Raw genomic sequence first — 55163 nt, 5'->3', positions numbered from 1 at the left:
AGCGCCTTGGCGGTCGGGCCGCCGAAGGTGTTGATCGGGACCTCGACCCCGCCCGCCTGCACGTCGTGGGCGACGGCCTCCTCGCCGACGGAGATGAGCGTCCCCTTGTCCTCGTGGCGCCACGACTTCAGGGGGGCGCCGCGGACGGCGCGCGCGAGGTTCTCACCGGCGACCTCGGCGGCCTGCCAGGCGGCCTGCGCGGTCGGCGGGGCGACATCGTCGTCGCCCTGGTCGACGAGCGCGGTGTCGCCGATGGCGAACACGCGGTCGTCGCTCGTCTCGAACGTCGACTCGGCGTACACGCGGTTGGAGCGCTCGTCGGCGTCGAGGTGGAAGTCATCGATCTCCGGCTGGCCCGTGATGCCCCCGGTCCACAGCAGCACGTCGTACTCCATCACGAGGTCCTCGGAGAAGTCGATCTCCTCGTAGTCGGGCGCGTCACCCTCCCCGTCCTCACCGTAGTACTCCGCCTCGGCGCCGCCGAGGTAGACGGCGTGCTCGTCGACCTTCGAGATGAACTCGCCGGTGGAAACCGCGATCCCCTTCTGGTCGAGGCGCTTGCGGATGGCGCCCTGCACCTCAGGGTCGTTGTTCGGGAACACGGAGTCGAGCCCCTCGACGATCTCGATGTCGATGGGCGCCTTGTGATCGTCGCGGTACTCAGCGATCTCGCCGGCCGACTGGATCCCCGAGAGGCCGGCACCCCCGATCAGCACCTTCGCGGGATCGGTGGTGGTGGCCTCCTGCCCGGCGGTCTTGACCGCCTGGTGGATCTCGCGGGCGTCGTCGAGCGTCTTGAGCGTGAGCGCGTGCTCGCGCAGCCCATCGATGCCGAAGAACGCCGTCGCCGACCCGACCGCGACGAGGAGGTAGTCGTAGTCGATCTCGTCGCCGTCGCGGGTGTGGACGACGCGCTCGTCGGTGTCGATGTCGGTGACGCGACCCTTCAGGAAGTTCGTGTCGTCGCCTTTGATCTCCTCGACCGGGATGGCGACCTTCGACTCGACCTCCGGCTTGCGGATGACCCGGTGGGCCTCGTGAAGCACGAGGTGGTAGTCGGTGTCCGACACCCACGTCAACTCCGCCTCGCCCGGTTCGATCGCGTCCTCGAACGCCTTCACCGTCCCGGCACCGGCGTACCCGGCCCCGACGACGACGACCTGCTGGCTCATGGCCGTTCGTTCCCGGGCGGAGGATAAATGCGTGTTGAAACCGCCAGCAACGGACGGTTCAGCCTCCGATCGACTGTGGTCGCAGCTACTCCATCGACAGGCCGGCGTGCCAGCGGTCGACGCCCGCCTCGCGCTTCACCTCGTCCATGCGCGCGAGCAGCGCCGCCGCGAGGCTGGCGCACTCGGCCGCCCGCGACTCGCCCTCGGTGCGGAACTCGCCGGTGACGCGGTTGGCGTACACCGCACAGACAGCGCCGGCACGGAGGCCGTACACGTTCGCGATCGTGAGAATCGAGGCGGCCTCCATCTCGATGTTCTTCACGTTCGCCTCGCGGAGTTCCTCGACGAGCGCGTCGCTGCCGGCGGCCTCAAACCCCTCGAACCCGGGGCGCCCCTGCCCGGCGTAAAAGGAGTCCGCCGACATCGTGATCCCGACGTGGTAATCGTAGCCGAGGCGTTCGGCGGCGGCAACGAGCGCGGAGACGACCTCGTGGTCGGCCGCGGCGGGGTAGTCCTCGCGGACGTACTCCTTGCTCGTGCCCTCCTGGCGCACCGCGCCGGAGGTGATGACCAGATCGCCCACGTCCATCCCCTCCTGGATGGCGCCGCAGGAGCCCACGCGGATGAAGGTGTCCGCGCCGACGCGCGCGAGCTCCTCGACGGCGATCGCCGTCGAAGGGGAGCCGATCCCGGTGGAGGTGACCGACAGCGGCTCGCCGTCGTACGCGCCGGTGGCGGTGCGGTACTCGCGGTGCTGTGCGACCTCCTCGTGGTCGTCCCACAGCGCCGTCACCTTGTCGACGCGCTCGGGGTTACCCGGGAGGAGGACGGTGTCTGCCACGTCGCCGGGACCGACCTCAATGTGGTACTGGACCTCGGCGTTCGGGTCCTCGCTGTCGTCGCTGGGGTCGCGATCGCTCATGTCCGCGCACTTCTGTGAGGTGCCTTGTAAGTCCGCTCGTTTCGGCGGCGCCGCGGCGTGCGACCGCGACCGCACGCACAGATCTCCGGCGTCGACCGCCGGCTCCCGGCCGTTTTTGTCCCGCGGCCGGGAGCGCCACGCATGGAGTTTCCAGACGCGGGCGACGAGCGGTTCGAGTCGGTCGACCCGGCGGCGGTCGGCCTCGACCCCGACGCCGTCCGCGAGGCCGCCGAGTTCCACCTGACGACCGGCACGCCGCCCGCGCAGGTCGCGTACGACTTCTCGAACCAGGAGCCGTGGGACGAATCCGAGGGGGAGTTGGGGTACACGCTCGGGCCGATGCCCGACCGCCGCGGCGGCCCTGCCGGCCTGATCCTCAAGGGGGGTCGCCTCGTCGCCGAGTGGGGCGACACCCGCCGCGTCGACCACTCCTTCTCGGTGGCGAAGTCGTTCCTCTCCATCGTCGCGGGCGCCGCGTGGGACCGCGGGCTGTTCGAACTAGACGAGCGGGTGGCCGACGCCGCGGGACACGCCGAGGACGGCGGCTTCGACTCCGAGCAGAACGCGTCGATCACGTGGCGCCATCTCCTGCAGCAGACCAGCGAGTGGGAGGGCACGCTGTTCGACCGCCCCGACAGCATCGACCGCAACCGCGGCGTCGGCAAGACCGGCGGCCCGGGGAAGGGAGAACACCGAGAACTGCAGGCGCCGGGCACCCACTGGGAGTACAACGACGTGCGGATCAACCGCCTCGCGCTGTCGCTGTTGCGCCTGTGGGCGAAGCCGCTGCCGCGCGTGCTCGCCCACGAGGTCATGGATCCCGCGGGCGCGACGCGGACGTGGGGGTGGCACGGCTACCACAACTCCGACGTGACCGTCGAGGGCCGGACGATGAAGTCCGTCTCCGGGGGCGGCCACTGGGGCGGCGGCTTCTGGGGCTCCGCCCGCGATCTCGCACGGGCCGGGCACCTCCTGTTGAACCGGGGGCGGTGGGGGGGTCAGCGGCTCCTCTCGGCGGAGTGGGTCGACGCCGCGACCGCGCCGTGCGAGGTGAACCCGAACTACGGGTTCCTGCTGTGGCGCAACGCCGACCGGACGCTGTGGCCGTCTGCGCCGGAATCGGCGTACGCGATGCTCGGGCACGGGCAGAACGTGGTGTGGGTCGACCCCGAACACGACCTCGTGGTCGTGCTGCGGTGGCTCGCGCTGTCGGACGACCGCGCCGACCGCGAGGATCTGCCGAACCAGGACCGCTTCTTCGATCGACTGCTGGCGGGCGTGTGACGCGGTCGACGGCTACCGCTGCCCCCGTTCGCGACCGTCGGCGGCGTCGGTGAGCGTCTCGAGACTGATCGTCTCGGGGATGAGTTCCCCGAGCGTGTAGGTGGACACGGTGTCGCCCTCGTCGCAGACGACCTCGAGGTCGGCGTCGCAGAACTCCGCGAGCGTCTGGCGGCACATCCCGCACGGGGTGACGCCGTCCTCGGCGGCGGAGGCGACCCCGAGGCGGTCGAACTCGGTGTACCCCTGCTTGACCGCCTCCGCGACCGCGACCTCCTCGGCGTGCAGCGAGTTGGAGTAGTTCGCGTTCTCGATGTTGCAGCCGACGAAGACGGTGCCGTCGGCCGTTCGGAGCGCGGCGCCGACGGGGTACTCGGAGTAGGGGACGTACGCATCCGCGAAGGCGTCGCGGGCGGCGGCCACGAGGGGATCGTCTGCGGGGTCGCGCGGCTTTGCCCCGGTGTCGTCGGTCATACCCGAGCGAACCGCCCGCGCGTACTTAATCGTGTGTCGTCGGTGTCGTCGGCGTCAGTGTCGCCGTCGCCGTCGCGGCGGCTCCCCGTCGGACGCGTGGCGGGCCCGACAGCGCCTTGACCGCGGGAGCCCAACGACCGCCCGTGACCGATCGAGCGACCGCGGCCGACGACGAGCGCGGCGGCGACGCGAACGGCCTGATCGAGGGCGAGTCGAGCGCCGTCGAGGCGTCCGGGCGACCGTACCTGCTGGGCGCCGGCGGGACCGTGACGCTGTTCGCCGCGGCCGCGGGCTACGTCGTCGCTGCGAACAACGAGGTCGACGCCGTGACGGTGTTCGACCTCGTCACGCTTCCGGGGTCGCCCGCGGCGATGGCGGTGTACGGGGGGGTGCTCTCCGCGCTCATCCTCAGCGCCCTCTTCGGACTCGTCGCCGTCGCCTCCCGGTTCGACGACGACGCGGTGAACTGAGCCGACTCGATGGACGCTCCGGACTCGGGTTGGACCGCCGGCGAGCGGGGTGCTTTTGTGGCCGCGGCGGCGAGTTCGGACATGGCGACGAGTGCGACCGAGTCGGCCGACGTATCCGGTTCGGAGCCAGACGACGCGTCGGACGAGGAGGTGGGCCGCGGACGGCTCTGGGCCGTCCTCGCGGTGCTCCCGTTTCTCGCGATCGGCCTCGCGGACGTGGTGTTGCTCCTGACCTGGGGGATCGACCCGCTGTGGGGCTTCGCGATCCTCCCGCCGATCCTGTTCTGTTCGGTGCTGGCGTACCTCGTGTTCTCGACGGACTTCCTCGAAGGCCGGACCTGAGTCGGCTCGCCGACCCACCGGGATGGGGCGCGTCGCCGCGTTCGGCCCGCCCGGCGCTGCGCTCACCCGCCGGTGTCGTACTTGTATGTTGCCTGCTCCGGGTCGATACCGAAGTCCTCGGCCGTCTCTTTCACCTCCGGCTCGGCGGCGCTCCCGTCGGGCGAGGCGTTCTTGAACCGTTCGCGGAAGCGCTCGGGCAGCACGAACGCCTCGCGGTCGAGCCGCATCGCGGTCGCGTCCTCGCCCTCGTCGGCGCGGACCTGATCGAGCCGGTCGGCCAGCGCCTCGGGAACGTCCTCGTCGAGGGGCTCGAAGCCGAACTGTTCGAGGTACGACGCCGTCGGCGTGAAGCAGTATACCGCCTCGAACTCCTCGTCGCCGGCCTTCTCGACCAGCCGCTCGACGACGTGCGCCCCGACGCCCTGTCCGCGCCACGACTCCAGCACCCCGATCCCCGTCAACTCGACGAAGTCGCCGTCGTCGGTCTTGTGGATCCGCAGGCGGCCGAACCCAGCTCGGGTGTTCGACCCCTCGTCGACCGCGATGACGTAGTCGCGCGATCGGAAGGACCGCTCGTCGAGGCCCATCTCTTCGATGTAGTCGAGCAGCCACGCCTCGTCCCGGTTTTTGGCGTCGCGGACGTACATATCGAGCGGTACGCGGTCCGGTGTGTTACCGTTTGTGGAGGAACCGACGCGACGAGGGCGCGGGAGGAGGACGGAGACGGCGAGGGAGTCGGAGACGGTGAGGGAGTCGGAGACGGCGAGGGAGCGGGGACGGGAAGCGTCGACCCGGCCGCCTGCACCGCCTCACCGCGCCGTCCACCCGCCATCGACCGCGAGGCACGCGCCCGTCACGTAGCTGGCAGCGTCGCTCGCGAGGAAGACGACCGGGCCGGCGACCTCCGCGGGGTCGGCGAACCGACCGAGGGGCGTGCGGTCGCGGATCGACTCCATGAGGCGTTCGTCATCCGCGATGTCGGCCGTGAGGTCGGTGAAGACGTAGCCGGGGGCGACGGCGTTCACGCGCACCTCGGGCGCCCAGTCGAGCGCCATCGACTTCGTCACGCCGACGAGGCCGTGCTTCGAGGCGACGTACGGGTGCTGTCGGGGGAGCCCCACCAGCCCGCCCACGGAGGCGACGTTGATCAGGCTCCCGCCGTCGCTCGCGCGCAGCGACTCGGCGGCCGCGCGGGCGCACCGGAGCGCGCCGCGGAGGTTCACGTCGAGCACGAACTCCTCGGCGTCCTCGGTCGTCGCCTCCGGCGGCCCGAGCGCACCGTCGGGGTTGACGCCGGCGTTGTTGACGACGATCTCCGGGCCGCCGAGCCCGTCGGCGACGGCCCCCATCAGCGCGGTCACGTCGTCGGTATCAGTCACGTCGGTCGGACGCGCAAGTGAGTCGACGCCGCAGGACTCGACCGCGGCGACGGCGTCCTCCACGTCCGCGGCGGTCCGGCTCGTCGGGACCACGTCGGCGCCGGCGTTCGCCAGACCGAGCGCGATCGCGCGGCCGATGCCGCGCGTGCCGCCGGTGACGACGGCGACGCGGTCGGAGAGGTCGAAGGCGGTCGCGGGATCGACGGCGGTTTCGGAGCCGGGTTCGGCGGCCGTATCGTCGCGCATGCCCCGTCGCACTCGGCGGCGGTACTTCGCTCTTGCCGCGGAGGCGGGCAGCCCCGACGCGGCGTCCCGCGGTCGTGTAAAATTACTTGCCCTCCCCGCAAAAACGGCCGAGCATGCGCGACGAGACGGACCCAGCGGTCGGCACCGACACCGTGGTCCACGAGCCCAGCGAGGCGTTCGCCGAGTCGACGAACGTCCGCGCGTTCGAACGCGAGTACGGTATCGACGGCTACGAGGCGCTCATCGAGCGCACGACGACCGAGCTGCCGGGTAAGCCGGACTCGGGCGTCGAGTGGTTCTGGGACGAGCTGGTCGAGTACCTCGGCATCGACTTCTTCGAGGCGTACGACACGGTCCGCGACGACGCGGACGGGCCGCAGTTCTCCGATTGGTACCCGGGCGGGGAGATCAACCTCGCGCACAACGTCGTCGACCGCCACGCCGCCGGCGACGCCCGCGACGACGTGGCCTGCGTCTGGGAGGGCGAGCCCGGCGACACCCGCGAGGTGACGTTCGGCGACCTCCACGAGCAGTCGAACCGGGTCGCCAACTACCTGGAGTTGCGGGGCGTCGGGACGGGCGACACCGTCGGTCTCTACATGCCGATGGTGCCAGAGGTGATGAGCATCCTCTACGGCTGCTTCAAAGTCGGCGCCATCGCGGTGCCGATCTTCTCGGGCTTCGGCGTCGACGCGACCGCGACGCGGATCGACGACTCGGCGTGTACGGTGCTGTTCACCGGCGACGGCTTCTACCGCCGCGGCAGCGAGGTGAGGCTGAAGGACACCGCCGACGAGGCCATCGCGGAGGCCGGCCACGTCGAGCACGTGGTCGTGTACGACCGATTGGGTAGCGAGGCGCGAAGCGCCTCGGACACGCGAGCGGGGGGCGGAGCGACCCGCGAGCGGAGCGACCCCGACTCCGACCTCGCGATCCCGTGGGACGACGACCGCGATTCGTGGTGGGCCGATGCGGTCGCCGAGCGGGCTCCGGAGTACGAGACGAAGTCCCTGCCCTCGGATCAGGTGTCGATGCTGCTGTACTCGTCGGGGACGACCGGGACGCCGAAGGGGATCGTTCACACCCACGCCGGCGTGCAGGTGCAGTGCGCCAAGGAGATCCACTTCGGCTTCGATCAGAAGCCCGACGACGTGTTCTGGTGGGTCTCGGATATCGGCTGGATGATGGGTCCGTGGACACTCATCGGGAACCACACCTTCGGCGGCACGGTGCTCATGTACGAGGGCGCGCCCGACTACCCCGGACCGGACCGCTTCTGGGAGATGATCGACCGCCACGACGTGACGCAGTTCGGCATCTCGCCGACCGCGATCCGCGCGCTGCGCAAGCACGGCGACGAGCACGTCGAGGGCCACGACCTCTCGAGCCTCCGCGTCCTCGGGTCGACGGGGGAGCCGTGGGACCCCGAGAGCTGGCTGTGGTTCTACGAGCACGTCGGCGGCGGGGAGGTGCCGATCGTCAACATCTCCGGGGGCACCGAGATCTGCGGCTGTTTCCTCATGCCGATGCCGGATCAGCCGCTGAAGCCGTGCACGCTCGGCGGCCCGGGGCTCGGCATGGACATCGACATCATCGACGAGGACGGTGAGAGCATCGCCGACAGCCACGAGCGGGGCTACCTCGTCGCGCGCGACTCCTGCCCGAGCATGACCAAGAGCCTCTGGTCCGGCGACGAGCGCTACCTGGCCGAGTACTGGTCGACGTTCACCGACCCGCCGATGTGGAACCACGGCGACTGGGCCCAGAAAGACGAGGACGGCTTCTGGTTCCTCCACGGCCGCGCGGACGACACGCTCAACGTCGCAGGCCGGAAGGTCGGCCCCGCCGAGATCGAAGGCGTCCTCATCGATCACGAGGCGGTCAACGCCGCCGCCGCGGTCGGCGTCGACGACGACACCACCGGCACCGCCGTCGTCGCGTACGTCGTGCTCGAACCGGGGGTCGACCCGAGCGACGAACTGCGCGAGGAGCTTCGCGACCTCGTCGGTGAGAAGCACGGCAAGCCGTTCCGCCCCCGCGAGATCCTGTTCGTCGACGCGTTTCCGAAGACGCAGTCGGGGAAGATCATCCGCCGCGCGATCGCGTCGGTGCACGAGGGCGAGGACCCCGGCGACCTCTCGTCAATGGAGAACCCCGAGGCGCTTGAGGCGCTGAAGGAAGCGAGGTAGAACCGCCGGCTAGAGCGACACCGACCCGACCCCGATCGACCGTCCTTCCGGCACGTCCGCGTCGTCCGCGTCGCCGGGCACGACCGCGGCCGTCGCGTCCAGCCCCGCGTCGCCGTCGGGCAGCGCGATCGCCCCGCCGACACGCAGCGGCGCGAGCACGCCCGCGGCGACCGCCCGGGGGTCCGACAGGGATGCCCTGACGGCGACCCGCGAGTCCGCACCGAGATCGAGCGCGTCGGCGACACCCCGCGCCGCCTCGAGGAGGTCGGCGTGCGAGTACGTCCGGTCGCCGTCCGCGTCCCCGAGCACCGGGTCGGCCGGGTCGTGGAACGTCGGCGGGAACGCGGGGTTCTCGCTCCACACCTCCTGCTCCCAGTGGGTGGTGTCCGGTCGGTCGGGGGCGCCCCCGAAGACGCACAGCTTCGAGCCGCCGGGGAGGTCGAACTCCGACTCGCGCTCGGCCGGGACGACGACCGCGCGGGCGTCGCTCTCGGGGTCGATGTCGGCGTCGAACTCCGTCACCGCGCCGAGGAGCGCGGCGCCGAGGAACGTGAGCACCGGCTCCGGCAGCGGCTCGGGAGCGACGGCGACGCGGTCGCCCTCGCGGACGCCGAGGTGGCTGAGGACGTTGCCCGCCTTGCAGGCGGTGTTGCAGAGGTCGAAGTAGCTGTACGTGCGGTCGAGCTCCGCGGCGTGGAGCGCGAGCCGGTCCGAGCGGCGCTCGCGGGTGACGAGATCCCCGACGAGCGTTGGGTCGGCCATGCCGGATCGAGGCACGCGGGAGCCAAGAGCGACACGGCACGACGCGGGCCCCGACGGATATCCGACGACCCCACGCCGCCGTGACGCTTTTGACGCTACGACTGACAACTCGGAACGATGTCCGCCCTCCAGCGGTTCGCTCGTCGGTCCCTTCCCGCCAGCGTCGCCCTCTACGTCGTGTTCGCGGTCGTTCCGGCCGTCGGGTTCTCGCCGGGGGTCCCCGTCGCCCCTGCCTTCATCGCCGGTGCGGGCGCGGGCGTGTTCGCGGTCGCGTTCGCGGGTGCGGCGTCCGCGGACGACCTCCCCGCCGCGCTGTCGTCTCGGTCGCCGGTGGCGCCGCTCGCGGCGGCCCTGGCTCCGCCCGCCGTCTGGTTCGCCGTGCTGCTGCTGTTCACCTCCCCGGAGTCCCCCGAGGCGGCGCTGGCTCTCGTCGGGGTGCTCGCGGTCGTCCCCGTGGTCGTCGCGGTCGTGCTGGCCGACCGCCTCCGGACGTGGTCGGCGCTCGACGGAGCGACGGAGTACGCCCAGTTCGACGGAGGCGACGGTGACGGAACCGGGAACGGAGCGAGGCCGACGGGGCCGGTCGCGGCGACGCTGCTCGTGGTCGCCGGGATCGTTGCCGTCAGCGCCGGCGCGGCCGTAGTCGCCGGGTCGGTCGGCGTCATCGCGGTCCCGCTCGACACGCTCGTTCCGTCAACGACGGCGCTCACGACCCTGCTCGGATCCGTGACGACGGTCTTCGCGGCCCTGGGGGACGACGACACGGAGTACGTCGTCACCGACGCCGGACTCCGGGTCGACCGCGCGCTCCACGAGTGGGACGAATTCGAGGGCTACCGCATCGAGGACGACGAGGTGGTGCTTCCCCGGTCCGGACGACTCCGCCCGGCCGTCACCGTCGACGCCGACGCGGTCGACGACCTCGATGCGGTCGCGACCGCGCTCGGGCGGTTCCTCCCGCGGATCGACGCGCGCGGCCGCGTCGAAGTCGAGGCCGGACGGGTTCGAGGTTCGGTCGACGGGGACGGGACGGCGTTGGACGCCGGTCGGTCCGCCGAATCGACACGGGACCGCTGACTCGGGACGGACGATGACGCCGCTTCGACCGACGCTACAGCTCCAGCCCGCGGATCGCGACGCCGTCGCCCTCGCCCTCGGCGACCTCGCCGATCACCCGGCCGTCGGTCTCGGCCGCCAGCGACTCGGCCTCGTCGGGGTCGACGGCTGCGACGAAGCCCGTCCCCATGTTGAACGTGCGGTGCATCTCCTCGTCGGCGACGTTCCCCTGCTCTTGCACGAACTTGAACACCGGCTGGACCGGCCACGGGTCCGCGATCTCGTAGCGGTGCTCGCCCAGTCGCTCCAAGTTGGTCCAGCCGCCGCCGGTGACGTGGGCGGCGCCGCGGACGCCGTGCTCGCGCATCGGTTCCAGCAGGTTGGCGTAGATGCGCGTCGGCTCCAGCAGCGCCTCACCGACGGTGTCGTACCCCTCGAACGGACAGGGATCGGTGTACTCGTGCTCGCGGGTCGCGGCCTCTCGCGCGAGCGTGAGGCCGTTCGAGTGGATGCCCGACGACTCCCACCCGACGAGCGCGTCGCCCGGCTCGGCGCGCCCGTCGAAGACGGCGTCCTTCGCGACGAGGCCCGCGCAGGTGCCGGCCAGATCCAGTCCCTTGATCACCTCGGGCATCACCGCGGTCTCGCCGCCGACGAGCGCGATCCCCGCGCGCTCGGCTCCCTCGCGGAGGCCGGCGCCGACCTGCTCGGAGAACCGCTCGTCGGGCTCGTCGACCGCGAGGTAGTCGACGAACGCGACGGGGTCGACGCCGGCGGCGACCAGATCGTTGGCGTTCATCGCGATGCAGTCGATGCCGACCGTCGAGTAGTCCCCCAGCGCCTCGGCGACGAGCAGCTTCGTCCCGACGCCGTCGGTCGCGAGCGCGAGGTAGCGGTCGCCGATGTCGAGCAGGCCGGCGTAGTCGCTTCCCTCGGCGCCGGCGTCGCCGACGGCCGACACGAGCGCCGCGGTCGCGGCCTCGCTGGCGTCGATGTCGACGCCCGCGTCGGCGTACGTGAGTCCTTCCTCCGTCTCCTCGGTGTGGGCGTCCTCGTTCCCGGCGTCGTCGGTCATGGTCGAGAGGGGTTCGGGCGGGAGCAAAAGCGCACCGACAGCGAGGTGTGAGCGAAGCGAGCACCTCGGAGGGCGGCGGAGCGGTCCCATGCCGCTCCGCCCACGGGCCCAGCGAGGCACGAACGCGGTGAGCGCCTTGGAGCGAACGGCGAACGGTGGACGGCTCGACGGGGGAGCGTCGCCGCGGCGTCTCAGAACAACACGAACAGGGCGAATCCGACCGCGAGGGCGGCGCTCGGGAGGAACGCCGCGAGCCACACTGGCGTCGACCACGACCGGACGGTCGCGCCGTCGAGCGGGCCGAAGGGGATGAGGTTGAACGCCGCCAGGAGGAGGTTCACCGCGACGCCGTAGGTTCCGAGCGTCAGCGCGAGCGCCGAGAACCCAGCCATCCCGATCGCCAGCAGCGGGACGAACACGGCCGCGAGGACGAGGTTCACGACCGGACCGGCCAGCGCGATGAGTCCGTTCTGGCGCTTGGTGATCCGCCCGACGTGGTGGACCGCGCCCGGCGCGGCGAACAGGAACCCGCCGAGCGCGGCGACGACCGCGAGAAACAGCATGCCGTAGTCCGCGCGGAACGCGGCCCGCTGGCCGAACCGGACCGCCGTGACCTTGTGGCCCAGCTCGTGCAGCAGGAACGCGACGCCGGCGGTGACGAGGCTCACGGCGAACAGGCCGCCCAGCGAGCCGACCGCTCCCGCCGCCAGCGAGTTCACGACCACGCTGCCGCCGCCGGCGAAAAACACCGCGAACGCGACCGACAGCGCGACCCACGCCACCAGGAGGTCGCGAAGCTCCCGCCCGGAGAACGACAGGCCCGCGACCGACGCGACGGCGTCGCTTCCGGTCGCTCGGCCGCCGCCCGCGCCCGCCCGACTCACGTGACGGCCCCCCAGAGGATCCGCGCCGATTCGCGGGCGCCCCGAATCATGAGGTCGGCGATGCTCGCGTCGAGCGACCCCGCGAACACCGGGACGACGTACGCCGCGAACAGCAGCGACGCGATGACGCTCCCGACGTTCGTCGCCGCGACGACGACGATCAGCCGGAACAGCGGCACGTCGAGCATGTCCGAGAAGATCGCGCGCACCGGCCGCGTCTCGTCTGACAGCAGCTCGTTCAGCGTGCCGATGTCGGAGACGTTCACCGTCAGGTGGCGAAGCTCCATGTAGCCCGTGAACCACCCCGGCGCGAGCAGGGGATTCACCGAGGTCATCCACGCGACGGCGCCGCCGACGCCCGCCGAGCGCCAGCGCGCGCCCGCGAGCTTCGCCAGTCCGGCGGCGAACACGCCGTTGATGAGGAACCACGCGGCGAACAGCGTGAGCAGCTGCTCGTTGCGCACGCCCGCCATCGCCAGCAACACGAAAAAGGCGATGAACGCGGCGGAGATCCCGAACGCGGCGATCTTCCCCCACGGGATCCCGCCCGACTTCGCCGTCCCGACCAGCGAGTCCATCGGCGGCAGCGACGCGGGCTCGGCGAGGTACGACTCGATCCCCGCGCGGTGGCCCGCGCCGACGACGGCGACCACGTCGTACCCCTCCTCGCGGAGGCCGACGAGCTGGTGGGCGATGTAGGCGTCGCGCTCGTCGATGAGCGCCTCCGCACCGCCCGGCGAGAACTGGCGGAACTCCTCCATCATCGCCGTCACCACGTCGGTGTCGGTGAGGTCGTCGGGGTCGAACTCCTCGTACTCCGCCTCGGCGGCGTCGGGCGCGACGCCGAGCGCGTCGATGGCGACGGCCGTCAGCGCGCCGACGCCCACCCCCGCGAGGAGGCCGAGCCCGAGGCTCCCGACCGCACGGACGATGGTGCCCGAGAGCAGCCCCGCGACCGCGTCGACGCCGACGCCGGTGACCGTCACCGCGCCGGCGACAGCGACGGCGACGACCGCGGCGACGCCGAGGGTCCTCACGCCGTCGGGCGCATCTGCGGCGTCCCCGTCTACTCCGCCCGCGCCACTCCTACCAGCGCCGCCGCCCAGCGAGAGCGACGCGGCGCGGAAGCCGAGGTAGCCCGCGACGAGTCCCGCGAGCGCGCCGACGCCGACGCGCGTGAGCACCGCGTCTGTGATCCCGACGGCGCCGCCGAACAGCCCGATCGCCGGGCCGAGCAGGACGCCGACGATCAGGCCGAACGTGATCCCGGCGACCCGCGGATCGGTGACGCCGAACGCGAGCGCGCCGACCATCCGCAGCTTCTCCATTCCAGAGAGCCGCGCCCAGAAGCGCTGGATCGTCACCTGGATGTCCCGGTCGACGAGTGCCACGGAGATGCCGAGGTCCTCGGCGGTCTCGACGGCCGCCAGCAGCTCGGCGCCGGGCTCGATGTCGAAGCGGTCGCCCATCCGCGTCTGGACGTACGAGAGCATCCAGTACGCGAGGAACTGGAAGACGGTGTTCCCCGTGAGGAGGTCGCCCGGATCGAGGTCGTCGGGCGTCTCGCCTTTCATCTGCCGGTAGCGCCCCTCGTCGAGCTCGACGGCGACGACGTCGGGACGCTCCTCGGCGACCGTCTCCTCGACCTCGCGGACGGACGCCTCCGAGACGTGTGCCGTGCCGACGACGCGGACGCTCCCCTCGCCGCGCTCATTGGAGGGGCGCGGCGCGCCGCCGGGCGCGGGGTCGGCGGCGGCGTCCGTCGCGGGATCGCCGCCCGCGTCGGAGATGCGGGAGTCCGGGGCGTCGGGATCGCGACTCACGGCCCACACCCCCCGCACGTGCCGGTTCCGGTGGTCATTGGCCGCGTGTTCCGGTCCAGCCCGTATACGCCTGTCGGAGTCCCGACTCAGAGGGCCGCTGGGCGGCCGTTCCGAGGCGTCAGATCGGCGTGCTCGCGCGGCCGGCGCGGGCCCCCGCGTTTGCCTCGGCTCGGAACGCCACGGTAGGTATTCATGTCCGGGCCCCGTGGAGTGCGTATGGACCACGAGGCCGAGGTCGCTGGCATCGGCGTGGGCTCAGGGCCGGGCGGCGAGGAGGTGCCCGCGGTCGTGCTCCGCGCCCGCGGGGAGTTCCTCCCGATCTTCGTGACCCCGGACCAGGCGCGCTCCATCCGCGGCGCGCTCGCGGGCGAGCAGTTCGACCGCCCGCTCACCCACGACCTGCTCGTCGAGATGGTGACGGAGTTCGGCGGCGCGGTCGACTCCGTTCGCATCGACGACATCGCCGAGGGGACCTTCTACGGTAAGCTAACCGCCGAGCGCTACGTCGACGGCGAGCCCGACCGGTTCGTCTTCGACGCCCGCCCGAGCGACGCCATCGCCATCGCCGCCCGCCTGGAGTGTCCCATCCACGTGAGCGACGAGGTCGTCGACGCCGCGGGACAGCCCCCAGAGTCGATCGACGTCGACGGCGGCGCCGAGGACCCCGACGACCGCCCGACCGGCTCCGATCCGCGCGACCGCGATCCGGAACGATCGGGGTCGGACCCGGACGACGACTTCCGCTACCGGTGAGGGTCGTCGGGACCGCCGCTCCCGGTCCCGTTCGATCCCCCGTCGCCGCTCTCGTCGACCTCGGACGCCCGCACGCGCAACGCCTCCGCCAGTACCTCGTCGGAGACGCCGTTCTCGCTCGCCGACTCGACCAGCTCGTCGAGGGCCTCCTCCAGCAGCGCTCGCGACGAGATATCGCGGTTCGTTATCATGTGGCAATGTTCGGTCAAGCGCCCCATAACGGTTCGGGCGAGTCGCGAGCGAGCGAACCCGAGCGCCGCCGCACCTGCCCCGCCAGTCGCGGCGCTCGCGCCCTCGGAGACGTGATACCGAAGGGGTTGATACCGACGCCGCCGGACGACCCAGTATGACCGACGCCGACGAATCCGTCGATGGGGGTGTCGACGCCGCACCCAAGGAGGGCGCCCGCGAGGACGACGAGAGGACGCTCGCGGCATCGTACACGGAGATGACGGAGTTACTGCTTCCCAACGACACGAACAACCTCGGGCGCGCCCTCGGGGGCGCGGTGCTCCACTGGATGGACATCTGTGGCGCCATCGCGGCGATGCGGTTCTCGCGACGCCAGTGCGTGACGGCGTCGCTCGACCACGTCGATTTCATCGCACCGATCGACCTGGGGGAGGTCGCGGTGCTGGAGGCGTACGTGTTCAACACCGGGCGCACGAGCGTCGACGTGAAAGTCGACGTTCGCGCGGAGAACCCACGGACGGGCGAGGAGCGCCGGACGACCACCTCGTTTCTTACCTTCGTCGCGCTCGACGAGGAGGGCTCGCCGACGCCCGTGCCGGACCTCGAGTGTCCGACGCCCGAGGAGGCGGCGCTTCGCGAGGGGGCGACCGAGGAGCGGCGGTCGCAGTTGGCAGACGTGAGCGAACGGCTCGGGTGAGGCCCGCGCGCCGGAGCCGGTGTCCGTGTTCGGCGGTAGCACACATCAAACGTGAACGTTTTCTGAACTGATGGTCGGGGCTGATCGTAAATACGCTTTTCTGAAGCGGGTGACATGGGCCGTATTTCAGACATCCTCTGACGGGCGGACCTCCGGAAGTTCACGGCGCTCACGCTGGCGACGCTGTTGGTCGTCACGGGCGTCGTCCTCCAGGGGCAGGTCGCCGCGACGCTGACCGACCAGGTCACGACCGTCAGCGAGGAGGCTGCCGCGGAGGCGGACGGCGTCTCGGCGGCGACCAACGGCGGCGAGGCGGCCCGAAGAGCCTACGAGGCGGACCAGGGAGGTCGCGAAGACCGGTAACGACGGCGCTCAGGCGTCGGGTTCGGGGCGCTCCCCGAGTTCGAACGAGACGGTCCGTTCGCTCCCGTCGCGCAGCACGGTGAACTCGACGGTGTCGCCCGGGGAGGTCTCCAGCGCGAGGTAGTTCGAGAGGTCCGCCTGCACCTCCACATCCGTGCCGCCGACCCCGACGACCACGTCGCCGCCGGTGGGGACGCTGACCCCGTCGACGGTGGTCGATCCGTCGGTGCCCCGGAGGGTGCCGTCGGCTGGGCCGCCCTCGACCGCCTCGACGATGAGCACGCCGCCCACGTCGTCGATGCCGTACGCCTCGGCGATGAGCGGTGACACCTCGACCAGACGCACGCCCATGTAGGAGTGGTCGTACTCCCCATCCGCCGCGAGCGCGGGGATGACGCGCTTCGACAGCGCCGCCGAGACGCCGAAGCCGAGGTTGTCGCCGCCGCCGCGGGCGGCGACCGCGGCCACGTCGCCGCCGTACGTGACGATCGGCCCGCCGGAGTTGCCGGGGTTGAGCGCGGCGTCCGTCTGCACGGAGTCGGCGACGGTGAAGTTGTTCGGCGCCGACAGCACGCGGTCGACGCCGGAGATGACGCCGGTGGAGGCGGAGCCGCTGAAGCCGTACGGCGATCCGATCGCCATGACCGACGTTCCGACCGGCGGCTCGGGGTCGGTGGCGACCCACGAGAGCGGCGTCGCCGCCTCGGGACGGTCCTCGGCGCGCAGGACCGCCAGATCCGAGTAGGCGTCGGTGCCGACGATCGCCGCGTCGCGCCACGTGTTGCCCTGGAATCGGAGCTTCACCTCGGTCGCGCCGGCCACGACGTGCTGGTTCGTGACGATGTAGCCGTCGCCCGCAACGAAGCCGGAGCCGCTGCCCTGCGGGCCGTTCTGACCGTAGTTTAGGATACCGACGACCGACTGGATGGTCGACCGGTACACGTCGGTCTCGGTCGCCGGCGACCGGCCACCGGTTCCGGCGCCCGACCCGTCGCTCTCGGACCCGGCCGCGGCCCGTGGCGCGGCCTCCGAGGCGCCCAAGCGCACGCAGCCGGCGCTGGCGGCGGCGCCCGAGCTCGCGAGCCCCGCGAGCAAGTCGCGTCGTGTTGGCATGACCCACGGTACGACCCTGATCCGAATAACTCCGGCGCTCTCGTCTACGCACGTGTCGGTCGGTCCGGCCGGGATCCGCTGGCCGGGAATCTCCGGCCGGGGGCATGAGCACTCCGGCAGGCATTTGCCCGGCGCGGGGGTACGCCCTAGCATGAGCCTCGACGCCGACACGCCGCCGCTGCCGACCCTCTCGACGGTCGACCCGAGCCAGTACGACGACACCGAGGTCGCCGGCGACGAGTACCACCGCGAGGAACTGGAGGCGTTCCTCCGGGAGGGCGCCTGGGCGGAGGCGTTCGACCGGTGGTCCGCCGACGCAGACATCGACGCCGAGACGTGGCGCATCGCCGGGGACCTGGGGTTGTTCGAGCGGTTCGACTTCTTCTGGGACGACTTCGCCGATCGCGTCGGCTACCACGCTCCCGGGATCCCCGAGGACTGGAAGGAGCGCGACCCTCACCCGGAGCTCGACAGCTGGGAGCAGGTGTCGTCGATCAACGCCGCCTTGACCGAGTTCGGGCAGGTCGTCTGCGAGGTGCTGAAGGCTGAGTACGTCGACTGGGAGAGCGAGTTCGAGGCGCCCGACGACCTCCCAGACTTCTGAGTCGGCGACGGTGTCGGTGCCGATGGCCGGGCCGACCGCCGCGACACCCGCTGTGACACCCGCCGCGGCATCCGCGGCGACGACAACGTCTTCGCCGCCGGTGCGGCGCCGGTAGCGATTTACCCTCGGCGCGTCGAATGCTACCTATGGTCACGGCAACGGAGCGTGACGACATGACTTGGTACCAGTGTGACGCCTGCGGCCTGCTGTTCGACGACCCCGACGACGCCGAACAGCACGAGAAGCACTGCGACGCGGAGGACCCCTCGTACCTCCAGTGAGCCGTCGCTGCCGCGGCCCCCGTCGCCTCGCCGGACGCCGAGCCGCTCAGAAACGGTCGTCCGCGAGCCGCTCGGCGTGTTCCCGCGACTCCGCGACGGCCCACCGAACCGTCGCGGCGTCTCCGTAGGCCAGCGCCTCCTTCACCTCGTCGCGGACGACGCCGACCCCGTGCCCGACGGGCTCCCCCTCCCCGTCGCCCAGCTCGTAGACGCCGTAGCGGTCGGGCGCGGCCGCGGCCGCCGATCGATCGAGGTCGCGCCACGGCTTGCGGAGGCTCATCTCACTGGGCTCCGTCTGCGTGGGCGTCATCGTCGCCGGCGCGGTCCGCGTCGGTCGTCGGCTCCTCGGCGCCGCCGTCGTCCGCGACGAACTCGTAGCTCTCCTCGCCCCAGTCGTCCTCGACGAAGGCGAATACACGCCCGCCCGCGACCTCGGGGTCTGCCTCGATCTCGGTGCGCTGCCCCCCGGGGCGCCGGGCGGTGACGCCGGGGAACAGCTCCTCCTCCTCGCCCTCGCCGAGGATGACGCGGCCGACGCCGGTCTGTTCGAGGATGTCATCGTGGGTCTTCAGGTCGTTCACGTACAGCAGGACGCCCTCGGTCTCGGAGGGGTCGGTGACGAGCACGTGGGTTTCCTTGCCCGGCGAGGTTGTGAGGGTGTCCTCGACGACCTGCGGGACGCCGTGGTAGAAGGTGACCCGGTCGTCGAGGTACTCGACCTCGACGCCCTCCTCGCGGAGGGCGACCGAGACGCTCGCGGGGGCGATGTCGTTGCGGTGGGGAGCGCTCATAGCTCCGAGTGGGTCGCGGATGCGAATAAGCGCGGCGAGAGCGTGACGCGAGCGAAGCGAGCGTCACGGGGGACGGCGGCGAGCTCGTGGGCGAGCCGCCCACGATGAGAGCGTGACGCGAGCGAAGCGACATTGACGCGACCGCCACGCTTTACCCCGGCGAACGCGCGCGTCGACCCATGGAAGGACGCGCCGCCGCGCCGGGCGCCGGGACCGTTGTCAACGCCCTCGCGACGGGCCGCGGCGCCGCGTTCGCGCTGGATCTGGAGACGACCGCGACGGTCCGGCTCGACCCGGACGCCGACGGTGTGTCGGGCACCATCGCGGGTGCGCCTGACGGCGACACGACGCTGATCGAGCGGTGCGTCGAGCGCGTCGTCGACCGCTACGGCGCCGATGAGGGCGGCACGGTCGAGACCGACAGCGAAGTGCCGACGGCGGCGGGGCTCAAGAGCTCCAGCGCGGCCGCGAACGCGACCGTGGTGGCGACGCTGTCGGCGCTGGGGCTGGAGGTGGCGAACGACCCCGACGCCGACGTGACCAAGACCGAGGCGTGCCGGGTCGGCGTCCGCGCCGCGCGCGACGCCGGCGTCACCGTGACGGGGGCGTTCGACGACGCCTCGGCGTCGATGCTCGGCGGCGTCACCGTCACCGACAACCGCGAGGACGACCTGCTTGCCAGCGGCGACCCGTTCGCCGAGCACGCGCTCGTGTGGACGCCGCTCGAGCGGGCGTACTCGGCGGACGCGGACGTGGGCGCGTGCGAGCGGGTCGCACCGATGGCAGAGCTGGCGACCGAACTGGCGCTCAACGGCGACTACGCGCGGGCGATGACCGTCAACGGCCTCGCCTTTTCGGCGGCGCTGGGGTTCCCGAGCGACCCCGCGGTCGAGGCGATGGCCGACTGCGCCGGCGTCTCGCTGTCGGGAACCGGCCCGAGCGTCGTCGCCGTCGGCGACCGCGACGCGCTGGCGGCGGTCCGCGAGCGGTGGGCCGCGCGGGACGGCGAGACGCGCCTGACGCGGACCCGCGAGACCGGCGCGCGTGTGCTGTGACTGGCGACGAGCGGACAATCTCAGACAATGAGCTACGACGACACGAGTCAGGAACCGGAGGAACTGGAGGCGATGAGCCTGGACGAACTGCGCGGAGAGATCGCCGACATCGACCGCGAACTGGTCGAACTCATCGCTCGGCGCACGTACGTCGCTGACACCATCGCCGACGTGAAAGCGCGGCGCGACCTGCCGACGACAGACGAGACCCAAGAGCAGGCCGTGATGGACCGCGCCGGCGAGAACGCCGAGCGGTTCGAGGTGGACTCGAACCTCGTGAAGGCGATCTTCCGGCTGTTGATCGAATTGAACAAGGTCGAACAGCGGGAGAGTCGGTAGTCGGCGGTCGCCGCCGAGGGAGATCGGCCCGACGAACGCCACGGATTTGACCGCCGAGCACAAGACAGCAACAATGAGCAGCATTCGCCCCGAGGAACTGGACGACCGCCTCGACCGCGGCGCCGCCCCGTTCGTGCTGGACATCCGGCCGCACTCGGACTACCAGCGCACCGCGATCGACGGGAGTCACAACGTCCCCGTCTACCATGACCTTCGCGGCGGCGACGACGCCGCGCTCCGCGCGCACCTCAACGAGATCCCCCGCGGTGAGGACGTGGTCGTCGTGTGCAAGATGGGTGTCGTCGCCAAGCGCGCGACGAGCGTGCTCGACGCCGCCGGGTACGACGCGGCGACGCTCGCAGGCGGCATCAGTGGCTGGAAGGGTTACCAGAATGACTCCGTCGGATACAAGATTCGATCGCTGATCTGGGATCTCAAATCGGCGGTGTAGGGCCGTTCCCGCGTCCCTTGCTACGTTGAGACCGCGATCCCGCCCTCGTTGCGTGTGAGGAGGTAGCAGACGAACGAGGACAGCCAGTGCGACCCGGCGTAGTCGTCCGTGAACGCCTCGTCGACGGACGCGGGCGCGGGGAGCGCATCCGCGTCGGGGAGGTAGCCGTCGAGCCAGCGGACGAAGGCGTCGCCGTCGAGCACCCGGCGCATGAGGTCGGCCTCCACGAGCGCGGGCGAGAGGAAGTCCCACCCGAGCGGTTCGAGTCCGATTGGCGCGTCGGCGTCGTCGCGGGAGAACGCCAGCGCCGTCTCGGTCGCGCTCCGATTGAGCGCGCCGTCGCCCACCGTCCGCGCGTAATCGAGGACCAGCGAGAGCGCGAACGCGGAGTTGCCGTGCGTGCCGACGCGGAACGGTCGACCCATCGGAAGGAACCGCTCGGCGACGCGGTCGCGGATCTGCTCCTCCAGCGGGTCGAGCGCGTCGCTCCAGCGCGCCGCCCGCGGGTCGTCCCACCGGTCGAGTTCGGCGGCGAGCGCGAGCAGCCACGCCCAGCCGTAGGGTCGCTCAAACGTCTCGTGTTCGTCGAACCACGCGATCTCGCCGGCGACGCCGTCGGGGGTCAACTGCTCGTCGATCCCCGCGACGATCGCCTCGCGATCGGGGTGCTCGGGGAACACGCGCAGCGCACGCACGAGACACCAGTGGCTGTGGACCGCCGAGTGCCAGTCGAAGCAGCCATAGAAGACGGGGTGGCGCTCGCGCGGCGGCGTCACGTCACCGGGGCCGTCGACGGCGCCCGTCGCGTGGGGGTACTCGGTGCCGACGCCGTCAAGCGGGTGGGCGGTCAGGTGTGCGGCCGCGTCGGCGTCGACCCAGTCGGCGCGATCCGCGACGAGCGTCTGGTCGTCCGGCGGCGAGAGATCGTTCATACGGCCGGATCTGCGGCGGTCGAGTTCAATCGATCGACTCCGTGGTATCGGGTCGCACCCGTCGCCGCGGTCAGTACGTCCAGAGGCGAGCGATCCGGTCGTCGACCACCTCGTGCTCGGCCCGCAACGCCGTGGGGTCGCGCTCGCCGTCGACGTTGATCAGGTGAACTTCCCCTCGCTCGCCGCCGTACACGTCTTGGAAGTCGTAGACGACGCCGACGACATCGGTGTCGTCCGGCACGTCGTCGCTGCCGAGGAGCTCATCGACCTGGCGGTCGACGTTGTATTCGACGAGGTGGTTCACGGCCTCGGCGTCGTCGAGCCCCTCGGGGAGCAGGTCGACGCCCGGCTCGATGTGGGGAGCGAGCAGGTCGATGCAGTGTTCGATCCCCGGCGGCTCGCTGTCCGCGGCGAGCCCTCCCGCGAGCGCGTCGTAGGTCGCCGTCACGGCGCCGCAGCCGGTGTGACCGACGACGACGGCCGTCCGCGTCCCCGCGTGCGCCAGCGGGTAGAGCACGTCGCCGGAGACCACCTCGCGGGCGTCGGTTCGCTGGACGACGCGGTTCCCGATGTTCCCGCAGGTGAACAGTCGTCCAGGCGTCTCGTTGCCGAAGATCTGATCCTGGAGCACCCGCGAGTCCGAACAGCAGACCGTCACAGCCTCGGGATACTGTCCGTCCTGTACCTCGTCGAAGCGCCCGGCGAACGCTCGGGCGTGCTCGGCGTTGTCGGCCAACAGGTCGACGATCGTCCGGTTCATACGCCTGTTCACTGCGGCTTCAGTCAAATGCGTTCTCTCATGGTTTGGGGAACGAACGCCGGCGGAACTGATCGGTCGGTCGGCGGCGATCGCCCAAAATATTATTGTCCTAATATGGTACAGAGTCTCTAAGGGAATTCCATGCAACGTTGAAATACCCGGACGTGCTCCACTGTGTCACGATGGCGAAACGAACGATGCGAGAGGTCAGTCACACAGCACCGAACGGAGCATCAGCCGACCGAGTGTGGGAACGAGGCAACGAGAAACTCGACGCGCGGACCGACGGCGGCGAAGACGACGAGTAACACTCCTGACTCCGACGTACTACCCGATCGAACGTTCGCGAGCGACCGCGCCGTCGACGGCGGGGTCTCTGGCTCAGTGAGCGATCGTGCCGATCGTGATAATTATTTACTCGAATCCGAGTAATCGATGGAAACGTATATATTGGACGAGGTGTACTAGTATTGTATGTCAGAGCAGCGGACATTCACGTCATACGGCACGGCAGTCGCGAACGATGCGGACGGCGCTTGGGTCCCCGACGAGCGGGCGGTCCGGCCGGCATTCCCGACGGATCCGTACCCTGCGGCCGGGAGCGATTCCGACAAGGTCAGAGAGGGCCGTCGCACGGAGGGTGAGTCGAGCGACCCCTCGGACGACGGCCGGTACGTGACGTTCGGCTGCGTCGATTTCCGCCCGCCCGAGCGGGCGTGAGGCGAGACGGAACCCGGACTCGATCGAGGGCGCAGCCGCTGCCGCGTTCTCACTGTCGATAGGCGCGCCGACGCCACTATACCCTCGCGGGCGAACGCACCCGTGTGATAACCGTCGACGGCCTGCGGAAGGTGTACGGCGACTTCGTCGCCGTGCACGGGAGTACCTTCGACGTGGAGCCGGGGGAAATATTCGGCGTCGTCGGCCCGAACGGGGCGGGCAAGACGACGACGCTCAAGACGCTCGCGGGGCTCATCGAGCCGACCGCCGGAACCGTCCGCGTCGCCGGCGAGCCCGCGGGCGACCCGGAGACGCGAACCGCGTTGGGCTTTCTCCCGGAGGAGTCGCCGCTGTACGAGGACATGACCGCGCGGAGCTACCTCCGCTTCTTCGCGGATCTGTACGACGTGCCGCGCGAGACCGCGAATCAGCGCATCGAAACCGCGCTCGACGACCTCGAACTGGAGCACCGCGATCGCCGGCTGGGGGACGTGTCGAAGGGGATGAAGCGGAAGGTCGCGATCGCGCGGTCGCTGGTCAACGATCCGGACGTGCTGATCTACGACGAACCGGCGTCCGGGCTGGATCCGCTCACCACCAACTACGTCCTGGAGTACGTTCGCGACCTCGCCGACGCGGGCAAGACCGTGCTGTTCTCGGCGCACAACCTCTATCACGTCGAGTCGGTCTGCGATCGCGTCGTGATCATGAACGAGGGCGAGATCGTCGCGCGCGGCACCGTCGAGGAGATCCGCGCCGAGCACGGGGAGACGACGTACCGCGTGTTCACGACGGTCCCCGTCGAACGCAGCGAACCGGACGGCGACCGGCACGTCACGACCGTCGACTCGATGGACGCCGTCGAGGAGGTCCGCGAGGCGGCGGCCGCCGCGGGCGGCGAGGTGATCGACATCCGCACGCGCGAGTCGACGCTGGAGGAGATCTTCCTCGACGTGGCCGGCCAGCCGATGCCCGGGAGCCGCCGGGTCGCCCCCGGCGCCGTCGAGGGTGACCGGGAACGCGACCCGTCGGAACCGTCGGAACCGCCCGAAGCGCCGGAGGCCGCGGAGTGAACGTCTCCCCCCGGAAGCTGCTCCGGGTCGCGCGCTGGGAGGTGTCCCGGACGGTCGGCACCGTCGACCGGAAGACCGCAGTCCTCGGCGCCGTCGCCCTGCTGTTGACCCTCGGCGTCGCCGCGGGCGGCCTGCTCGCCGGCGGCGTCGCGCTCGACGAGGACATCTACGCGGTCGCGGTCAGCTCCGACAGCCCGTACCACGAGTCCGTGACTGACTCGACGCCGCTGGAGGCGGTCCCGGTCGGCGCACCGAACGCGGACGTGTACGTCGACGACCGCGACCCGAGCGACCGCGAGGCGACCGTCTCCGTCGCGAACACCCGGAAGGGGCAGGCCGCCCTCGGCGCGTTCCGGTCGGCCGTCGAGCGCCACAACGCTCGCCTGCTCGCGGCCGAGGAGAACCAGTCGGCCGCGTTCCCGGTCGGCGTGACCCTCAGCTACGTCGAGCGCGCCAGCGAGCGCGTCGGCGCCAGCGACGGATCCGCCGGCGAGAACGACGACGGCGCGATCGGCGGCGACGGCACCGGCGATAGCGACGGTGCCGGTGACGACGCGGGCGACAGATCGGCCGGTTCGGGAACTGCCAGCGACGGCGGCGCGGGGAGCGGCCTCGGCGTCCCCGACTTCGGCGGCATCGCGGGGTCGCTGTTCGGGGGGCAGCCGACCGGGTCGCCGGCGGAGATCGCGCCGCCGTTTCCGTTCTCCTCGCTCGTGCTCGCGTTCGCCTTCCTCGTGCCGATGAACTTCGTCATCCAGGCGTACGGCTCGACGATCCTCAACGAGCGGATCAACCGCCGGGGGGAACTGCTGCTCGTCGCGCCGCTGTCGCGGACGGACATCGTCGCGGGGAAGACGCTCCCGTACGCGGGGGTCGCGCTCGCGGCGACGACGGTCATCGCCCTCGCCGTCGGGGGTGGCCCGCTCTCGGTGGCGGCGGTGTTCCCAATCGCGCTCGTGTTCCTCGCGGCGACGTTCGTCGGCGCGATGTTCGCGCGGTCGTTCAAGGAGCTCACCTTCGTCACGGTCACGGTCTCGGTCGCGCTGACGACGTATGCGTTCGTGCCGGCGATCTTCTCGACCGTGACGCCCGTCGCGCTCATCTCGCCGCTCACGCTCGTCGTCCGCGACCTGCAGGGGGAGGCGGTGTCGATCGCGGAGTACCTGTTCTCGACGGGGCCGTTCTACCTCGTCGCGGGCACCCTGTTCGCGACGGGCATCGGCGTTTACCGCGAGGAAGACATGTTCACCCAGCGGGCGGTGCCGCTGAAGTTCCTCGACGCGCTCGCGGTGCGCCTGCACCGCCCCCGCGACGTGGCGCTGCTGTCGGCGCTGTCGGTCCCGTTCGTGTTCGTCGCCGAGTTGCTCGGCGTCGCGGTGCTATTCGCGCTGCCGGAGGGCGCGGCCATCGTCGCCCTGCTCGTCGTCGTCGCGGTGGTTGAGGAGGTCGCCAAGGGCGTCGGCGTGTACGCCGGCTTCCACAGGTCGCGCTTCGAGCGCGACCTCCCCACGGCGCTGAAACTGGGGGCGCTGTCGGGCGCCGGCTTCTTCCTCGCGGAGAAGGCCACCGTGGTCGTGCAGGTCGTCGGTCTCGGCTCGCTCCCGTTGGGCGAGGCGGCGTTCGGTACCGCGGGCGTCGGCAGCGGCCTCGGCCCGGCGGCCGGGCTCGCGCTGGTGGCGCTCCCGCTCCTCTTGCACGTCGTCACGGCGGCGGTCGGCGCCGTCGGCGCGACGCGGGGGCGGCGCGCGTGGGCCGGAACCCTGCTCGTCGCGATGGCGATCCACTTCACCTACGACCTCACGGTGGTGAGCGCCCTTGGATAACGACCGCGAGGCGGACCGCGGCGGGAGTGGCGCCGGCGACGGCGGTCACCGCCGAGCAGACGCGCCGTCGGCCGACGCCCCGAACCCGATCCCGGGCACCGTCGCCGCGGGCGATCGCACAGGGCGCGACCCCCGCTGGACGATCGCCAGGCGGGAGCTGGCGTCGCTGCGCTCGGAGAAGACGATCCTGCTCGCGCTGGTGATACAGCTGTTCGTCGCGGCGTTCTCGTCGTTCCTCGTCGTCGGGCTGGTGTCGCTGTACGACCCCGGCGCCGCGGCGGGCTACTCGGTCGAGACGGCCGTCGCCGGCGACGACACCGGCGACCTCGCGCTCGCGCTGGAGCGGACCGACGGGATGGAGCCGCGTCGCTACCCGACCCGACAGGCCGCCGCCGACGCGTTCGCCGACGGACGGGTCGACGCGGCGATGCTGGCGACGGCGACCGAGCGCGGTACCGTGGAGGTTCGCGTGCTCGTCCCGGAGGGGAGCGTCGGCACGACCCTGGTCGTGGTGCGCGCGCGCGAGGCGCTGCGGGCGTTCGAGCGCCTGGAGCGCGATCAGCGCTCGGCGTCGCTGTCGGCCGAGACGCTCGCGCTGCCGCCGCAGGCGGGGTCCTCGCCGTACTTCGGCTTCACCTACACGGTGCTCGTTCCCCTGTTGCTGTTCCTCCCGGTGTTCATCGCCGGCTCGGTGACGGTCGACTCGCTCACCGAGGAACTGGAGCGCGGGACGCTGGAACTGCTCCGGGTCGCGCCGGTGACGATGACCAACATCGTCGAGGGGAAGCTGCTGGCGGCCGCCGGCCTCGCGCCGGTGCAGGCGGCGCTGTGGCTCGCGCTGCTGTCGGTAAACGGCACCGCCATCGCCCCCGCACCGAGCGCGCTTGTGACGGCGGCCGGGGTGGTCGGGCTGCTCGGCCTGACGGCCGGGCTGGCGGCGCTGGTGACGGCGCTGGGAGCCGCGCTCGCGCTCACCGCGCCCGACCGCAGAGCCGCACAGACGGTGTATTCGCTGGGCGTGCTCGGGCTGTTCGGGGCGGCGGCGCTGTCGCCCGCGAACCCCGCGAACGTCGCCGCCAAACTGGCCGTCGGGAGCGCCGACCCGGCGTCGTACCTCGTGGTCGTCGCCGTGCTCGTCGCGGGCGGCGTCGCCGTCTGGGTGGCGCGCGCTGGCGTGGCGCGCTACGGCCCGGCCTGAGAGGGCGGCGAGCACATCGGCGGCACCCGCACCGCTGCCGCGATGCGACTCAGGTCGCGACCACGTCCACGACCGTCTCCTTCCCGCACACGAGGTTGTACGCGCCCTCGTCGTCGTTCCAGAGGATCAGGACGTTCTCGACCGACAGGACCGCGCCGTACGGCGCCTCCCGCAGGTCGCGGTTGAGCGCCGACTCGCCCGTCACGACGAGGTAGTGCTCCACCCGCTCGCTCCCGTCGCCGATCTTGAACAGCGGGTTCGCGTCGTCGGGCGCGAGGTCGGCCGAGAGCTTCACCGCGAGGAGGTTCACCCGGTCAGTGACGTGGGCCTCCGACTCGGCCATGCGGTGGTGACGGTCGGCGCCGGCGACGACCGGGTGGCGGCGCTCGCCGTCGGGGCGGAGCACCGCCCACGAGAACTTCACGTCCGTGTTGAGGTAGGTGCCCGGCTCCTCGTCGTACGCGCGCGTCGCCGCGTCGTCCAGCTTCCGCTGGAACGAGGGGACGGCGAGATCCGGGCGCTCCTCGAAGGACCACCCGCGGTCGTCCGGGGCGTCCCCGGGCCAGAGGCGAAGGTCCGGCGCGTACACGCTCACGTCGCCGTCGGGCGGCGTCAGTGCCCGCTCGACGCGGCGCAGCTCGGTCGAGGTGTTCAGGTCCGCCGGCGCCAGCATGACGCAGGAACCGTCGGCGGCGAGCGCGTCGAGGCAGCGGGAGGTGACCGCTTCGGGGTCGTCCAACTCAGAGAGAACATTGCCGAACAAGAGGAGGTTCACGTCGCCGACTGCCTCCGGGTCGAACGCCTCGGCGGTCTCGCGGTGGATCGTCGTGTGGACGTTCCGCCGGGTGTCCGCGAGCACCTCGGCGAGCACGTCCGCGTTGTCGCTCGGCTCGACCGCGTGGTAGTCGACCACTGCGTCGTCAGGGAGGTAGTCAAACAGGCCCAGCGCGGGACCGCCGGTGCCCGCGCCCACGTCGAGCACGCACAGAGTCCGGGGCAGCAGACCGCGGTCGGCGAGCCGGTCGAGCACGTAGCCGACGGCGGCGTAGAAGTCCGGCTGGTGGTAGAGCGCGTACGCGAGCGCGGCGTCGGCGTCGTACTCGACGGGCCGCCCGCGGTAGTAGTCCTCTTTCAGGCGGTCGATCGTCTCGCGGAGCGCGTCGCCCGAGTCGCCCTCGTGCCAGTCGAGGCCGTACGTCTCGAACAGCAGGTCCTCGATCGTCTCGGCGTGCCCGTCGGGGAACGCCTCGGGCGACCACCCCGGCGGGTCGACCGGTCTCTCGCTCGCGGGGACGAACGTGCCGTCCTCGCGCTCGTAGAGTCCGAGGTCGAACGCCTCCTCGCGGAGTGCGGTGCGCACGACCGCCGGGTGCGGTCGGTCGGGGAGGTACTCGTACACCTCGTCGGGATCGACGGGGCGGGCGTTGCGGAGGTACTTTGCGGTGTCGCGCAGCGCCTCGCGGTCGACGCTCACGGCGACCACCCGGCGGGCGTCGGCGACCGCGAGGCGGCGCGGCGAGCGCTGACCGAGCGCGCCCGCGACCGCGTGTCCGAGTGGGAGTGCGGGCGCCGGCTCGGGCGCGAGTGCGGCGATGGGCTCATTGCCGGCGGCTACTCGGTCGGCGTGGGTAACGGTTCTGTCTCGAGGGGCTCACTCGTCGGCGGGCGGACCGTCGCCGTCGACCCGCGAGTCGACGCCCACCGCGTCGCCGGCGCGCTCGAACAGCGCCGCGAACCCGTCGCGGTCGGCGGTCGCCAGCGCGTCGGCGGCCGCCGCGACCCCCTCGGCGCCGTCGAACGCCTCCCGGATGTCGGCGTACACGCGGGGCTCGCCCTCGGTGACGGTTCGCGCCAGGTCCGCGAGCGGCTCGGAGACGGGCGTGTGGAAGCGCTCGTCCACGTCGCCGGCGGCCAGCGCGTACGCGAGCACGGCCGTGTGTGCGCCCGTCTGGACCTTCGCCATCGCTTCGTCGTGCTCGGCGGCCGTCGTCTCGAACACGTCGTTGCCGACGGCGGCGAACTGCTCGCGGACGCGCTCGACGACCGGACCGGCCTCGCCGGGGACGTACGCGATCCGGCCGGGGCCGCGCGGCGGCGCGAACAGCGGGTGGAAGCTGGCGTACTCGCCGACGGCGTGCTCGGCCATCGCGGCCAGCGGGTCGGCCATCACGCCGGAGACGTCGACGATCGCCCCGTCGGCGGCGTTCTCGACGTACGCCGCGACCGCGTCGGCGACCGCCGGGATCGGCACCGCGAGCGCGACGCAGTCGAATGACTCGTCGGTGTCGAGGGGGACGACGCGGCCGTCGACGACCGCCTCGGCGGCGTCCATCGCGGCCTGAGGGTTGGTGTCTGCGAGCGCGACCCGCTCGCTGACCGGGTGGAGGGTCCGCGCGACCCACCGACCCATCTCCCCGGCGCCGACGACGAGCAACTTCATGCCACCCGCTATCAGTGTGGCGACCGAAAGGGTATCGGTCGCGGCGGTGGGGGGACCGCGCCGGACTCGGCGACGCCGGACGCGACCGCGTCGCCCGCCGGGCGGCCGTCGCTACTCCACGGCCGCGATCCGGAACAGCTCCGACGGGAGCGTGTCGCCGCCGTGGTCCTCGGCGGCGACGAGGCGCATCTGCACGTCGGACAGCGGCACCGACTCGGCGAACCGCACGCCGACGAGCGTCTCGGCCTCGACCGTACGCGCCTCGCCGCGGAAGTCGACCGCGCGGACGGTGACGTGGTCCGCGCCGACGCCGCCCTCGGCGACCTCGAAGTGCGCCTCCAGCAGGCCGGGCGCGACCTCGGTGATCTCGGCGCCCGCGGCGTCGATCTCGATCGTGTAGGTCCGGACGCCGTCCGTCGCCCGCTGGCAGACGGCGACGATGGCGTCGGTCCGCTCGTTCGCGGGACCCCCGCCCACCGGCCCGTCGCCGGAGCCGCCGGCGCCGTCCGAGTCAGTCACCGGCTCCCCCGCGTCGCGCTCTGGATCCTCCCGGGCGCCCGACTCGCGGAACGCATCGGTGACGCGCTCGAACAGGCTCATACCACGACGACGGGGCGCGGTGACCAAAGCCGCGTCGGCGGCCCCGCTCACGGCGGTCGTGGTCACCGACCGGGGTAGGGATGCGGGCGCTCACTCGATCACCAGCTCCACCGGGTAGCCGGCGGTGAGGTTCTCGGAGCCGTCCTCGGTGACGATCACGATGTCCTCGATACGGACGCCGCCGACCTCGGGGTCGTACAGGCCGGGCTCGACGGTGATCACGTGCCCCGGCTCCAGTTCCTCGCCGCGGGGGTTGAGCCCCGGCTGCTCGTGCACGTCGAGGCCGACGCCGTGGCCGGTTGAGTGGATGAAGCCCGTCTCCGCGTCCGGGTCCGAGCGCAGCGTCGGGTGGCCGGCGGCCTCGTACACGTCGCAGGCGGCCGCGTGGACCTCGGCGCCGGTGGCGCCCGGTTCGACCGCGTCCAGCGCGGCCGACAGCGCTTCCTCGGTCAGGTCGAACCGCTCGACGAGCGCGTCGCTCGTCCCGCCCTTCGCGAAGGTGCGCGTCATGTCCGAGTGGTACTTGCTCGCCTTCTCGCGCGGGAAGATGTCGACGACGATGCTCTCGCCGGCTTCGAGCGGGCCCGACCCGCGGTCGTGGGGGTCGGCGGCGTCGGCGCCGCAGGCGACGATCGTCTCGTCGAGCGCGCAGCCGTGCCGGAGGAGGGTGACCTCGATCTCCTCTTTCACGCGCTCGCTGGTGAGCGGGACCGCTTCCCCCTCCTCACCCTCGGCGATCACCAGCGTGCCGTCGTCGGCCACCTCGGCGGCGGCGATGAGATCCTCTGCGGCCGCCATAGCGGCCTCGTTGGCCTCGGTCGCGCGGCGGACGGCGTCGAGTTCCTCGTCGGTCTTGGTCGCGCGGACTGTCTCGATCACGTCGTCGCGGTCCACGTCGACGGCGACCCCGGCCTCGCGCAGACCGTCGGCGATACCGACCGGGAAGCGCTCGGGGACGAGCGTCGACTCGATGCCCAGGTCCGACAGGAAATCCGCGTACACGCCCGACTGCGCCGCGGCCTGTCCCTCGTCGGCGGCGCGCTCGGCGTAGTCGTACGTGGAGAGCCGAGCGACGGTATCGGCGTGCGACTCCTTCGTCGCTCTCCCGTATTCGAGTCCGGAGACGAGCACCGCGAGCCCCTCGCCCGTGTACGCGGTGAAGAACGGGTCCGGCGCGTCGAACCCCGAGAGGTACAGCTGGTTCGAATCGGCGCTTCCGGCGTCGATGCAGTACGCGTCGGCGCCCGTCGCCGCGAGCAGGTCGTCAAGCGCGGCGAGACTGCGTGTCATGGTGGAGGGTGCGGCGACCGGCGGGATAGTCGTTTTCGTCGTGGGGACGCCGACGGTCCAGACCGACCGAGCAGTCGCCGGGTCCCGGGTCGAGGGCTCGCGCTCGGCCGACCCCCGGTCGCCGATCGCGCCGTTCACCGGGTCCCCGAGCGCGTGCCAGACCCGCGCCGCCGCGCAGAGCGGAATCCACGCCGCCGATTCGGCCGTCGGGGACCGGCCCGTTACCGAGCAGCTCGTCGAGCAGGATGTCGAACGCGTGGCCGTCGGCTCCGCCGGCGAGGGCTCCCCCCGAGCAGCCGCAACCGCTGTCGCGGTCGGTACACACTTGCCCGGCCGGGCGCACCTCCGGGACATGGACGCACACGTCTCCCCGTCGCGGGTCGCCGGCCGCGCGCGCGCCCCGCCGTCGAAGAGCTACACGCACCGCGCGATCCTCGCCGCCGGCTACGGCGCGGGCACGACCGTCACGGACCCCCTCGACTCCGCGGACCCCAGAGCCACCGGCCGCGCGGTCGAGGCGTTCGGCGGCGAGGTCACGTGGGTCGGCGGCGACGACGCGGACGACCGGGACGCAGACAGCGCCGAGGGCGGCGCGACCGCCGTCGAGGTCGCGGGCTTCGCCGGCCGGCCGGGCACCCCCGACGACGTGATCGACTGCGCGAACTCGGGGACGACGATGCGCCTTGTCACCGCCGCGGCGGGGCTGACCAACGGCCTCGCCGTCCTCACCGGCGACGGGTCGCTGCGCTCGCGCCCGCAGGGGCCGCTCCTCGACGCCGTCGCGGATCTCGGCGGGCGGGCGGAGTCGACCCGCCGGAACGGGCAGGCGCCCCTCGTCGTCGGCGACGCCATGGGCAGCGGGACGGTCGCCATCCCCGGCGACGTGTCCTCGCAGTTCGTCACTGCCCTGCTCATGGCCGGCGCGGTCACCGACGAGGGGATCGAGGTCGATCTGGAGACCGAACTCAAGTCCGCGCCGTACGTCGAGATAACCCGCGAGGTGCTCGCGGACTTCGGCGTCGACAGCGAGCGTACGGAGACGGGGTTCCGGGTGCACGGCGGGCAGACGTACGCGGCCGACGAGTATGCCGTCCCCGGCGACTTCTCGTCGATGTCGTACCTGCTTGCGGCGGGCGCGGTCGCCGCCGCCGACGGCGAGGCGGTCGTCGTCGAGGGCGCTCGACCGAGCGCGCAGGGCGACTCCGCCATCGTCGACGTGCTCGACCGCATGGGCGCCGACATCGAGTGGGACGAGGACGCCGGCGAGATCACCGTCCGCGCGTCGTCGCTCTCGGGGGTCGAGGTCGACGTGGGCGACACGCCGGACCTGCTCCCGACGATCGCCGTCCTGGGCGCCGTCGCCGACGGAGAGACGCGCATCGTCAACGCCGAGCACGTCCGCTACAAGGAGACCGACCGCGTGGCGGCGATGGCCGAGTCGCTGGAGAAACTGGGCGCGGAGGTGACCGAGGAGCCCGACGCCCTGATCGTCCACGGCGGCGACTCCGCGCTCTCGGGCGCGACGGTCCACGGCCGCGGCGACCACCGGCTCGTGATGGCGCTGGCCGTCGCGGGCCTCGTCGCCGACGGGGAGACGACCGTCACCGGCGCCGAGCACGTGGATGTCTCGTTCCCCGGCTTCTTCGAGACGATGGCGGCGCTGGGCGCGGATGTCTCCGTCGCGTAGCCCGGCCCACCCGGGACGGCCGGACACCCCGGTCGCGCTTCCGCCGTCGATGCCGCTTCCGCCGCCGCTACCGTTTTCGCCCGGGCGGGCGATGCTGCTGGCGTGACCGACCTCGACACGCCCCCGTTCGCGTTCGACTACGACCCCGGCGCGATCCACTACGGTCGCGGCTGCATCGCCGCCATCGGCGACGCGCTCGCCGGGCGCGGGCTGGACACCGTGCTCGTCGTCTGCGGGTCGAACGTCGCCGGCAACGCCGCCCTGATGGACGCCGTCGGCGACGGCCTCGGCGACCGGCTCGCGGAGGTGTTCGCCGGCACGACGCCCGACAAGCGTCTCCGCGAGGCCGCCCGCGCCGCCGAGCGCGCCGACGACCTCGGCGCCGACGCGTTCGTCCCCGTCGGCGGCGGCTCCAGCCTCGACGTGGCGACGGTCGCGTCGGTGCTCCGGGCCCGCGACCTGTCGCTCTCGGACGCCCGCGCGGAGGTGGCCGAGACCGGCGGCATCTCGACGCCCGACGATTCGGACGCGCTGACGCCGCTGTTCCCGGTGCCGACGACGCTGGCGGGCGCGGACCTGTCGGTGATCGCCGGCATCGCCGCCGAGGTGGACGACGGCGCGGGCGGCACCGAGGTCGTCTCCACGGGCGTCGGCGGCGCCGACCTGATGCCGGAGGCGCTGTTCTACGACCCCGACCTCTTCGAGACGACCCCGGAGGGCGTGCTCGCGGGCTCGGCGATGAACGGCTTCGACAAGGCGATCGAGTCGCTGTACGCCCGCACTCGAACCGCGGTCACGGACGCGACCGCGACGCGAGCGGTCCGCCTGCTGGCGGACGGCCTCCCCGAGATGACGGACGACGAGGCCGCGATGGACCGCGCGGTCGCGGGGATCGTCCTCGCGCAGTACGGCATCTCGCGCCCGGGCGACATGACGATCAACGTGATCCACGCGTTCGGCCACGGCCTGCGCGACGCCTTCGGGATCCAACAGGGGCTGGCGCACGCGGCCGTCGCCCCCCATGTGCTGCGGGTGATGGTCGATGCCGGCGTCGACCTCTCGATGCTGACGGCGGCGTTCGACATCGATGGGACCGACGACGTCGAGGGCGACGAGGTCGGCGGCGACCGGGTCGAGGAAGCGATCGCCGAGGTCGAACGGGTCCGCGACGCGCTCGGCCTGCCCGCGTCGCTGTCGGCGATCGACGGCGTCGACGCGGACGGACTCGACGAGGCGGCGCGCGTGACCGCCACCGACTCGCTGCTGTCGTACGCGCCCGAGGGGTACGAGCTCTCGGAGGCGGACGCGCGGACGGTGCTCGACGCCGCCTTCTGAGCCGCCGCGTCGCGCCGCAACCTCACACCGATACTCCGGGCCGTCTCGGGGCGTCGTTCGCCCGCCGACAACCGCGCGAAACCGGTCCGTCGTTCACCAACCGCTTTGCCCCCTCGACACGGATCGGTTTCCATGAGCGACACCCCCGATCGCCCTCGCCCGTCGGAGGCCGCGCCCGGCCCGGATGGGCTGCCCGTCCTCGGTTCGTTCCTCGAAACCCGGCGCGACTTCTTCGCCTTCCGCGACCGGGTCGCCGCGGAGTACGGCGGCGTCGCGCGCTACCGGGTCCTCGGCCAGGAGGTGTTCCTCCTGACCGACCCCGACGCGATTCAACGGGTCCTCGTCACCGAGAACGAACGGTACGTGAAGGGCGAGCTGTTCCAACAGCAGCTCCGACCGGTCCTCGGCAACGGCCTGCTCAACAGCGAGGGCGACTTCTGGCGCCGGCAGCGGCACCTGATCCAGCCGGCGTTCACGCCCGACCGCATCGCGGGGTACGCCGACATGATGGTCGAGACGGCCGAGCGGACGAGCGCCCGCTGGGACGACGGCGAGGTCCGCGACGTGCACCGCGACATGATGGGGCTGACGCTCGACATCGTCGCTCGCGCGCTGATGGGCGTCGACATCCGCGACCGTACGCCCGCGATCGGCGGCGCGCTCGACACCGTCATGGAGCAGTCCGCGGGCGGGAGCCTGCTCGATCTCCTCCCGCCGTCGGTGCCGACCCCCGGCCGGGAGAAGCTTCGCGAGGCGACCGCCTCGCTCGACCGCATCGTCGACGAGCTGGTCGACGAGAAGCGCCGCGCGCTGCGCGAGGGCGAGACCGAGCCGGACGCGGACGTGGTCTCTGCGCTGCTGACCGCCGAGGACGACGACGGCGAGCGGATGGCAGCCGAGCAGGTCCGCGACGAGGTGAAGACGCTGCTACTGGCGGGCCACGAGACGACGGCGCTGTCGCTCACCTTCACTCTCCACCTGCTCGCGCAACATCCGGAGGTCGAACGCCGGCTCCTCGACGAACTGGAGGCGGAGCTCGGCGGCGCCGCCGCCGGGTTCGACACCGTCCGCGACCTCGACTACCTCGATCGGGTTGTCACCGAGTCGATGCGGCTGCTCCCACCGGTCCACGGCATCCTCCGCGAGCCGACCGAGGCTGTCGACCTCGGCGGCTATCGAGTCCCCGAGGGAACCCCGCTGGCGATCAGCCAGTGGGTCGTCCACCGCGACCCCGCCCACTACGACGACCCGCTCGCGTTCCGGCCCGAGCGGTGGACCGACGACCTGGAGGCGGACCTCCACCCGCTGGCGTACTTCCCGTTCTCGTCGGGTCCGCGGCGCTGTGTCGGCGACCGCTTCGCGCTGCTTGAGGCCAAACTGATCCTCGCGACGCTGCTGCGGCGGTTCGCGTTCGAGGTCGTCGATCCGGTGAATCTCGAAGCGAACCTCGAGGCGAGCATCACCACGCGCCCGACGCGGCCGGTTCGGATGCGGCTCCACGAGCGCTGACCGCGGCGAACCTCTGCTCCCTCGCCGACCAGTACCTGTTCTCCGCCGGCGGTTCTTCGCACGTTCGCCGCATTTTATAGCGCCGACTCCCCGAACACGCACATGAACGGCAACGAGTTCGGCCGGCTGTTCCGGCTGACCACCTACGGCGAGAGCCACGGCGAGGCCATGGGCTGTACGGTCTCCGGGGTACCCGCGGGCGTCGAGTTGGACGAGGAGCGCATCCAGCGCGAACTCGACCGGCGCAAGCCGGGCCAGTCGATGATCACGACCAGCCGCGGCGAGCCAGACGAGGTGACGATCAACTCCGGGCTGCAAGACGGCTACACGACCGGCACGCCGATCGGGATGGTCATCCAGAACAAGGACGCCCGCTCGGGCAAGTACGAGCCGTTCGTCACCGCCCCCCGACCCAGCCACGGCGACTACACCTACTCTGCGAAGTTCGGCACGCGCAACTGGGGCGGCGGCGGCCGTTCCTCGGCCCGGGAGACGGTGAACTGGGTCGCCGGCGGCGCCGTCGCCAAGGCAGTGCTCGACCAGAGCGACTATGACGTGCAGATCAAAGCGCACGTCACCCAGATCGGCGACATCGTCGCGCCGGAGGTCAGCTTCGAGGAGATGCTGGAGCACAGCGAGGACAACGAGGTGCGCTGTGGCCACCCGGAGACGGCCGCGGAGATGCGCGATCTCATCGACGAGTACCAGGAGGCCGGCGACTCGATCGGCGGCGCCATCGAGTTCGAGGCGCGCGGCGTCCCGCGCGGCCTCGGCGCGCCGCGGTTCGACGCCTTTCCCGCGCGTCTCGGACAGGCGATGATGTCCATCCCCGCGACGACGGCATTCGAGTTCGGCCTCGGCCGCGACGCCCGCGAGGTCGCGGGCCACGACCGCAACGAGGACTGGGAGTTCGACGAGGGCGACCACCCTGAGACGGTCAGCGAGGAGGGCGACCCGGTCCCGGTCGGTAACGACCACGGCGGCTTACAGGGCGGGATCACGACCGGCGAGCCGATCTACGGCGAGGTGACGTGGCACGCACCGACCTCGATCCCGAAAGAGCAGACGACCGCCGACTGGGAGACGGGTGAGGAGAAACAGGTGCAGGTCGTCGGCCGCCACGACCCGGTGCTCCCGCCGCGGGCGGTCCCGGTCGTCGAGGCGATGCTGTACTGCACGGTACTCGACTTCATGCTGCTCGGCGGCCGGATCAACCCAGACAGGCTGGACGGGCAGGTCGGCGAGTACGATACCGAGTACCACGCGGAGCGGCCGGAGGACGAGAAGTAACCCGTTCTGGCTCTCGACTGCGACCCCGCCGCTACCGCTGTTCTTCGAGAAAGGCCCGGAGTTCGGCCGTCGACTCCGCGTCGATCGGCTCGCTCCCCCAGCGGAAGGCGGGGAGCTCGTCGCCGTCGACGCCGCTTTGACGGCCGAACGTGCGGTCCGACAGCGTCTGGTTGCGCCGCCGCCGGGTCCGCGCGGCCTCGACGACCGCGTCGCCGTCGACGCCCACCTCCGCGGCGAGGTTGCGAAGCAGGTCGAACGAGTACGCGGGCGCCGCCTCGACGAGTGCCTCGTGGAAGGCCCACGCGTCGGCGCGGGTGCCGCGGGCGCGAACCTCGAACAACGCGCTCGGCAGGAGCATCGACCACTCGTTGACCAGAATCGGGAACATCAACAGCGTTGGACGGAACGCGCCGTCAGTGAGGAGGTCCGAGAGCCTCGGGAACTCCTCGCGCCACCACCGGATCGACGGTTCGTGGGCGTAGTCGAAGTAGACGATCACGAGGGTGCCTTCCCCGGCGTAGATCTGCTCGACGCCGGCGTACGGGGTCCGAGTTCCCTCTCGGTGGCTGAACGTCTCGGTCCCCGCTGCAGTCGTGAACTCCTCGGTGTGCCAGCCGCTTTGTGGTTCTGCCGAGGATGCGTCGCCGCCGAAGATGCCCAGGCACCCCGCGGTGCCGGCGAGCGTGCCGCTTCCGATCGCCGCGAGTACACTGCGCCGGGTTCGATCGATCGATGGGACCGGGGAGTCGTCGTTCATGCGTCCCCCGGGTCCGACTCGACGGTCCCGTCACAGAGGGCCATGGTGACGTAGGTCCGACGGTCTGCGGTGATGTAGATTCCGATCCCGACCGTGGTGAGGTCGGGTCGGATCATGGCAGTGTTGTGGTCAGCGGAGCGCATGAACGAATAGAGAATTTCTCGCGCCATGTCTTTCTCAGTCGTTTTTCGCTCCATCTTCCAGAACGTCGCGTGAATATTTTCTGCACCACCCGAGCAGAGGTATTCACTCCGGCGTAGCCGGTCGTCGTAAGTCACCCCGTCCGGATTGGTGTGGTTGAAGAACTCTCGGGTCGCCATGTCGTAGGAGTGATTCCGCGCGATGACCGCGAGACGGGGATCGCTGACGAGGGGTTGAGCGTCGTCGACCGCACGATAGTCATTTAGTTTTTCAGCGAGCAGTCGCTCAATCTGTGTCACGTTGACATCCGTTCTCGGCGTCTTCCGATCCAACGGCTTCGGTGTGACGACCGACGAATCCGACTGGTTGTGTCCGTATCGCAGCACCGTGGTGTGTTCGCCGGATCCGAATGCCGGCGTGTGGGCGTCGATACTTCCTGCTTCCGCCGTCGTCCGTTCTCCGGACAGACAGCCCGCGGACGCCACCGCGATGACGACGAGAACGGTCGCGATCGCACGTCTCCGGATCACCGTCGGATCACGATCCTGCCCGGAAGTGTGTGCCTTGATTGATCCATAGTTTTCTGATTTCGATTGTGAATATATTTGTTCCGGTGTTCAGCACTTGACGTGATCGTAGTGACCGTCGCCGCTCTCGCATCGGACTTCGACGCGTTCGAGCGTCCCGGAGAGGTAGTTCGAGGGATCGGGCCTCGTCAGCGAATGCGACCGCTTCGGATCGGTCATGCGACGCTCCCAGAGCCACTCGACCCACTCTTCGGTCTCGGCGAACCGCTTGACCGTGACGGTGTACGTCCGCGTTCCGACGTACTCGTGGTACCAGACGCGTTCCGTCTCCGCGACTTCCCTGTGGAACTCGTAGTCGGTGTCCCATCTCGTCGAGCCGTCGTGATCGTGGCCGCTGTACCAGACCTCGGTGTCGTACTCCCACCGCGAACAGCTTCGGGAGAAGCCGCCCCACGGGCTCGGTTCGAGATCCCAGTTGGTGCAGTCCCCGCGGACGCTTCTGGTGTGGCGCGTCCGGTCGTGGTCGTGTCCGTCGCCCCTGACGATCCGGCGGGTTCGCGTCTCCCCGGTGAATCGCCATCCCGGAGATCGGTATCGCGAACCAAGCCAGCGGTACTCGTCTCGATACGTCGTTCGGGTCTCGCTTCGGACGTTCGATTCGTGGAGTCGCCAATCGGTTCCGGCCCCGTCAGGATCGTCCCGACGCGTCCGGTAGATGTCCCGCGTCCGCGTCTGCGTCTGCGTCTCCGTCAGGACCCAGTTGTCGTCGGAGAACGACTGCCGCGGCCCGGTCGTCACGATCTCCCGGGTCCGACCGGTGAACGACCGGCCGGACCGATGGACGCTTACTTTGGCCCAGTCGGTTCCGCCAGGTCGTGTGTCAGAAACGACACGCTGAATCTTCCCGCTCTCGATCATGAACCGGTACTCCCAGTAGGATGACGGCTGGACCGTCACGACCACGGTTCGGATCGCCTTTCCTCGCTTCCCCTGCGACGAGAACAGACGCGTGGTGTAGGTTCCGGGGTCGTCGTACACGTGTGAGAGTTCGTAGAACCGACCGCCGGGGGTTCCGTGTCCGGTGACCTCGCTCCCGTCGCCGAACTCGATCTTGTAGTCGTGATACGACCCGATGCGAAAGTCGATCCGCTCGCCGGGTTCGATCGTCGGCTGCGCGGTCGGAACGTCGGACCCGGGCTCGAACGCGCGGAACACGACGTGGTTGTCCGTCGCAACCGAGTGGACGCGGCTCACCCACTTTTCGGACGTCGATTGCCCGTCTGCATCGATCGCCGTAACCCGGACCGAGCGCGTGATCATACCGCCGTTCCGTGAGATGAACGTGTGCCTGACGGCCGATCGCTTCCGGCCGGAGAACCGGCCGAGCGTCTGCGTCATCGTCGTGCTGTCGTTGAACTCCCACGTCACCCGAACGAGCTTTCCCTCTCCGTACGATACTGCTGTCGAGAAATCGTACGTTCCGAACTCAACGGTATCCGGGTCAGACGTACGATACGGTCGATGGGTGTAGTATTGATACCGGATCGGAGAGACTGTCGGAATGCTGAACGAGCTACCGACCTGTGTTGACGCTGCAACATCCGTCTCCTTCGTTACGGTCACACTGTTCCCTTCGTCGTCGGTGACGGTCGCGCTCACCGAGACCGTCTCGCCGAGCACGCCTTCAATACCGACGTGGTTCACGAACCGGGTTGACTCCCGTTCCAGTTGGGACTGGGCCGGGTTCCAGGAGACAGTCAGTTGCCCGCCGTCCGGATCGACCGCATCTAGGGTGTAGGTTCCGCTCGTTCCCCGTTCTTTGATGTCCGGCCCGCTGATCGACGCGACCGGCGGCCCCTCGTCGTACACGACGACCGTCTTCGACGCCGTCGCTGTCGCGCCGTCGTCGTCGCGGACCGAACCGGAGACGGTGTGTTCTCCGGCTCCACCGAACGTGTGTCGGAACACCATCCCGGAAGACGATGAGGGTTCGGACCACGTCCCCGAGACGATCGTCCCGTCGGCGTCACGTGCGCGGAGCACGAACACCGCCTCCTCGCCGACCGCCACGCGGTCCGGGCCGTCGATCCACGCGCTCGGTCCGGCGTTGCCAACATCGGCGGTCGCCCCGCCATCGTCCGCGCCGGCGACGACGGTGACCGATTTCCGGAACACGGCCGTAGCTCCGTCGTCGTCGGTGACGCGGACGCTGAACGCGACCGTCTCACCGACGGGAGCGTCGACGGTCCGCGTGCTCGACCTGCCCGCCTCGCCGTTCGACCACGCGTAAGAGGCGACTCGGCCGTCCGGATCGTACACGTCGGCCGCGAACGTCGCTGACTCCCCGCGAGTGACAGTGTCCGGGCCGCTGATCCGACCGGTCGGCGGACGATTCGGCCCCGACTCCGACCCGTTCTCATCAAATGAGTGATCGGTCGGATCGGACGCCGCGACATCGACGTACAGCGTGTCGCTTCGGACGGTCCCGCGATCGTCGGTCACCGTCAGCGTTACCTCGTACCGCCCGACTGCGGACGCGTCGAACGTCGTCGACACCGCGGTGGGGCTCTTCGGTTCGATCTGTCGTCCGTCGGGCGTCCGAATCGACCACCTGTGGGCGACCAACTCGCCGTCCGGGTCGAGCGAGCCGCCGCCGTCCAGCCACACGACGGCGCCCCGATCGACGCGCTGGTCGAGCCCGGCGTCCGCGAGCGGGGGTTCGTTCTCGGACGCTCCGTTGGCGACGACCGACGCGGGGACGGCCGACGCGACGACGAGGAGCGCGACGGCGAGCGAAACACATCTCATTCACGCGGGAGTTGATTCGGTATCTGATATAAACTTACAGTATCCGATCTAAAAATTAGATCTCTCCGATAGCACAGCTCGTCCGTCGGAGGCGTGACCCACAATGAGCATCGCGGCGCTATCGCCCGAAAAGACGTCGGCGACCACGGTCCCGCGTTGATGGTGTGCGCGGGCCGACCCCCACCGTTCCAGTCAGCGCGACCGGTCCGACTCCGGCGCGTCGTCCGCGAAACCCTCACGATCGTCCCTTTGCGAACCTATAGCAAGGCATTTGACCCGGGCAGAACAACCGTCAAATACTGCCCATCTGAGGGCCGATCAGTACCTATGTCCGACGACGAACTCATCTGGCGGATCGCTGGCGGGTCGGGGGACGGTATCGCCTCCACCAGTCAGAACTTCGCCAAGGCCCTGATGCGGTCGGGGCTCCACGTATTCACGCATCGACACTACCCCTCGCGCATCCGCGGCGGCCACACGTACGTCGAGGTCCGCGCCTCCGCCGACCCCGTCAAGTCGCGAGGCGACGGCTACAACTTCCTGCTGGCGCTGGGCGACTCGTTCGCTCGTAACCCACAGGAAGAGGCCTACTACGGCAACGAGGAGGTCAAACCGCTCGAGGAGAACCTCGACGAACTCCGCGAGGGCGGAGTCATCGTCTACGACTCCGGACTGCTCGACGCCTCCGAGATCCCGGACTTCGAGGAGCGCGTCGAGGAGAACGACTGGCACGTGTACGACATCGACCTGCGCTCGCTCGCGCGCGAGCAGGGTCGCGAGGTCATGCGCAACACCGCCGGCGTCGGCGTCACGTGCGCCATCACCGGGATCCCCCTCGGTGCCATCGAGGAGCTCATGCGCGACGCAATGCCCGAGAAGATCCTCGAGCCGAACGTCGAGATCATGCAGACGGGGTACGACCTCGTCCGCGAGGAGTACGACGTGGACGCGGCCGAGGTGTCCGTCCCGACGGGCGAACACGACGAAGAGCAGGTGCTCATGTCCGGTTCCGACGCCATCGCCTACGGCGCCATCGACGAGGGCTGTCGGTTCATCGCCGGCTACCCCATGACGCCGTGGACCGAGGTGTTCACCATCATGAGCCAGAATCTGCCTGAATTGGGCGGGATCTCCGAGCAGGTCGAAGACGAGATCGCCGCGGCCGCGCTCGCCATCGGCGCTTCCCACATGGGCGTCAAGGCGATGTCCGGCTCCTCCGGCGGCGGGTTCGCCCTGATGGGCGAGCCGCTCGGCCTCGCGGAGATGACCGAGACGCCGCTGGTGCTCATCGAGGCGATGCGCGCCGGTCCCTCGACCGGGATGCCGACGAAGCCCGAGCAGGCCGACTTAGAGCACGTCCTGTACACCTCGCAGGGCGACTCCCAGCGCGTCGTGCTCGCGCCAGGCACCGTCGCCGAGGCGTACGAGGCGTCGCGGCGGGCGTTCCAGCTCGCTTACGAGTACCAGATCCCGACGATGATCATCTACGATCAGAAGTTGTCGGGCGAGCTGACGAACGTCCCGGCCTCGCACTTCGACCGCGAGCCCAACCCCGACATCGGGGCGACGCTCACCGAGGACGAGCTCGCGGACCAGCCGCACACGGCCGACGGGAAGTTCCACCGCTTCCAGCACGAGGGCGAGGACGGCGTTTCCCCGCGCTCAGTGCCCGGCCAGAAGGGTGGGCGTTTCCTCGCAACCGGCAACGAACACAACCCGGCGGGCCACATCAGCGAGGACCCCGACAACCGGGTCGCGCAGATGGACCGCCGCCAGCGGAAGCTCGACGCCATCCGCGCCGACCTCGACGACGACGGGCTGCTCGTCGAGTACGGCCCGGAAGACGCCGAGTACGGCGTCCTCACCTTCGGCTCCCAGCAGGGGACCGTCGAGGAGGCCGTCGACCGGCTGAACGAGAACGGCCATTCGGTGAAGGCGCTGACCGTCGCCGAACTCGCGCCGTACCCGGCCGATGCGGTCCGGGCCTTCCTCGACTCCGTCGAGGAGGCGCTGGTCGTCGAGATGAACGCGTCGGCGCAGTTCCGCGGCCTGACCCAGAAAGAGCTCGGCACGCACGGGGAGCTGCTCTCCTCGCTGCTGAAGTACAACGGAAACCCCTTCGAGCCCGCAGAGATCGTGGAGGGGTTCACCACGAAGCTCGTCGACGACGGGGAGCTCCCCGGCAACGAGACGAAGTTCGTGCCCGCGGCAGGTGACTGACTATGAGCGCATTCAGTGCAATCGGTGAGGAGCGAGAGATCGACCGCGACGAGTACACCCCCGACATCGAGCCGCAGCCCACGTGGTGTCCGGGCTGCGGCGACTTCGGCGTCTTGAAGGCGCTGAAGGGCGCGCTGCCCGAGGTCGGCCGCACGCCCGAGGAGACGCTGCTGGTCACGGGGATCGGCTGTTCGGGCAAGCTGAACAGTTACCTCGACAGCTACGGCTTCCACACGATCCACGGCCGCTCGCTGCCCGTCGCTCGGGCGGCGAAGCTCGCCAACCCGGGCGTCGAAGTGATCGCCGCCGGCGGGGACGGCGACGGCTACGGCATCGGCGGGAACCACTTCATGCACACGGCCCGGGAGAACCACGACATGACGTACGTCGTGTTCAACAACGAGATCTTCGGGCTGACGAAGGGCCAGACTTCGCCGACGAGCCCGAAGGGCCACAAGTCGAAGACGCAGCCCCACGGCTCGGCGAAGACGCCGATCCGCCCGCTGTCGCTGTCGTTGACCTCGGGCGCGTCGTTCGTCGCCCGCACGGCGGCGGTGAACCCGAACCAGGCCCAGCGCATCCTGAAGGAGGCGATGGAGCACGACGGGTTCGCCCACATCGACTTCCTGACGCAGTGTCCGACGTGGAACAAGGACGCGAAGCAGTACGTCCCGTATACGGACATCAACGAGTCCGAGGACTACGACTTCGATCCGACGAACCGCGCCGACGCGCAGGAACTCATGCGCGAGACCGAGGACAAACTGTACGAGGGCGAGGTGCTCACGGGCGTCTACTACCGCGACGACGACCGCCCCTCCTACCAGCAGGAGAAGCAGAACCTCGGCGAGATGCCCGACGAGCCGCTGGCCGAGCGGTACTTCGACGGCGACTACGAGTGGGAGCGCTCGTACGACCGCTTCATCGACAAGCACAAGTGAGTCGCTGAGCGGGATCGGCCGCCGAAACCGTCGTACTGCGGCCCCGTCGGCGGCCACCGCGACGCCCCTGTCGACCGGGTTCGCACCGACGGAAGCACTGTTTTCTTCTTCGCAAGGTATTTTTTCTGCCGCGCGAAACATCACGGCAATGAGCACCTCCTCTACGGCCGACCGCATCCTCGAAGCGCTGGAGGAGGATGCGCAGGCCTCCTACGCGCAGATCGCCGAACGCGCCGGCGTCTCCAAGCCCACGGTGCGCAAGTATATCAATCAGCTCGAAGACGACGGGGTGATCGTGGGCTACTCGGCTGAGGTCGACCCCAAGAAGCTCTCCGGACAGACCATCGCGCTCGTCGGCATCGACGTCGACAGCGAGCGCTACGTCGAGGCGACGCGCGCGCTGAAGGAACTCGAGTCGGTCGTCTCACTGTACACCTCCTCGGGTGACCACATGTTCATGGCCGAGGTTCGCGCGGCCGACGGCGACGAACTCGGCGAGGTGATCTCCGAAGAGATCGGCGGCGTCGAAGGCGTCACCGCGGCGCACCCGTCCGTGCTCCAGGAGCGGCTGAAATAAGGGTCGAGCAGGCGGGCGGGCGGTCGGCGGACCGAGCGCCCCGACGGCCCGCAGCTTCACTTCCACCGCGGGTGGCGACGGTTTTTGGGCGATCGGCCCAACCGGGGGGTATGGAGGAGACGCTTCCCGGGGCCCCGGCGCCGACCGGCGGCGGCGAGCGCGTCGTCCTCCACGTCGACATGGACTGCTTTTACGCCTCCTGCGAACGGCTGAAGGAACCGGCCCTCGCAGGCGAGCCGGTCGTCGTCGGCATGGGGTACGAGCCGGGCGACACGATCGGCGCGGTCGCGACCGCGAGCTACGAGGCGCGCGAGTTCGGCGTCGAGTCGGCTCAACCGATCTCACGGGCCCTCGAGCGGCTCCCCCGCGTCGCCGACGCGGACCCCGACGACCCGGAGGCGCCCGACCCCGCTGAGGCGGGCCACTACCGTCCCGTCGACATGGATGTCTACAAGAGGGTCGCCTCGGAGGTAAAGGCGGTCCTCCACGACGTTGCCGACACGGTCCGGGAGGTGAGCATCGACGAGGCGTACCTCGACGTGACCGACCAGACGGCGTGGGACGCCGGCGCCGGCGACGCCCCGCTGGCCGAGGGGGTGGCCCGGTACGTCCGCGAGCGGATCGAGCGGGAGGCGGGCGTCCCCGCGAGCGTCGGCATCGCGCCGAACATGGCGACCGCGAAGGTCGCCTCCGACTACGACAAGCCAGAGGGATTGACGGTCGTCGAGCCCGGCGAGGCGGCCGACTTCCTCGCGCCGCTTCCCGTCTCCGACATCCACGGCGTCGGCCCGGTCACCGCCAGCGACCTCGCGGCCATGGGCATCGAGACGGCCGGTGACCTCGCGGCGGCTGACCCGGCGGACCTGGAGGCCCGCTTCGGTTCGCGGGGCCGAGAGTTCCACGAGCGGGCGAACGGCCGCGACGACCGCGAGGTGACGCCCACCGGCCGGCCGAAGTCGCTGTCGCGGGAGTCGGCCGGTCGGACGGCCGATTCCGAGGTCCAGCGCGACCGCGTTCGCGCGCTGGCGGCCGACGTGGCCGAGCGCGCGCGCTCGCGGGGCGCGATGTACCGCACGATCGGCGTGAAGGTCGTACGCCCGCCGTTCGACGTGAACACCCGCGCGGACTCGCTGCCCGGACCGGTCGACGACCCCGACCTCGTCGAGGAGGTGGCGCTGGACCTGCTGGAGGAGTTCGCCGGCGAGGCGGTCAGAAAGCTCGGCGTCAGGGTGTCGAAGCTCTCTTTTGCCGCCGAGGAGCAGGCGACCCTCGGCGGGTACGACGGCGCAGCGTCCGCGTGTGCGACCGACTCCGAGGAGGGCGGTGATGGCATCGCCGGCACCGACGCCGACGCAGACGCACCCGCCGCCGCAGACGCCGACGACGTGACGCGCCGGTCGGCCGCCGGCGACGCCACGCTCGACGAGTGGGCCGACGAGGGCGACCCCGACGCCGAGCGGGAGCGCCGCCGGCGACGCCGACGCGGACAAGTCGACCTCGGGGAGTTCGGATAAGCCGTCGCCGCCGGCGGCGGGTTGTCGCCCGCCGACGACCCTTTCGGGCGCGAGCGACACGGGTCGAACATGGTCGGCGTCGCGACCGGACTGGTGCTCGGGAGCCTCGTGGGCGCGGTGGCGACGGCCGCCGGGTCGTACTTCGTGTTCCGTCGGCGGCGACGCGCCGAGACCGACCACCTCCGCCTCGCGTTCCGGACCGAACTGGAGGCGCTGTCGTACGTGGCTGACTTGGCCGAGGAGGGCCGCTACGAGGCGCTCGCCGCGAGCGTCGAGCCGCCGCAGGTGTACGAGAACAACGCCGACCGCGTGGGACATCTGACGGACGACGAAGTGGAGGCGCTGGTCGCCTTCTACACGGACCTGTACTGGCTCCGCGACCAACAGGACATCGAGGACAAGAAGCAGCGCGCCGACGAGGTGGCGCGCAAGTGGCACGAGGCGGTCAAGGCGGTCCGGGCGGCCGGCTGATCGGGCCACCCGTCACCGTCGCTCGTCGCCGACACACCTCGCGTCCTACAGCCGTCGCCGTCCGCTCGCGCCGACGGCGTCGGCGAACAGCGGCAGCGCGGGGATGACCGTCTCGACGGGACCGCCGTTGAACCGTGCGAACAGTCCCGCCACGTCGTCGACGGCCTTGGCGTCGAACCCCGCCGAGATCGCCGCCTCCCGCGAGAGCGCCGGGCGATAGGCCAGCCCCTCGACGTAGTCGTCGACGACCGCCGACGCGTCGGCGACGGCGGCGTCGAAGTCCTCGGAGCGCAGTTCCGGTTCGAGATCGGCCCACAGCCGGTCGAGGAACGCCGGCCACTGGGCGAGACACCGATAGATACTCGGGAGGCTGTCGTCGTCGAAGCCGTGGAACGCGCGGATCGCGGCGACCGCCTCGGTCGCGGCGTCGGGGACGGCGCCGATGGCGACCATCGAGGGGTCGAGCCCGCGGTCGGCGTCGAGTCCGGCGGGATACGCTCCGGTCGCGGCCGGGTTGTCGGGGACTTCGGTCCCCACGTCGCCGCCGTTCATCGACCGGTCGACCAGCTCGAACAGGGTCGCGAGCCGGGGCGCGACGGCGTCGAACGTCGCGACCTGTCCACGAAGCTCTCGCGCCTCGGCCGGCGTGAGGCCGAGGTCGCCGGGGCGGTAGCGGGGGCTGTCGACGGCCGACAGCACCGCGTCGCGGTAGGTGACCGACGCCTCCGCGAACGCGCGCGTCTCGAACGCCGGCTTCACCTGCCCCCAGAGGTAGCGGGTGAACTCGGGGTGGTTCGCGGTCGCCGTCCGCCAGATCCAGTTGACGACCGGCGCACGAAACGTCGACCGGATGTCGTCGTACAGCCCGGCGCGCCAGCCGGTCGCGTCGGCCGCGTGGAGTTCGAGGCTCGTGTCCATGCGCGGGCCGTCGTCAGGGGCGAACCTAAATCCACGGCACGACGGCGTCATCGGGGGCGCCCCAGAGAGCGTCCCCCGGATCGCCGCCGGCGACCCGGCGTCAGACGCTTGTCAGACGCGACAGCTGGAGTTAAGCCGAGCGGCCTGTCAGGGTGGGGTAATGAGCGACGAGACCATCACCGTCGCGGACGTGAGCGACGGGACCGGCGGCGAGTCCGGGCTGTCGGCCGGGACGCCCATCTCGCTCCCGGTGGTCGAGATCCTGACCGGCCGCGGGTTCATCACGGGCAAGTCCGGCAGCGGGAAGTCCAATACCGCCTCGGTCGTCATCGAGAAACTGCTCTCGAACAGCTTCCCCGTGCTCATCGTCGACTCCGACGGCGAGTACTACGGGCTGAAAGAGGAGTTCGAGATCCTCCACGTCGGCGCCGACGAGGAGTGCGACATCCAGGTGTCCGCGGAGCACGCGGGCAAGATCGCCTCGCTCGCGCTGGAGGACAACGTCCCGATCATCCTCGACGTATCGGGGTATCTCGACGAGGACGAGGCCTCCGAGCTGATCCGCGAGACCGCGAGGCAGCTGTTCGCCAAGGAGAAGAAGCTGAAGAAGCCCTTCCTCATGCTCGTCGAGGAGTGCCACGAGTACATCCCCGAGGGCGCCGGGATGGACAAGACCGGCAAGACGCTGATCAAGATCGGCAAGCGGGGGCGCAAACACGGCCTCGGCATCGTTGGCATCTCCCAGCGGCCGGCCGACGTAAAGAAGGACTTCATCACTCAGTGCGACTGGCTTTGCTGGCACCGGCTCACCTGGGACAACGACACGAAGGTCGTCTCGCGGATCCTCGGCAGCGACTACGGCGAGGCCATCGAGGATATGGACGACGGCGAGGCGTTCCTGATGACCGACTGGGCCGAGTCGATCCGCCGGGTGCAGTTCCGCCGCAAGCAGACGTTCGACGCGGGCGCGACACCCGGCCTCGACGACTTCGAGCGCCCCGACCTCAAGTCCGTCTCCGGGGACCTCGTCTCGGAGCTGCAGACGATCACCGACGAGCGCGAGCGCACTGAATCGGAACTGGCGGACCTCAGGCAGGAGCTCGACAAAAAGAAGCAGCGCATCACCCAACTTGAACGCGAGCTGGAGGAGGCGCGCGACATGTCGGACATGGCCGACACCTTCGCGCAGGCGCTGCTCCAGAAGGCCGACGCCCCCTACCGCGGCGGGAGCGGGGGGACCCTCGGAGGCGAGCCGATCGGGACCGGCGCCGCACCGGGTGCGAACGGCTCGGCGCCGGAGCCGCAGCGTCGCGACGATGACGCCGCCCGCGGCGGATCTCCGTCCGACGATCAGGCCGAGCTGCACGACTACGAGGGCCCCGATGCCGCGCCGGCCGCCGCCACGGCGGACGCGGGCGAGGGGGGCGGCGACCGAGAGGGCGACGGCGGCGCGTCCGAGGGCGTCGAGAAACCGCCGGCGCCCCCGGCAGCCACGGCCGCAGCCAACGGGACCGAGACCGGGACGGCGACGGGCGAGTCGGAGGGATCTGCCGGCGACGGGGCGGACTCGCCGGCAGGCACGAGCCACGAGCGCGTCGCGAACGCGGTGCCGCCGACCGACGGCGTGGACATCTCGCCGGCGCGCTCGCGCTCGGGGTTCGACGAAGCCGATGACGCCGCCGCGTTCGTCGACGGCGACGAACTGCGCCGCCGGGAGGCCGTCGTCGCGGGGTTCGTCCGCGCGGTCGAGTCGCTGGAGGACGTGACCCGCGGGATGCTCGGCGCCTACCGCCGCGCCGGTCGCGCGACGCCCGTCGAGGCCCACCGCGCCGCCGAGGGGTCGGGCGACCGGCGGTACGCGTACGCCCGCAACAAGGTGATCCGGCGGGCGGGGTTCGTGGAGCACCGCAGCCGCGGCGAGTACGCCTACGCGCTCCCCGACCTGGTCCGCCGGGCGTACGGCGAGCACACCGACGAACAGGACCTCGTCGAGGTGATCGCCGAGATCGAGGCGCGCGCCGGGCTCGACCCGGACGTGACGCCGTGAGGTGAGCCCGTGACGCTGAAGCTCCCGCCCAGCGGTGAGGACCGCTGGCGGCTGGCGTCGCACGCGCGGGTCATCGTCTACGAGACCGACGACGGCAACGAACTCCTGACCGTGTACGACTGCGGCGCCGCCCAGAGACCGCCCTCCGCGCAGGTGATCGGCAACCTCGTCCGGGTGAATGCCGCCCACGAACTGGAGCGCGGCCCGACGGGGTACGTCGTCAGCATGCGGGAGCCGGCGGAGCTCGTGAAGCAGGACCCCGACCACTACCGCATCGAGGCGGTCGACGGGGACGACGACGGCGGCGCGACCGGCGACGTCGCAGGCGACGCCGACCCCGACGCCGACACTGACCGCGACGCCGCGTGAGCGATCCACACGCCGGGGGAAGCCTCTTGACCGCTCGCGCGAACGGTCCGGTAATGGAGACCACTTCTCCGTCCCGCTGACCGGCGCGTCGGCGAGGGCGCGGCGGTCGGCACGGCGGGGCCTCGCCCCGGGACGTGCGGCCACCGATCGATCGACCGCGGGCCGGCCCCCGCCGGGACTCCCCTCCCGGCGACGGCCGGCGCGCGGTCACGACACACAGTGAACACACGAGACAGACTCACGGGCGGGCGCGCGGTCGTCGCCGCCCGCGACGCGGACTCGACGCCCGACACGACGGAGATCCGGCGGCTCGCGGCGGCCGCCGGCTACGACGTGGTCGGCGAGGTGACGCAGCGACGAACCGAGGACCTCCGGTACGACCTCGGCGCGGGGAAGGCGCGGGACCTGGCGGCGACCGTCGCCGATGCGGACGCCGACGCCGTCGTCTACGACGGCGAACTCTCGCCGGGACAGTACGCCGACCTCCTCGACCTCTTCCCCGCGGGGACGACGCTCGTGGACCGCTACCGCCTGGTCCTCGACGTCTTCGCGGAGGGGGCCGGATCCGCGGCCGCGCGGACGCAGGTGCGGCTCGCCACCCTCCGGTACGAACTCCCTCGGCTGGAGCGGATGGAGGGGGAGTCGGCGCTGAACCGGAAGGTCTTCGAGAAGGGGTCGCCGGTGCTGGACGCGCGGCGGCGCATCGACGACCTGGAGGCGAAACTCGACGACCTCGCCGACGCGGCGGCCGACCGCCGCGAGCGTCGCCGCGAGGAGGGGTTCGACTTGGTGACGCTCGCGGGCTACACGAACGCCGGGAAGTCGACCCTCCTCCGGCGGCTCGCGGACGACCTCACGCTGGACCCGACTGACCCCGACGGGGCGAGCCGCCACGCGGACCTCGCCGACAGCGCCTCCGTCGAGGACCGCCTGTTCGAGACGCTCGAGACGACGACCCGGCGGGCGACGCTCGGCGGCCGGCGCGTCCTCCTCACGGACACGGTCGGTCTCGTGGCCGACCTGCCCCACGACCTCGTGCGCTCGTTCTCGGCGACGCTCGACGAGGTGGCCGCCGGCGACGTGGTCCTCGCGGTCGTCGACGCCAGCGCCGACGATCGACGGCTTCGCCGGCGCGTCGAGACCACCGTCGAGGTGCTCGCAGGCGACGCGACGGGGCCGGTTGTCCCCGTATTGAACAAGGTGGACCGCCTCGACGAGGCGGGTCGTGCGGCCGCGGAGGCGGTCGTCGCGGACGTCCTCGGCGACAGCGACGCCGACGTGCGCGACACGGTCGCGATCAGCGCCCTTGACGGCGCGGGCGTCGACGACCTCCGGGCGGCGGTGCGTTCGGCGCTTCCGGACGCGACCGCGGCGTTCACGCTCCCGATGTCCGGGGAGGCGCAGGCGCTCGTCTCGTGGATCTACGAACACGGCGACGCCGCCGTCGAGTACGGCCCCGAGACGGTCGAGGTCCGCTTCTCGGGCAAGCCGTCGGTCGTCGCGGAGGCGCGACGCCGCGCGATCGACCTCCGCGACGGGACGACCGACGGCGCGACGTAGCCGCCGCGGGCCGAAGACACATCCCCGCCTGGCGCGTCCCCTCGGGTATGAGCGACCCCGCTCAGTCGACGCCGTCCGAGTCCGCCGAGCCGACCCTCCCGCTCCCGTCCGGCGAGACCGTCGACACGGAGACGGTGTTCAGCTTCAACGGCTACCCCTACCGGTTCGTTCCGCTCGATCACCCGGAGTACGCGTTCAAGCTCGTCCCGCTGTACTGGGGCGGCGGCGACATGGACGTGCCGTTCGAGGACCGCGACGAGCTGGTCGAGCAGTGGGGGTCGGCATCGCGCGGCGTCCTGACCGACGACGAGTGGCGCGACTGGCTGACCGAGGCGCGCGACGACGACCGCTTCGGCGACGACGAGCTCGACGCCGTCGAGCGCGAACTGTTCGACGAGGAGGGCGGGCTGCTCGGACGGCTCCGGCGGGCGCTCGGTCGGTAACCGAGTCACGGGCGCTCGATCCCGCCTCGTGGACGTCGCCCGGTGTGAGCACGCTTAAGAAGCGGCCAGCACTCTCTGCGACCATGAACACGCGCGACCTCTCGGCGAACGCGCCGTACGTCCCCGGCCGCGGCGTCGAGGAGGTGGCCCGCGATCTCGGGCTCGACCCCGACGACCTGGTGAAGCTCTCCTCGAACGAGAACCCGTTCGGCCCGTCGCCGAGGGCCGTCGAGGCCGCGAAGGCCGCCACCGAGTCTGCCCACGTCTACCCGAAGGCGGCGCACGCCGACCTCACCGAGGCCCTGGCGGAGCAGTGGGGGCTCGCGCCCGAGCAGGTGTGGGTGAGCCCCGGCGCAGACGGCGCGCTCGACTACCTCGCGCGGGCGATGCTGGAGCCGGGCGACGACGTGCTCGTCCCCGACCCCGGCTTCGCCTACTACCCGATGAGCGCGCGCTACCACCACGGCGAGGTGCGACAGTACCCCGTCGCGAAGGCCAACGGCTTCGCCCAGACGGCCGACGCGATCCTCGACGCCTACGACGGCGAGCGGATCGTCTACGTGACGACGCCGCACAACCCCGCCGGGACGGAACTCCCGCGGGAGGAGTTGGTGGCCCTGCTTGCGGGCGTCGACGAGGAGACGCTCGTCGTCGCCGACGAGGCGTACGGCGAGTACACGGAGACGCCCTCGGCCGCGGGGGTGCTCGACAAGTACGAGAACGTCGCCGTCACGCGCACCTTCTCGAAGGCGTATGGGCTCGCGGGCCTGCGGATCGGCTACGCGCTCGTTCCCGGTGCGTGGGCGGACGCGTACGCCCGGGTGAACACGCCGTTCGCGGCCAACGCCGTCGCGCTCGACGCCGCGCTCGCGGCGCTCGGAGACGACGAGCACGTCGAGAAGTCCGTCGAATCGGCCCGGTGGGCGCGCGAGTACATCGCCGACGAGCTCGACGCGCCGACGGTCGACAGCGCCGGCAACTTCGTCCTCGCGGAGGTCGGCGACGGCGCGGCCGTGGCCGAGCGCGTCCAACAGGCCGGCGTCATCGTCCGCGACACCGGGTCGTTCGGGCTCCCCGACTGCGTGCGCGTCTCCTGCGGCACCGAGGCCGAGACCCGCCAGGCGGTCGAGACGCTGAACGGAGTGCTCGCGGAGTTGGACCTCGGGGCCGAAGCGTGACCGACGCGACCGACGCGGGCGACGAGTCCGGCACCGATGCCGGCGACGAGGCGCCGACCGGCCGGGTCGAGCGCCTCGCGGTCACGGGAACCCCCGGAACGGGCAAGACGACCGCGACGGATATGCTCGCGGCCGAGCGCGGTATCGAGGTCGTCCACCTCAACGACGCGATCCGCGAGGAGGGGCTGTACACCGAGCGCGACAAGGAGCGCGACTCGCTCGTCGCGGACCTGGACGCCGCCGCCTCGCACCTCGGTGACTGGACCGGCGTCGTCGACTCCCACCTCGCGCACCACCTCGACGCCGACCGCGTCGCAGTGTTGCGCTGTCGCCCCGACGTGCTCGAACAGCGGCTCGTCGAGCGCGGCGAGGGGGAGGCGAGCGCCCGCGAAAACCGCGAGAGCGAGGCGCTGGACGTGATACTCGGCGAGGCGGTCGACCGGTTCGGCCCCGAGCGGGTCTACGAGATCGACACCACCGACCGCGACCCCAACGGGGTCGCCGCCGAGTTGGGGCGCGTGCTCGACGGCGGCCGCGAGCCGTCGGCCGGCGAGGTCGACTTCGTGGAGTACCTATGACGCTGGACCGGCTCAGACCGCTGGCGGAGAAGGGGCTCAGTCCGTTCGTTCGCGTCGCCGACGGCCTCGGCCTGTCCCCCGACGGCGTGAGCGTCGTTGCCTTCGCGTGTGCGGTCGCCGCCGGCGTCGCCTTCGGGGTCCGATCGCCCGCGGAGGCGCCGCTGTTGTACGTCGCCGGGTCGGCGCTCGTGTTCCTGAACGGCTGGCTCGACCTCGTCGACGGCGCGCTCGCGCGGGCGCAGGGGACGGACTCCTCCGGCGGCGACCTGCTGGACCACGTGCTTGACCGGTACGCCGATATCGCGGTGCTGGTCGGGCTCGCGGCCGGGATCGGCCGCTACGGGCTCGGCCTCGCGGCGGTCACGGGCGTGTTGATGACCTCGTATCTCGGCACGCAGATCCAGGCCGTCGGGCTCGGCCGCGAGTACGGCGGACTCCTGGGACGCGCGGACCGGCTCGCGCTCGTCGGCGTCGTCGGCGTCGTCGCCGCGGCCGTCCCGGGTCCGCTCGTCGTCGGGCTCGGCGCGGTCGCGCTCCTGCTCGTCGTGTTCGCGGTCGTCGGCCACCTCACCGCACTCCAGCGCTTCTGGGGCGCGTGGTCGGACCTCCAGTGACGGCCGCCCGACTCGGTGGTCGATTGGTCCGAGGCCGGGCCGGCGAGCCGATCCCGGCGCGACCTGTGCGGGTAGTGTTCAGATAAGCTGATTCCATGCGAAGGCGAATGACTTTAACCACTCGTCAGA

General features: G+C 71.0%; 56 protein-coding genes (1 of these 56 running past the window's edge). 33 read left to right on the top strand and 23 right to left on the bottom strand.

Features of this window, described 5'->3' with window-relative positions; genetic code table 11:
- Both BUE16_RS14975 and BUE16_RS14970 read right to left on the bottom strand, forming a co-directional pair.
- Nucleotides 1-1172, bottom strand: the 5' portion of a protein-coding gene (locus tag BUE16_RS14975; protein WP_073311171.1) for an NAD(P)/FAD-dependent oxidoreductase. 79 nt of this gene lie to the left of the window's left edge; only the first 1172 of its 1251 coding nucleotides appear in the window; its start codon is at nt 1170-1172; its stop codon lies beyond the left edge, outside the window.
- Nucleotides 1173-1257: 85 nt separating this feature from the next.
- Nucleotides 1258-2094, bottom strand: coding sequence for a nucleoside phosphorylase (locus tag BUE16_RS14970; RefSeq protein WP_073311203.1), 837 nt, complete (start codon nt 2092-2094; stop codon nt 1258-1260).
- A gap of 141 nt (nt 2095-2235) precedes the next feature.
- Here BUE16_RS14970 and BUE16_RS14965 point away from each other — a divergent pair, with 141 nt between their 5' ends.
- The gene (locus tag BUE16_RS14965; RefSeq protein WP_073311169.1) at nt 2236-3378 is read left to right on the top strand and encodes a serine hydrolase domain-containing protein; all 1143 of its coding nucleotides are present in this window, start codon (nt 2236-2238) and stop codon (nt 3376-3378) included.
- 12 nt (nt 3379-3390) lie between these two features.
- Here the strand turns inward: BUE16_RS14965 and cdd are convergent, their stop codons facing one another.
- Entirely contained in the window at nt 3391-3849 is a 459-nt protein-coding gene (gene cdd, locus BUE16_RS14960) for a cytidine deaminase (RefSeq protein ID WP_073311167.1), read from the bottom strand.
- Between the two features lie 143 nt (nt 3850-3992).
- Between cdd and BUE16_RS14955 the strand changes: the two genes are divergently transcribed.
- Nucleotides 3993-4319, top strand: a complete 327-nt coding sequence (locus BUE16_RS14955; protein WP_079991683.1) for a DUF7520 family protein — start codon at nt 3993-3995, stop codon at nt 4317-4319.
- A gap of 81 nt (nt 4320-4400) precedes the next feature.
- On the top strand, nt 4401-4661 hold the full coding sequence (locus BUE16_RS14950) for a hypothetical protein (RefSeq protein ID WP_073311165.1): 261 nt from the start codon (nt 4401-4403) through the stop codon (nt 4659-4661).
- Nucleotides 4662-4723: 62 nt separating this feature from the next.
- Here BUE16_RS14950 and BUE16_RS14945 read toward each other — a convergent pair whose 3' ends face one another.
- Together BUE16_RS14945 and BUE16_RS14940 are read right to left on the bottom strand one after the other, a co-directional pair.
- Nucleotides 4724-5308 (bottom strand): GNAT family N-acetyltransferase, encoded by a 585-nt coding sequence (locus BUE16_RS14945; RefSeq protein WP_073311163.1) that lies wholly within the window; start codon nt 5306-5308, stop codon nt 4724-4726.
- Between the two features lie 162 nt (nt 5309-5470).
- Complete coding sequence (locus tag BUE16_RS14940) at nt 5471-6286, bottom strand: SDR family NAD(P)-dependent oxidoreductase (RefSeq protein WP_073311161.1); 816 nt, start codon at nt 6284-6286, stop codon at nt 5471-5473.
- A gap of 113 nt (nt 6287-6399) precedes the next feature.
- Between BUE16_RS14940 and BUE16_RS14935 the strand changes: the two genes are divergently transcribed.
- Nucleotides 6400-8475 carry an AMP-binding protein gene (locus BUE16_RS14935; protein WP_073311159.1) on the top strand — a complete coding sequence of 692 codons (2076 nt, stop codon included), beginning with the start codon at nt 6400-6402 and terminating at the stop codon, nt 8473-8475.
- 9 nt (nt 8476-8484) lie between these two features.
- Here BUE16_RS14935 and BUE16_RS14930 read toward each other — a convergent pair whose 3' ends face one another.
- Nucleotides 8485-9237, bottom strand: coding sequence for an AMP-binding protein (locus tag BUE16_RS14930; RefSeq protein WP_073311157.1), 753 nt, complete (start codon nt 9235-9237; stop codon nt 8485-8487).
- A 117-nt stretch (nt 9238-9354) separates the two neighbouring features.
- Here BUE16_RS14930 and BUE16_RS14925 point away from each other — a divergent pair, with 117 nt between their 5' ends.
- The gene (locus BUE16_RS14925; RefSeq protein ID WP_073311155.1) at nt 9355-10314 is read left to right on the top strand and encodes a hypothetical protein; all 960 of its coding nucleotides are present in this window, start codon (nt 9355-9357) and stop codon (nt 10312-10314) included.
- A 34-nt stretch (nt 10315-10348) separates the two neighbouring features.
- Here BUE16_RS14925 and purM read toward each other — a convergent pair whose 3' ends face one another.
- The 3 genes from purM to BUE16_RS14910 form a co-directional block, all read right to left on the bottom strand.
- Complete coding sequence (gene purM / locus BUE16_RS14920) at nt 10349-11368, bottom strand: phosphoribosylformylglycinamidine cyclo-ligase (protein WP_073311153.1); 1020 nt, start codon at nt 11366-11368, stop codon at nt 10349-10351.
- A gap of 191 nt (nt 11369-11559) precedes the next feature.
- Nucleotides 11560-12186, bottom strand: coding sequence for a site-2 protease family protein (locus BUE16_RS14915; RefSeq protein ID WP_073311199.1), 627 nt, complete (start codon nt 12184-12186; stop codon nt 11560-11562).
- A 62-nt stretch (nt 12187-12248) separates the two neighbouring features.
- A complete protein-coding gene (locus BUE16_RS14910; protein WP_073311151.1) occupies nt 12249-14075 on the bottom strand; it encodes a TraB/GumN family protein in 1827 nt (608 codons plus the stop codon).
- 216 nt (nt 14076-14291) lie between these two features.
- Here BUE16_RS14910 and BUE16_RS14905 point away from each other — a divergent pair, with 216 nt between their 5' ends.
- A complete protein-coding gene (locus BUE16_RS14905) occupies nt 14292-14828 on the top strand; it encodes a bifunctional nuclease family protein (protein ID WP_073311149.1) in 537 nt (178 codons plus the stop codon).
- Here the strand turns inward: BUE16_RS14905 and BUE16_RS14900 are convergent.
- Nucleotides 14819-15019 carry a hypothetical protein gene (locus BUE16_RS14900; protein ID WP_073311147.1) on the bottom strand — a complete coding sequence of 67 codons (201 nt, stop codon included), beginning with the start codon at nt 15017-15019 and terminating at the stop codon, nt 14819-14821. The genes BUE16_RS14905 and BUE16_RS14900 overlap by 10 nt on opposite strands.
- A 257-nt stretch (nt 15020-15276) precedes the next feature.
- On the opposite strand from BUE16_RS14900, the gene BUE16_RS14895 reads away from it, so the two are divergent.
- Together BUE16_RS14895 and BUE16_RS16755 are read left to right on the top strand one after the other, a co-directional pair.
- A complete protein-coding gene (locus BUE16_RS14895) occupies nt 15277-15717 on the top strand; it encodes an acyl-CoA thioesterase (RefSeq protein WP_073311197.1) in 441 nt (146 codons plus the stop codon).
- A gap of 186 nt (nt 15718-15903) precedes the next feature.
- A complete protein-coding gene (locus tag BUE16_RS16755) occupies nt 15904-16080 on the top strand; it encodes a hypothetical protein (RefSeq protein WP_159435771.1) in 177 nt (58 codons plus the stop codon).
- A 9-nt stretch (nt 16081-16089) separates the two neighbouring features.
- Here the strand turns inward: BUE16_RS16755 and BUE16_RS14890 are convergent, their stop codons facing one another.
- Nucleotides 16090-17193 carry a S1C family serine protease gene (locus BUE16_RS14890; protein WP_073311145.1) on the bottom strand — a complete coding sequence of 368 codons (1104 nt, stop codon included), beginning with the start codon at nt 17191-17193 and terminating at the stop codon, nt 16090-16092.
- A gap of 151 nt (nt 17194-17344) precedes the next feature.
- Between BUE16_RS14890 and BUE16_RS14885 the strand changes: the two genes are divergently transcribed.
- Together BUE16_RS14885 and BUE16_RS17385 are read left to right on the top strand one after the other, a co-directional pair.
- Nucleotides 17345-17797: a hypothetical protein gene (locus BUE16_RS14885; RefSeq protein WP_073311143.1), complete on the top strand. Its 453-nt coding sequence runs from the start codon at nt 17345-17347 to the stop codon at nt 17795-17797.
- Between the two features lie 146 nt (nt 17798-17943).
- The gene (locus BUE16_RS17385) at nt 17944-18078 is read left to right on the top strand and encodes a DUF7128 family protein (RefSeq protein WP_268762502.1); all 135 of its coding nucleotides are present in this window, start codon (nt 17944-17946) and stop codon (nt 18076-18078) included.
- A gap of 46 nt (nt 18079-18124) precedes the next feature.
- Here BUE16_RS17385 and BUE16_RS14880 read toward each other — a convergent pair whose 3' ends face one another.
- The gene (locus BUE16_RS14880; protein WP_073311141.1) at nt 18125-18358 is read right to left on the bottom strand and encodes a DUF7508 domain-containing protein; all 234 of its coding nucleotides are present in this window, start codon (nt 18356-18358) and stop codon (nt 18125-18127) included.
- A 1-nt stretch (nt 18359) separates the two neighbouring features.
- Nucleotides 18360-18869: a DUF5796 family protein gene (locus BUE16_RS14875; RefSeq protein ID WP_073311139.1), complete on the bottom strand. Its 510-nt coding sequence runs from the start codon at nt 18867-18869 to the stop codon at nt 18360-18362.
- Nucleotides 18870-19048: 179 nt separating this feature from the next.
- On the opposite strand from BUE16_RS14875, the gene BUE16_RS14870 reads away from it, so the two are divergent.
- The 3 genes from BUE16_RS14870 (at nt 19049) to BUE16_RS14860 (ending at nt 20714) form a co-directional block, all read left to right on the top strand.
- Nucleotides 19049-19924, top strand: a complete 876-nt coding sequence (locus BUE16_RS14870; protein WP_073311137.1) for a shikimate kinase — start codon at nt 19049-19051, stop codon at nt 19922-19924.
- A gap of 27 nt (nt 19925-19951) precedes the next feature.
- The gene (locus BUE16_RS14865) at nt 19952-20263 is read left to right on the top strand and encodes a chorismate mutase (RefSeq protein ID WP_200778455.1); all 312 of its coding nucleotides are present in this window, start codon (nt 19952-19954) and stop codon (nt 20261-20263) included.
- A 73-nt stretch (nt 20264-20336) separates the two neighbouring features.
- A complete protein-coding gene (locus tag BUE16_RS14860; protein ID WP_073311135.1) occupies nt 20337-20714 on the top strand; it encodes a rhodanese-like domain-containing protein in 378 nt (125 codons plus the stop codon).
- A 20-nt stretch (nt 20715-20734) separates the two neighbouring features.
- Here the strand turns inward: BUE16_RS14860 and BUE16_RS14855 are convergent, their stop codons facing one another.
- Together BUE16_RS14855 and BUE16_RS14850 are read right to left on the bottom strand one after the other, a co-directional pair.
- Nucleotides 20735-21646, bottom strand: a complete 912-nt coding sequence (locus tag BUE16_RS14855; RefSeq protein WP_073311133.1) for a DUF2891 family protein — start codon at nt 21644-21646, stop codon at nt 20735-20737.
- 70 nt (nt 21647-21716) lie between these two features.
- Nucleotides 21717-22406 carry a carbonic anhydrase gene (locus BUE16_RS14850; protein WP_073311131.1) on the bottom strand — a complete coding sequence of 230 codons (690 nt, stop codon included), beginning with the start codon at nt 22404-22406 and terminating at the stop codon, nt 21717-21719.
- A gap of 474 nt (nt 22407-22880) precedes the next feature.
- Here BUE16_RS14850 and BUE16_RS14845 point away from each other — a divergent pair, with 474 nt between their 5' ends.
- The 4 genes from BUE16_RS14845 (at nt 22881) to BUE16_RS14830 (ending at nt 27220) form a co-directional block, all read left to right on the top strand.
- Entirely contained in the window at nt 22881-23126 is a 246-nt protein-coding gene (locus tag BUE16_RS14845; protein WP_073311129.1) for a hypothetical protein, read from the top strand.
- Between the two features lie 104 nt (nt 23127-23230).
- Nucleotides 23231-24199, top strand: coding sequence for an ABC transporter ATP-binding protein (locus BUE16_RS14840; RefSeq protein ID WP_073311127.1), 969 nt, complete (start codon nt 23231-23233; stop codon nt 24197-24199).
- Nucleotides 24196-26022 carry an ABC transporter permease gene (locus tag BUE16_RS14835; protein WP_073311125.1) on the top strand — a complete coding sequence of 609 codons (1827 nt, stop codon included), beginning with the start codon at nt 24196-24198 and terminating at the stop codon, nt 26020-26022. The genes BUE16_RS14840 and BUE16_RS14835 overlap by 4 nt, the downstream gene beginning before the upstream one ends.
- Nucleotides 26023-26110: 88 nt before the next feature.
- A complete protein-coding gene (locus BUE16_RS14830) occupies nt 26111-27220 on the top strand; it encodes an ABC transporter permease (protein WP_073311193.1) in 1110 nt (369 codons plus the stop codon).
- A gap of 49 nt (nt 27221-27269) precedes the next feature.
- On the opposite strand, the gene BUE16_RS14825 is transcribed toward BUE16_RS14830, so the two are convergent.
- The 4 genes from BUE16_RS14825 to BUE16_RS14810 all read right to left on the bottom strand — a co-directional run bounded on the left by BUE16_RS14825 (nt 27270) and on the right by BUE16_RS14810 (nt 31550).
- Nucleotides 27270-28694 (bottom strand): methyltransferase, encoded by a 1425-nt coding sequence (locus BUE16_RS14825; protein WP_073311191.1) that lies wholly within the window; start codon nt 28692-28694, stop codon nt 27270-27272.
- Nucleotides 28695-28871: 177 nt separating this feature from the next.
- Nucleotides 28872-29660 carry a prephenate dehydrogenase/arogenate dehydrogenase family protein gene (locus tag BUE16_RS14820; RefSeq protein WP_073311123.1) on the bottom strand — a complete coding sequence of 263 codons (789 nt, stop codon included), beginning with the start codon at nt 29658-29660 and terminating at the stop codon, nt 28872-28874.
- A 111-nt stretch (nt 29661-29771) separates the two neighbouring features.
- Nucleotides 29772-30260 (bottom strand): hypothetical protein, encoded by a 489-nt coding sequence (locus BUE16_RS14815; protein WP_073311121.1) that lies wholly within the window; start codon nt 30258-30260, stop codon nt 29772-29774.
- Between the two features lie 90 nt (nt 30261-30350).
- Nucleotides 30351-31550, bottom strand: coding sequence for a M24 family metallopeptidase (locus BUE16_RS14810; protein ID WP_073311119.1), 1200 nt, complete (start codon nt 31548-31550; stop codon nt 30351-30353).
- A 352-nt stretch (nt 31551-31902) separates the two neighbouring features.
- On the opposite strand from BUE16_RS14810, the gene aroA reads away from it, so the two are divergent.
- The 4 genes from aroA to aroC all read left to right on the top strand — a co-directional run bounded on the left by aroA (nt 31903) and on the right by aroC (nt 37371).
- Nucleotides 31903-33237 (top strand): 3-phosphoshikimate 1-carboxyvinyltransferase, encoded by a 1335-nt coding sequence (aroA, locus tag BUE16_RS14805; protein ID WP_073311189.1) that lies wholly within the window; start codon nt 31903-31905, stop codon nt 33235-33237.
- 102 nt (nt 33238-33339) lie between these two features.
- Nucleotides 33340-34572 (top strand): iron-containing alcohol dehydrogenase family protein, encoded by a 1233-nt coding sequence (locus BUE16_RS14800; RefSeq protein WP_073311117.1) that lies wholly within the window; start codon nt 33340-33342, stop codon nt 34570-34572.
- A gap of 132 nt (nt 34573-34704) precedes the next feature.
- Nucleotides 34705-36081 (top strand): cytochrome P450, encoded by a 1377-nt coding sequence (locus tag BUE16_RS14795; RefSeq protein WP_073311115.1) that lies wholly within the window; start codon nt 34705-34707, stop codon nt 36079-36081.
- A 102-nt stretch (nt 36082-36183) separates the two neighbouring features.
- The gene (gene aroC / locus BUE16_RS14790) at nt 36184-37371 is read left to right on the top strand and encodes a chorismate synthase (protein WP_073311114.1); all 1188 of its coding nucleotides are present in this window, start codon (nt 36184-36186) and stop codon (nt 37369-37371) included.
- 31 nt (nt 37372-37402) lie between these two features.
- Here the strand turns inward: aroC and BUE16_RS14785 are convergent, their stop codons facing one another.
- From BUE16_RS14785 to BUE16_RS14775, 3 genes are all read right to left on the bottom strand, one after another.
- On the bottom strand, nt 37403-38128 hold the full coding sequence (locus tag BUE16_RS14785; RefSeq protein ID WP_073311113.1) for a DsbA family protein: 726 nt from the start codon (nt 38126-38128) through the stop codon (nt 37403-37405).
- The gene (locus BUE16_RS14780) at nt 38125-38799 is read right to left on the bottom strand and encodes a CAP domain-containing protein (RefSeq protein WP_073311112.1); all 675 of its coding nucleotides are present in this window, start codon (nt 38797-38799) and stop codon (nt 38125-38127) included. The genes BUE16_RS14785 and BUE16_RS14780 overlap by 4 nt, the downstream gene beginning before the upstream one ends.
- A gap of 87 nt (nt 38800-38886) precedes the next feature.
- Nucleotides 38887-41604, bottom strand: a complete 2718-nt coding sequence (locus BUE16_RS14775) for a PKD domain-containing protein (RefSeq protein WP_073311111.1) — start codon at nt 41602-41604, stop codon at nt 38887-38889.
- A 327-nt stretch (nt 41605-41931) separates the two neighbouring features.
- On the opposite strand from BUE16_RS14775, the gene BUE16_RS14770 reads away from it, so the two are divergent.
- The 5 genes from BUE16_RS14770 to BUE16_RS14750 all read left to right on the top strand — a co-directional run bounded on the left by BUE16_RS14770 (nt 41932) and on the right by BUE16_RS14750 (nt 47327).
- Nucleotides 41932-43824: a 2-oxoacid:acceptor oxidoreductase subunit alpha gene (locus BUE16_RS14770; RefSeq protein ID WP_073311110.1), complete on the top strand. Its 1893-nt coding sequence runs from the start codon at nt 41932-41934 to the stop codon at nt 43822-43824.
- Nucleotides 43825-43826: 2 nt separating this feature from the next.
- Nucleotides 43827-44765 (top strand): thiamine pyrophosphate-dependent enzyme, encoded by a 939-nt coding sequence (locus BUE16_RS14765; RefSeq protein WP_073311109.1) that lies wholly within the window; start codon nt 43827-43829, stop codon nt 44763-44765.
- Between the two features lie 148 nt (nt 44766-44913).
- Nucleotides 44914-45342, top strand: a complete 429-nt coding sequence (gene lrpA1 / locus BUE16_RS14760) for an HTH-type transcriptional regulator LrpA1 (RefSeq protein WP_073311108.1) — start codon at nt 44914-44916, stop codon at nt 45340-45342.
- 110 nt (nt 45343-45452) lie between these two features.
- Nucleotides 45453-46856: a DNA polymerase IV gene (gene dinB / locus BUE16_RS14755; RefSeq protein ID WP_073311107.1), complete on the top strand. Its 1404-nt coding sequence runs from the start codon at nt 45453-45455 to the stop codon at nt 46854-46856.
- Between the two features lie 69 nt (nt 46857-46925).
- Nucleotides 46926-47327: a hypothetical protein gene (locus BUE16_RS14750; RefSeq protein ID WP_073311106.1), complete on the top strand. Its 402-nt coding sequence runs from the start codon at nt 46926-46928 to the stop codon at nt 47325-47327.
- A 45-nt stretch (nt 47328-47372) separates the two neighbouring features.
- Here the strand turns inward: BUE16_RS14750 and BUE16_RS14745 are convergent, their stop codons facing one another.
- Nucleotides 47373-48245 carry a halocarboxylic acid dehydrogenase DehI family protein gene (locus BUE16_RS14745; protein ID WP_073311104.1) on the bottom strand — a complete coding sequence of 291 codons (873 nt, stop codon included), beginning with the start codon at nt 48243-48245 and terminating at the stop codon, nt 47373-47375.
- A 160-nt stretch (nt 48246-48405) separates the two neighbouring features.
- On the opposite strand from BUE16_RS14745, the gene BUE16_RS14740 reads away from it, so the two are divergent.
- The 7 genes from BUE16_RS14740 (at nt 48406) to BUE16_RS14710 (ending at nt 55034) form a co-directional block, all read left to right on the top strand.
- On the top strand, nt 48406-50292 hold the full coding sequence (locus BUE16_RS14740) for a helicase HerA domain-containing protein (RefSeq protein ID WP_073311102.1): 1887 nt from the start codon (nt 48406-48408) through the stop codon (nt 50290-50292).
- Nucleotides 50293-50301: 9 nt separating this feature from the next.
- A complete protein-coding gene (locus BUE16_RS14735; RefSeq protein WP_073311100.1) occupies nt 50302-50661 on the top strand; it encodes a hypothetical protein in 360 nt (119 codons plus the stop codon).
- Nucleotides 50662-50880: 219 nt separating this feature from the next.
- On the top strand, nt 50881-52221 hold the full coding sequence (hflX, locus tag BUE16_RS14730) for a GTPase HflX (RefSeq protein ID WP_073311098.1): 1341 nt from the start codon (nt 50881-50883) through the stop codon (nt 52219-52221).
- A 47-nt stretch (nt 52222-52268) separates the two neighbouring features.
- Complete coding sequence (locus tag BUE16_RS14725; protein ID WP_073311097.1) at nt 52269-52664, top strand: hypothetical protein; 396 nt, start codon at nt 52269-52271, stop codon at nt 52662-52664.
- An 83-nt stretch (nt 52665-52747) separates the two neighbouring features.
- The gene (gene hisC / locus BUE16_RS14720) at nt 52748-53842 is read left to right on the top strand and encodes a histidinol-phosphate transaminase (protein WP_073311095.1); all 1095 of its coding nucleotides are present in this window, start codon (nt 52748-52750) and stop codon (nt 53840-53842) included.
- Nucleotides 53839-54420: an adenylate kinase family protein gene (locus BUE16_RS14715; RefSeq protein ID WP_073311093.1), complete on the top strand. Its 582-nt coding sequence runs from the start codon at nt 53839-53841 to the stop codon at nt 54418-54420. The genes hisC and BUE16_RS14715 overlap by 4 nt, the downstream gene beginning before the upstream one ends.
- On the top strand, nt 54417-55034 hold the full coding sequence (locus tag BUE16_RS14710) for a CDP-alcohol phosphatidyltransferase family protein (RefSeq protein ID WP_073311091.1): 618 nt from the start codon (nt 54417-54419) through the stop codon (nt 55032-55034). The genes BUE16_RS14715 and BUE16_RS14710 overlap by 4 nt, the downstream gene beginning before the upstream one ends.
- Nucleotides 55035-55163 lie beyond the last annotated feature (129 nt).

It is taken from the genome of Halobaculum gomorrense (assembly GCF_900129775.1).
Classification (GTDB): domain Archaea; phylum Halobacteriota; class Halobacteria; order Halobacteriales; family Haloferacaceae; genus Halobaculum; species Halobaculum gomorrense.
This window is presented reverse-complemented; position numbering and strand designations above follow the sequence as displayed.

Excerpts from the sequence above, each read along its gene's own strand:
- BUE16_RS14970 (WP_073311203.1), bottom strand. The coding sequence starts at position 2,094 with ATGAGCGATCGCGACCCCAGCGACGACAGCGAGGACCCGAACGCCGAG.
- BUE16_RS14965 (WP_073311169.1), top strand. The coding sequence starts at position 2,236 with ATGGAGTTTCCAGACGCGGGCGACGAGCGGTTCGAGTCGGTCGACCCG.
- cdd (WP_073311167.1), bottom strand. The coding sequence starts at position 3,849 with ATGACCGACGACACCGGGGCAAAGCCGCGCGACCCCGCAGACGATCCC.
- BUE16_RS14950 (WP_073311165.1), top strand. The coding sequence starts at position 4,401 with ATGGCGACGAGTGCGACCGAGTCGGCCGACGTATCCGGTTCGGAGCCA.
- BUE16_RS14945 (WP_073311163.1), bottom strand. The coding sequence starts at position 5,308 with ATGTACGTCCGCGACGCCAAAAACCGGGACGAGGCGTGGCTGCTCGAC.
- BUE16_RS14940 (WP_073311161.1), bottom strand. The coding sequence starts at position 6,286 with ATGCGCGACGATACGGCCGCCGAACCCGGCTCCGAAACCGCCGTCGAT.
- BUE16_RS14935 (WP_073311159.1), top strand. The coding sequence starts at position 6,400 with ATGCGCGACGAGACGGACCCAGCGGTCGGCACCGACACCGTGGTCCAC.
- BUE16_RS14930 (WP_073311157.1), bottom strand. The coding sequence starts at position 9,237 with ATGGCCGACCCAACGCTCGTCGGGGATCTCGTCACCCGCGAGCGCCGC.
- BUE16_RS14925 (WP_073311155.1), top strand. The coding sequence starts at position 9,355 with ATGTCCGCCCTCCAGCGGTTCGCTCGTCGGTCCCTTCCCGCCAGCGTC.
- purM (WP_073311153.1), bottom strand. The coding sequence starts at position 11,368 with ATGACCGACGACGCCGGGAACGAGGACGCCCACACCGAGGAGACGGAG.
- BUE16_RS14905 (WP_073311149.1), top strand. The coding sequence starts at position 14,292 with ATGGACCACGAGGCCGAGGTCGCTGGCATCGGCGTGGGCTCAGGGCCG.
- BUE16_RS14900 (WP_073311147.1), bottom strand. The coding sequence starts at position 15,019 with ATGATAACGAACCGCGATATCTCGTCGCGAGCGCTGCTGGAGGAGGCC.
- BUE16_RS14895 (WP_073311197.1), top strand. The coding sequence starts at position 15,277 with ATGACGGAGTTACTGCTTCCCAACGACACGAACAACCTCGGGCGCGCC.
- BUE16_RS14890 (WP_073311145.1), bottom strand. The coding sequence starts at position 17,193 with ATGCCAACACGACGCGACTTGCTCGCGGGGCTCGCGAGCTCGGGCGCC.
- BUE16_RS14885 (WP_073311143.1), top strand. The coding sequence starts at position 17,345 with ATGAGCCTCGACGCCGACACGCCGCCGCTGCCGACCCTCTCGACGGTC.
- BUE16_RS17385 (WP_268762502.1), top strand. The coding sequence starts at position 17,944 with ATGGTCACGGCAACGGAGCGTGACGACATGACTTGGTACCAGTGTGAC.
- BUE16_RS14880 (WP_073311141.1), bottom strand. The coding sequence starts at position 18,358 with ATGAGCCTCCGCAAGCCGTGGCGCGACCTCGATCGATCGGCGGCCGCG.
- BUE16_RS14875 (WP_073311139.1), bottom strand. The coding sequence starts at position 18,869 with ATGAGCGCTCCCCACCGCAACGACATCGCCCCCGCGAGCGTCTCGGTC.
- BUE16_RS14870 (WP_073311137.1), top strand. The coding sequence starts at position 19,049 with ATGGAAGGACGCGCCGCCGCGCCGGGCGCCGGGACCGTTGTCAACGCC.
- BUE16_RS14865 (WP_200778455.1), top strand. The coding sequence starts at position 19,952 with ATGAGCTACGACGACACGAGTCAGGAACCGGAGGAACTGGAGGCGATG.
- BUE16_RS14860 (WP_073311135.1), top strand. The coding sequence starts at position 20,337 with ATGAGCAGCATTCGCCCCGAGGAACTGGACGACCGCCTCGACCGCGGC.
- BUE16_RS14855 (WP_073311133.1), bottom strand. The coding sequence starts at position 21,646 with ATGAACGATCTCTCGCCGCCGGACGACCAGACGCTCGTCGCGGATCGC.
- BUE16_RS14850 (WP_073311131.1), bottom strand. The coding sequence starts at position 22,406 with ATGAACCGGACGATCGTCGACCTGTTGGCCGACAACGCCGAGCACGCC.
- BUE16_RS14845 (WP_073311129.1), top strand. The coding sequence starts at position 22,881 with ATGTCAGAGCAGCGGACATTCACGTCATACGGCACGGCAGTCGCGAAC.
- BUE16_RS14820 (WP_073311123.1), bottom strand. The coding sequence starts at position 29,660 with ATGAAGTTGCTCGTCGTCGGCGCCGGGGAGATGGGTCGGTGGGTCGCG.
- BUE16_RS14815 (WP_073311121.1), bottom strand. The coding sequence starts at position 30,260 with ATGAGCCTGTTCGAGCGCGTCACCGATGCGTTCCGCGAGTCGGGCGCC.
- BUE16_RS14810 (WP_073311119.1), bottom strand. The coding sequence starts at position 31,550 with ATGACACGCAGTCTCGCCGCGCTTGACGACCTGCTCGCGGCGACGGGC.
- aroA (WP_073311189.1), top strand. The coding sequence starts at position 31,903 with ATGGACGCACACGTCTCCCCGTCGCGGGTCGCCGGCCGCGCGCGCGCC.
- BUE16_RS14795 (WP_073311115.1), top strand. The coding sequence starts at position 34,705 with ATGAGCGACACCCCCGATCGCCCTCGCCCGTCGGAGGCCGCGCCCGGC.
- aroC (WP_073311114.1), top strand. The coding sequence starts at position 36,184 with ATGAACGGCAACGAGTTCGGCCGGCTGTTCCGGCTGACCACCTACGGC.
- BUE16_RS14785 (WP_073311113.1), bottom strand. The coding sequence starts at position 38,128 with ATGAACGACGACTCCCCGGTCCCATCGATCGATCGAACCCGGCGCAGT.
- BUE16_RS14775 (WP_073311111.1), bottom strand. The coding sequence starts at position 41,604 with ATGAGATGTGTTTCGCTCGCCGTCGCGCTCCTCGTCGTCGCGTCGGCC.
- BUE16_RS14770 (WP_073311110.1), top strand. The coding sequence starts at position 41,932 with ATGTCCGACGACGAACTCATCTGGCGGATCGCTGGCGGGTCGGGGGAC.
- BUE16_RS14765 (WP_073311109.1), top strand. The coding sequence starts at position 43,827 with ATGAGCGCATTCAGTGCAATCGGTGAGGAGCGAGAGATCGACCGCGAC.
- lrpA1 (WP_073311108.1), top strand. The coding sequence starts at position 44,914 with ATGAGCACCTCCTCTACGGCCGACCGCATCCTCGAAGCGCTGGAGGAG.
- dinB (WP_073311107.1), top strand. The coding sequence starts at position 45,453 with ATGGAGGAGACGCTTCCCGGGGCCCCGGCGCCGACCGGCGGCGGCGAG.
- BUE16_RS14750 (WP_073311106.1), top strand. The coding sequence starts at position 46,926 with ATGGTCGGCGTCGCGACCGGACTGGTGCTCGGGAGCCTCGTGGGCGCG.
- BUE16_RS14745 (WP_073311104.1), bottom strand. The coding sequence starts at position 48,245 with ATGGACACGAGCCTCGAACTCCACGCGGCCGACGCGACCGGCTGGCGC.
- BUE16_RS14740 (WP_073311102.1), top strand. The coding sequence starts at position 48,406 with ATGAGCGACGAGACCATCACCGTCGCGGACGTGAGCGACGGGACCGGC.
- BUE16_RS14725 (WP_073311097.1), top strand. The coding sequence starts at position 52,269 with ATGAGCGACCCCGCTCAGTCGACGCCGTCCGAGTCCGCCGAGCCGACC.
- hisC (WP_073311095.1), top strand. The coding sequence starts at position 52,748 with ATGAACACGCGCGACCTCTCGGCGAACGCGCCGTACGTCCCCGGCCGC.
- BUE16_RS14710 (WP_073311091.1), top strand. The coding sequence starts at position 54,417 with ATGACGCTGGACCGGCTCAGACCGCTGGCGGAGAAGGGGCTCAGTCCG.